49 protein-coding genes, 1 pseudogene and 1 riboswitch (2 of these 51 cut by a window edge) are annotated in these 56,632 nt (G+C 70.5%); of the genes and pseudogenes, 33 read left to right on the forward strand and 17 right to left on the reverse strand.

Features of this window, described 5'->3' with window-relative positions:
• From ACZ69Q_RS00470 to ACZ69Q_RS00480, 3 genes and pseudogenes are all read left to right on the forward strand, one after another.
• Nucleotides 1–463: the 3' portion of a FadR/GntR family transcriptional regulator gene (locus ACZ69Q_RS00470; RefSeq protein WP_471033867.1), read on the forward strand. Its footprint begins 425 nt before the window's first position; the window shows 463 of its 888 coding nt (coding positions 426–888); its start codon lies off the left edge, out of view; the stop codon is at nucleotides 461–463.
• A gap of 427 nt (nucleotides 464–890) precedes the next feature.
• A complete protein-coding gene (locus ACZ69Q_RS00475) occupies nucleotides 891–2,432 on the forward strand; it encodes an RNA polymerase sigma factor (RefSeq protein WP_471033869.1) in 1,542 nt (513 codons plus the stop codon).
• A gap of 393 nt (nucleotides 2,433–2,825) precedes the next feature.
• A pseudogene (locus tag ACZ69Q_RS00480) lies at nucleotides 2,826–3,010 on the forward strand (GTP-binding protein); the annotation flags it as partial.
• Between the two features lie 149 nt (nucleotides 3,011–3,159).
• Here ACZ69Q_RS00480 and ACZ69Q_RS00485 read toward each other — a convergent pair.
• On the reverse strand, nucleotides 3,160–3,351 hold the full coding sequence (locus ACZ69Q_RS00485; protein ID WP_471033871.1) for a hypothetical protein: 192 nt from the start codon (nucleotides 3,349–3,351) through the stop codon (nucleotides 3,160–3,162).
• 271 nt (nucleotides 3,352–3,622) lie between these two features.
• On the opposite strand from ACZ69Q_RS00485, the gene ACZ69Q_RS00490 reads away from it, so the two are divergent.
• Complete coding sequence (locus tag ACZ69Q_RS00490) at nucleotides 3,623–4,480, forward strand: S1 family peptidase (RefSeq protein ID WP_471033873.1); 858 nt, start codon at nucleotides 3,623–3,625, stop codon at nucleotides 4,478–4,480.
• A 214-nt stretch (nucleotides 4,481–4,694) separates the two neighbouring features.
• On the opposite strand, the gene ACZ69Q_RS00495 is transcribed toward ACZ69Q_RS00490, so the two are convergent.
• The gene (locus tag ACZ69Q_RS00495) at nucleotides 4,695–4,925 is read right to left on the reverse strand and encodes a DUF7455 domain-containing protein (RefSeq protein ID WP_030790025.1); all 231 of its coding nucleotides are present in this window, start codon (nucleotides 4,923–4,925) and stop codon (nucleotides 4,695–4,697) included.
• A gap of 444 nt (nucleotides 4,926–5,369) precedes the next feature.
• Between ACZ69Q_RS00495 and ACZ69Q_RS00500 the strand changes: the two genes are divergently transcribed.
• The 3 genes from ACZ69Q_RS00500 to ACZ69Q_RS00510 all read left to right on the forward strand — a co-directional run bounded on the left by ACZ69Q_RS00500 (nucleotide 5,370) and on the right by ACZ69Q_RS00510 (nucleotide 9,791).
• Nucleotides 5,370–7,493 (forward strand): DNA gyrase/topoisomerase IV subunit B, encoded by a 2,124-nt coding sequence (locus ACZ69Q_RS00500; RefSeq protein ID WP_471033874.1) that lies wholly within the window; start codon nucleotides 5,370–5,372, stop codon nucleotides 7,491–7,493.
• Between the two features lie 247 nt (nucleotides 7,494–7,740).
• Nucleotides 7,741–8,202, forward strand: a complete 462-nt coding sequence (locus tag ACZ69Q_RS00505; RefSeq protein WP_471033875.1) for a DUF485 domain-containing protein — start codon at nucleotides 7,741–7,743, stop codon at nucleotides 8,200–8,202.
• Nucleotides 8,199–9,791, forward strand: coding sequence for a solute symporter family protein (locus tag ACZ69Q_RS00510; protein WP_471033876.1), 1,593 nt, complete (start codon nucleotides 8,199–8,201; stop codon nucleotides 9,789–9,791). The genes ACZ69Q_RS00505 and ACZ69Q_RS00510 overlap by 4 nt, the downstream gene beginning before the upstream one ends.
• A gap of 240 nt (nucleotides 9,792–10,031) precedes the next feature.
• On the opposite strand, the gene ACZ69Q_RS00515 is transcribed toward ACZ69Q_RS00510, so the two are convergent.
• From ACZ69Q_RS00515 to ACZ69Q_RS00535, 5 genes are all read right to left on the reverse strand, one after another.
• A complete protein-coding gene (locus ACZ69Q_RS00515) occupies nucleotides 10,032–10,712 on the reverse strand; it encodes a response regulator (RefSeq protein WP_471033878.1) in 681 nt (226 codons plus the stop codon).
• Nucleotides 10,709–12,415 carry a sensor histidine kinase gene (locus ACZ69Q_RS00520; protein ID WP_471033879.1) on the reverse strand — a complete coding sequence of 569 codons (1,707 nt, stop codon included), beginning with the start codon at nucleotides 12,413–12,415 and terminating at the stop codon, nucleotides 10,709–10,711. The genes ACZ69Q_RS00515 and ACZ69Q_RS00520 overlap by 4 nt, the downstream gene beginning before the upstream one ends.
• 265 nt (nucleotides 12,416–12,680) lie before the next feature.
• Complete coding sequence (locus ACZ69Q_RS00525; RefSeq protein WP_471033880.1) at nucleotides 12,681–13,625, reverse strand: sucrase ferredoxin; 945 nt, start codon at nucleotides 13,623–13,625, stop codon at nucleotides 12,681–12,683.
• A gap of 242 nt (nucleotides 13,626–13,867) precedes the next feature.
• Nucleotides 13,868–14,104, reverse strand: coding sequence for a hypothetical protein (locus tag ACZ69Q_RS00530; RefSeq protein WP_471033881.1), 237 nt, complete (start codon nucleotides 14,102–14,104; stop codon nucleotides 13,868–13,870).
• Between the two features lie 126 nt (nucleotides 14,105–14,230).
• Nucleotides 14,231–14,782, reverse strand: coding sequence for a DUF6082 family protein (locus tag ACZ69Q_RS00535; RefSeq protein WP_471033882.1), 552 nt, complete (start codon nucleotides 14,780–14,782; stop codon nucleotides 14,231–14,233).
• A 323-nt stretch (nucleotides 14,783–15,105) separates the two neighbouring features.
• Here ACZ69Q_RS00535 and ACZ69Q_RS00540 point away from each other — a divergent pair, with 323 nt between their 5' ends.
• Complete coding sequence (locus ACZ69Q_RS00540; RefSeq protein WP_471033884.1) at nucleotides 15,106–16,179, forward strand: CobW family GTP-binding protein; 1,074 nt, start codon at nucleotides 15,106–15,108, stop codon at nucleotides 16,177–16,179.
• Here the strand turns inward: ACZ69Q_RS00540 and ACZ69Q_RS00545 are convergent.
• Nucleotides 16,176–18,632 (reverse strand): DNA gyrase/topoisomerase IV subunit A, encoded by a 2,457-nt coding sequence (locus ACZ69Q_RS00545; RefSeq protein ID WP_471033885.1) that lies wholly within the window; start codon nucleotides 18,630–18,632, stop codon nucleotides 16,176–16,178. The two genes, ACZ69Q_RS00540 and ACZ69Q_RS00545, sit on opposite strands and share 4 nt — an antisense overlap.
• Before the next feature lie 607 nt (nucleotides 18,633–19,239).
• Between ACZ69Q_RS00545 and ACZ69Q_RS00550 the strand changes: the two genes are divergently transcribed.
• The 4 genes from ACZ69Q_RS00550 to ACZ69Q_RS00565 all read left to right on the forward strand — a co-directional run bounded on the left by ACZ69Q_RS00550 (nucleotide 19,240) and on the right by ACZ69Q_RS00565 (nucleotide 24,061).
• Nucleotides 19,240–20,616 carry a M16 family metallopeptidase gene (locus ACZ69Q_RS00550; RefSeq protein ID WP_471033887.1) on the forward strand — a complete coding sequence of 459 codons (1,377 nt, stop codon included), beginning with the start codon at nucleotides 19,240–19,242 and terminating at the stop codon, nucleotides 20,614–20,616.
• A complete protein-coding gene (locus ACZ69Q_RS00555; RefSeq protein WP_471033889.1) occupies nucleotides 20,613–22,001 on the forward strand; it encodes a M16 family metallopeptidase in 1,389 nt (462 codons plus the stop codon). Before ACZ69Q_RS00550 ends, ACZ69Q_RS00555 begins: the two co-directional genes overlap by 4 nt.
• A gap of 212 nt (nucleotides 22,002–22,213) precedes the next feature.
• Nucleotides 22,214–22,378: riboswitch (cyclic di-AMP (ydaO/yuaA leader) on the forward strand.
• A 12-nt stretch (nucleotides 22,379–22,390) separates the two neighbouring features.
• Entirely contained in the window at nucleotides 22,391–23,176 is a 786-nt protein-coding gene (locus ACZ69Q_RS00560) for a M23 family metallopeptidase (protein ID WP_471033890.1), read from the forward strand.
• 189 nt (nucleotides 23,177–23,365) lie between these two features.
• The gene (locus tag ACZ69Q_RS00565; RefSeq protein WP_471033892.1) at nucleotides 23,366–24,061 is read left to right on the forward strand and encodes a GntR family transcriptional regulator; all 696 of its coding nucleotides are present in this window, start codon (nucleotides 23,366–23,368) and stop codon (nucleotides 24,059–24,061) included.
• Nucleotides 24,062–24,240: 179 nt separating this feature from the next.
• On the opposite strand, the gene ACZ69Q_RS00570 is transcribed toward ACZ69Q_RS00565, so the two are convergent.
• Nucleotides 24,241–24,522 carry an HPr family phosphocarrier protein gene (locus tag ACZ69Q_RS00570; RefSeq protein ID WP_019755624.1) on the reverse strand — a complete coding sequence of 94 codons (282 nt, stop codon included), beginning with the start codon at nucleotides 24,520–24,522 and terminating at the stop codon, nucleotides 24,241–24,243.
• A gap of 180 nt (nucleotides 24,523–24,702) precedes the next feature.
• Between ACZ69Q_RS00570 and ACZ69Q_RS00575 the strand changes: the two genes are divergently transcribed.
• Genes ACZ69Q_RS00575 through ACZ69Q_RS00590 form a run of 4 tightly spaced genes read left to right on the forward strand, consistent with a single transcriptional unit; the run spans nucleotide 24,703 to nucleotide 30,075 of the window.
• Nucleotides 24,703–27,549: a bifunctional acetate--CoA ligase family protein/GNAT family N-acetyltransferase gene (locus ACZ69Q_RS00575; protein ID WP_471033893.1), complete on the forward strand. Its 2,847-nt coding sequence runs from the start codon at nucleotides 24,703–24,705 to the stop codon at nucleotides 27,547–27,549.
• 52 nt (nucleotides 27,550–27,601) lie between these two features.
• On the forward strand, nucleotides 27,602–28,189 hold the full coding sequence (locus ACZ69Q_RS00580; protein ID WP_471033895.1) for a DUF5998 family protein: 588 nt from the start codon (nucleotides 27,602–27,604) through the stop codon (nucleotides 28,187–28,189).
• Nucleotides 28,189–29,382, forward strand: a complete 1,194-nt coding sequence (locus tag ACZ69Q_RS00585; RefSeq protein WP_471033896.1) for an alkaline phosphatase family protein — start codon at nucleotides 28,189–28,191, stop codon at nucleotides 29,380–29,382. Before ACZ69Q_RS00580 ends, ACZ69Q_RS00585 begins: the two co-directional genes overlap by 1 nt.
• Before the next feature lie 45 nt (nucleotides 29,383–29,427).
• On the forward strand, nucleotides 29,428–30,075 hold the full coding sequence (locus ACZ69Q_RS00590; RefSeq protein ID WP_471033897.1) for a thymidine kinase: 648 nt from the start codon (nucleotides 29,428–29,430) through the stop codon (nucleotides 30,073–30,075).
• 25 nt (nucleotides 30,076–30,100) lie between these two features.
• On the opposite strand, the gene ACZ69Q_RS00595 is transcribed toward ACZ69Q_RS00590, so the two are convergent.
• Nucleotides 30,101–30,904: a VOC family protein gene (locus ACZ69Q_RS00595; RefSeq protein WP_471033898.1), complete on the reverse strand. Its 804-nt coding sequence runs from the start codon at nucleotides 30,902–30,904 to the stop codon at nucleotides 30,101–30,103.
• A 296-nt stretch (nucleotides 30,905–31,200) separates the two neighbouring features.
• Here ACZ69Q_RS00595 and ACZ69Q_RS00600 point away from each other — a divergent pair, with 296 nt between their 5' ends.
• Entirely contained in the window at nucleotides 31,201–32,052 is an 852-nt protein-coding gene (locus ACZ69Q_RS00600; protein WP_471033899.1) for a sulfurtransferase, read from the forward strand.
• A gap of 222 nt (nucleotides 32,053–32,274) precedes the next feature.
• On the opposite strand, the gene sepH is transcribed toward ACZ69Q_RS00600, so the two are convergent.
• The 3 genes from sepH to ACZ69Q_RS00615 all read right to left on the reverse strand — a co-directional run bounded on the left by sepH (nucleotide 32,275) and on the right by ACZ69Q_RS00615 (nucleotide 36,291).
• On the reverse strand, nucleotides 32,275–33,312 hold the full coding sequence (sepH, locus tag ACZ69Q_RS00605) for a septation protein SepH (RefSeq protein ID WP_471033901.1): 1,038 nt from the start codon (nucleotides 33,310–33,312) through the stop codon (nucleotides 32,275–32,277).
• A 461-nt stretch (nucleotides 33,313–33,773) separates the two neighbouring features.
• Nucleotides 33,774–35,093: a D-arabinono-1,4-lactone oxidase gene (locus ACZ69Q_RS00610; RefSeq protein WP_471033902.1), complete on the reverse strand. Its 1,320-nt coding sequence runs from the start codon at nucleotides 35,091–35,093 to the stop codon at nucleotides 33,774–33,776.
• The gene (locus ACZ69Q_RS00615; RefSeq protein WP_471033903.1) at nucleotides 35,053–36,291 is read right to left on the reverse strand and encodes an MFS transporter; all 1,239 of its coding nucleotides are present in this window, start codon (nucleotides 36,289–36,291) and stop codon (nucleotides 35,053–35,055) included. Before ACZ69Q_RS00615 ends, ACZ69Q_RS00610 begins: the two co-directional genes overlap by 41 nt.
• Before the next feature lie 186 nt (nucleotides 36,292–36,477).
• On the opposite strand from ACZ69Q_RS00615, the gene ACZ69Q_RS00620 reads away from it, so the two are divergent.
• Nucleotides 36,478–37,605 carry a ferrochelatase gene (locus ACZ69Q_RS00620; RefSeq protein ID WP_471033904.1) on the forward strand — a complete coding sequence of 376 codons (1,128 nt, stop codon included), beginning with the start codon at nucleotides 36,478–36,480 and terminating at the stop codon, nucleotides 37,603–37,605.
• Nucleotides 37,606–37,613: 8 nt separating this feature from the next.
• Complete coding sequence (locus ACZ69Q_RS00625; RefSeq protein WP_471033907.1) at nucleotides 37,614–38,429, forward strand: inositol monophosphatase family protein; 816 nt, start codon at nucleotides 37,614–37,616, stop codon at nucleotides 38,427–38,429.
• A gap of 71 nt (nucleotides 38,430–38,500) precedes the next feature.
• On the opposite strand, the gene ACZ69Q_RS00630 is transcribed toward ACZ69Q_RS00625, so the two are convergent.
• Nucleotides 38,501–38,674 carry a hypothetical protein gene (locus tag ACZ69Q_RS00630; RefSeq protein ID WP_471033909.1) on the reverse strand — a complete coding sequence of 58 codons (174 nt, stop codon included), beginning with the start codon at nucleotides 38,672–38,674 and terminating at the stop codon, nucleotides 38,501–38,503.
• Between the two features lie 419 nt (nucleotides 38,675–39,093).
• Between ACZ69Q_RS00630 and ACZ69Q_RS00635 the strand changes: the two genes are divergently transcribed.
• The 4 genes from ACZ69Q_RS00635 (at nucleotide 39,094) to ACZ69Q_RS00650 (ending at nucleotide 42,643) form a co-directional block, all read left to right on the forward strand.
• Nucleotides 39,094–39,747, forward strand: a complete 654-nt coding sequence (locus tag ACZ69Q_RS00635; protein ID WP_007385219.1) for a response regulator transcription factor — start codon at nucleotides 39,094–39,096, stop codon at nucleotides 39,745–39,747.
• Between the two features lie 6 nt (nucleotides 39,748–39,753).
• Nucleotides 39,754–41,004 (forward strand): sensor histidine kinase, encoded by a 1,251-nt coding sequence (locus ACZ69Q_RS00640; protein WP_471033912.1) that lies wholly within the window; start codon nucleotides 39,754–39,756, stop codon nucleotides 41,002–41,004.
• A 405-nt stretch (nucleotides 41,005–41,409) separates the two neighbouring features.
• Nucleotides 41,410–41,706 (forward strand): DUF4193 domain-containing protein, encoded by a 297-nt coding sequence (locus tag ACZ69Q_RS00645; protein WP_005481602.1) that lies wholly within the window; start codon nucleotides 41,410–41,412, stop codon nucleotides 41,704–41,706.
• Nucleotides 41,707–41,719: 13 nt separating this feature from the next.
• Nucleotides 41,720–42,643, forward strand: coding sequence for a hypothetical protein (locus ACZ69Q_RS00650; protein ID WP_471033915.1), 924 nt, complete (start codon nucleotides 41,720–41,722; stop codon nucleotides 42,641–42,643).
• A gap of 82 nt (nucleotides 42,644–42,725) precedes the next feature.
• Here the strand turns inward: ACZ69Q_RS00650 and ACZ69Q_RS00655 are convergent, their stop codons facing one another.
• The gene (locus ACZ69Q_RS00655) at nucleotides 42,726–43,187 is read right to left on the reverse strand and encodes a DUF3093 domain-containing protein (RefSeq protein WP_471033920.1); all 462 of its coding nucleotides are present in this window, start codon (nucleotides 43,185–43,187) and stop codon (nucleotides 42,726–42,728) included.
• 57 nt (nucleotides 43,188–43,244) lie between these two features.
• On the opposite strand from ACZ69Q_RS00655, the gene ACZ69Q_RS00660 reads away from it, so the two are divergent.
• The 8 genes from ACZ69Q_RS00660 (at nucleotide 43,245) to ACZ69Q_RS00695 (ending at nucleotide 51,285) form a co-directional block, all read left to right on the forward strand.
• Nucleotides 43,245–43,829, forward strand: coding sequence for a PaaI family thioesterase (locus ACZ69Q_RS00660; protein ID WP_471033923.1), 585 nt, complete (start codon nucleotides 43,245–43,247; stop codon nucleotides 43,827–43,829).
• Nucleotides 43,826–44,386 (forward strand): dUTP diphosphatase, encoded by a 561-nt coding sequence (dut, locus tag ACZ69Q_RS00665; RefSeq protein ID WP_471033926.1) that lies wholly within the window; start codon nucleotides 43,826–43,828, stop codon nucleotides 44,384–44,386. Before ACZ69Q_RS00660 ends, dut begins: the two co-directional genes overlap by 4 nt.
• Nucleotide 44,387: 1 nt before the next feature.
• Complete coding sequence (locus tag ACZ69Q_RS00670) at nucleotides 44,388–45,146, forward strand: DUF3710 domain-containing protein (RefSeq protein ID WP_269640139.1); 759 nt, start codon at nucleotides 44,388–44,390, stop codon at nucleotides 45,144–45,146.
• Between the two features lie 157 nt (nucleotides 45,147–45,303).
• Nucleotides 45,304–46,518 carry an alginate lyase family protein gene (locus tag ACZ69Q_RS00675; protein ID WP_471033930.1) on the forward strand — a complete coding sequence of 405 codons (1,215 nt, stop codon included), beginning with the start codon at nucleotides 45,304–45,306 and terminating at the stop codon, nucleotides 46,516–46,518.
• Between the two features lie 136 nt (nucleotides 46,519–46,654).
• Nucleotides 46,655–49,378 carry a sensor histidine kinase gene (locus ACZ69Q_RS00680; RefSeq protein ID WP_471033934.1) on the forward strand — a complete coding sequence of 908 codons (2,724 nt, stop codon included), beginning with the start codon at nucleotides 46,655–46,657 and terminating at the stop codon, nucleotides 49,376–49,378.
• Nucleotides 49,375–50,058, forward strand: a complete 684-nt coding sequence (locus tag ACZ69Q_RS00685) for a response regulator (protein ID WP_471033937.1) — start codon at nucleotides 49,375–49,377, stop codon at nucleotides 50,056–50,058. The genes ACZ69Q_RS00680 and ACZ69Q_RS00685 overlap by 4 nt, the downstream gene beginning before the upstream one ends.
• Before the next feature lie 93 nt (nucleotides 50,059–50,151).
• Nucleotides 50,152–50,550, forward strand: coding sequence for an OB-fold nucleic acid binding domain-containing protein (locus ACZ69Q_RS00690; RefSeq protein WP_351186738.1), 399 nt, complete (start codon nucleotides 50,152–50,154; stop codon nucleotides 50,548–50,550).
• 3 nt (nucleotides 50,551–50,553) lie between these two features.
• Complete coding sequence (locus ACZ69Q_RS00695; protein ID WP_471033940.1) at nucleotides 50,554–51,285, forward strand: DUF3159 domain-containing protein; 732 nt, start codon at nucleotides 50,554–50,556, stop codon at nucleotides 51,283–51,285.
• Nucleotides 51,286–51,364: 79 nt separating this feature from the next.
• Here the strand turns inward: ACZ69Q_RS00695 and ACZ69Q_RS00700 are convergent, their stop codons facing one another.
• Nucleotides 51,365–52,042, reverse strand: a complete 678-nt coding sequence (locus ACZ69Q_RS00700; protein WP_471033945.1) for a potassium channel family protein — start codon at nucleotides 52,040–52,042, stop codon at nucleotides 51,365–51,367.
• Nucleotides 52,042–52,713, reverse strand: a complete 672-nt coding sequence (locus ACZ69Q_RS00705) for a potassium channel family protein (RefSeq protein WP_471033949.1) — start codon at nucleotides 52,711–52,713, stop codon at nucleotides 52,042–52,044. Before ACZ69Q_RS00705 ends, ACZ69Q_RS00700 begins: the two co-directional genes overlap by 1 nt.
• A 496-nt stretch (nucleotides 52,714–53,209) precedes the next feature.
• On the opposite strand from ACZ69Q_RS00705, the gene ACZ69Q_RS00710 reads away from it, so the two are divergent.
• Nucleotides 53,210–55,258, forward strand: coding sequence for an APC family permease (locus tag ACZ69Q_RS00710; RefSeq protein WP_471033955.1), 2,049 nt, complete (start codon nucleotides 53,210–53,212; stop codon nucleotides 55,256–55,258).
• A 317-nt stretch (nucleotides 55,259–55,575) separates the two neighbouring features.
• Nucleotides 55,576–56,632: the 5' portion of a class I SAM-dependent RNA methyltransferase gene (locus ACZ69Q_RS00715; RefSeq protein ID WP_471033959.1), read on the forward strand. It continues 272 nt past the right edge of the window; the window shows 1,057 of its 1,329 coding nt (coding positions 1–1,057); its start codon is at nucleotides 55,576–55,578; its stop codon lies beyond the right edge, outside the window.

Consider the following 56,632-nt stretch of genomic DNA (forward strand, 5'->3'; position numbering starts at 1 on the left):
CGAGTGGCGAGCCTTCGGGCCGCAGCGCGACGACCAGCGCCGGGAGCTGAGCGAGCTGCGCTGGACGATCGAGCCGCTCGCCGCCCGCCTCGCCGCCGGGCACGGGCGCGACGACGTCCAGCAGCGGCTCGGCGACATGGTCGAGATCATGAGCCACGCGATGGGGCAGGGTGACGTCCTCACCTTCTCCCGCGCCGACACCGAGTTCCACTCGCTGCTCATCCAGGTCGCCGGCAACCGCATGCTGGAGCACCTCTCCGGGATCGTCTCGGCCGCCCTCCAGGTCTCCGGCGGTCCCGTGACCGGCTGTGACCGGCCGAACGAGGCCTCGCTGGCCCAGCACAGCAGGATCGTCGACGCCCTCGCCACCGGCGATGGTGCGGCCGCCGAAGCGGCCATGCGCCAGTTGCTCACGGTCCACCCCGAGGTGGAGCGCGTTGTGCCCGCACCCCGCGAGCACTGACGCGCACCAGGGTGGCGCGGCCAGGGGCACCTCCCCCTCCTGTGGCGCTCCCGGCCTGCGCACACCCCCTCCCGTCGGACCTGCAGGATCCCTCGCGGATCCTGCAGGTCCGACGGTGCGACGGGGCGGCCGAATCGCCGTACAGTGCATGGTCCGAGCGGCTGACGACCAGTTCTGTCCGTATCTGCGTGCTTTTGATCGGTTACGGGATGTGACTCGGACCACGCAGATTGGGCGTAACACTCGGGGAAACAGCGCGATGACCTAAGAGGTGACAGCCGCGGAGGGAATACGGACGCCGTTAAAGGCGCTGTGAGTCTTCCCGGCCCTCGCCCGCACCGTCGGTCCAATCCCCAGGCCGGTGGTCGGCTCCTGTCCGCCGTGGACGGGGCCGGAAGCCGTTTTTCAACGTTCCGAGAGGTTGTTCGTGTCGGCCAGCACATCCCGTACGCTCCCGCCGGAGATCGCCGAGTCCGTCTCTGTCATGGCTCTTATCGAGCGGGGAAAGGCTGAGGGGCAGATCGCCGGCGACGATGTGCGTCGGGCCTTCGAAGCCGACCAGATTCCGGCCACTCAGTGGAAGAACGTACTGCGCAGCCTCAACCAGATCCTCGAGGAAGAGGGTGTGACGCTGATGGTCAGTGCCGCGGAGCCCAAGCGCACCCGAAAGAGCGTCGCAGCGAAGAGTCCGGCCAAGCGCACCGCCACCAAGACGGTCGCGGCGAAGACGGTGACCGCCAAGAAGGCCACCGCCACCGCCACGCCCGCGGTGCCCACCGCCGACCCCGCCATCGAGGACGAGGCACCCGCCAAGAAGGCCGCTGCCAAGAAGACGACCGCCAAGAAGACGGCGGCGAAGAAGACGACGGCTGCCAAGAAGACGGCTGCCAAGAAGACGACCGCCAAGAAGGACGACGGCGAGATTCTCGAGGACGAGGCTCTCGAGGAGGCGGCGCCCGGCAAGGCCGGCGACGAGCCCGAGGGCGCCGAGAGCGCCGGCTTCGTACTCTCCGACGAGGACGAGGACGACGCGCCCGCGCAGCAGGTCGCCGCCGCCGGTGCCACCGCCGACCCGGTCAAGGACTACCTCAAGCAGATCGGTAAGGTCCCGCTGCTCAACGCCGAGCAGGAGGTCGAGCTCGCCAAGCGCATCGAGGCCGGTCTGTTCGCCGAGGACAAGCTGTCCAACGCCGACAAGCTCGCCCCCAAGCTCAAGCGCGAGCTGGAGATCATCGCCGAGGACGGCCGCCGCGCCAAGAACCACCTGCTGGAGGCCAACCTCCGTCTGGTGGTCTCGCTGGCCAAGCGCTACACCGGCCGCGGCATGCTCTTCCTGGACCTCATCCAGGAGGGTAACCTCGGCCTGATCCGCGCGGTCGAGAAGTTCGACTACACCAAGGGCTACAAGTTCTCCACGTACGCCACCTGGTGGATCCGTCAGGCGATCACCCGCGCGATGGCCGACCAGGCCCGCACCATCCGTATCCCGGTGCACATGGTCGAGGTCATCAACAAGCTCGCGCGCGTGCAGCGCCAGATGCTCCAGGACCTGGGCCGCGAGCCCACCCCGGAGGAGCTGGCCAAGGAACTCGACATGACCCCCGAGAAGGTCATCGAGGTCCAGAAGTACGGCCGCGAGCCCATCTCGCTGCACACCCCTCTGGGTGAGGACGGCGACAGCGAGTTCGGTGACCTCATCGAGGACTCCGAGGCCGTCGTCCCGGCCGACGCGGTCAGCTTCACGCTCCTCCAGGAGCAGTTGCACTCGGTTCTCGACACCCTGTCCGAGCGCGAGGCGGGCGTCGTCTCCATGCGCTTCGGTCTCACCGACGGTCAGCCGAAGACCCTCGACGAGATCGGCAAGGTCTACGGCGTGACGCGTGAGCGCATCCGCCAGATCGAGTCGAAGACGATGTCGAAGCTGCGCCACCCGTCGCGCTCCCAGGTGCTGCGCGACTACCTGGACTGAGCCAGATCTACCGAGGCGCCCCTGACCTGCTGCTTTGCGGGTTGGGGGCGCTTTTGTATTGGCGGCATCGAACAGGCGTGGACATACCAGGCGTTGGCTTGGGAGAACAGGCGGCGGCTCACTACGCCTCTCTGTCGGGAGCGTAGGTGTCGATCACGGAGGCGAGCGAAAGTTCGTCGATGGTCCTGGCCAGCAGCTCTTACTGCATGCGCCGGCGGCGGCGACCAGGAGTGCCGAGAGGCGGCCATGATCGGCGGGGAGGCGGACAGGAGGCGCACAGAGGGAAGCGAGGGGCGCACGCTCCGGAGCCAACATCTGCCCGGCAAGTGCTGCTGACAATCGTTCACTTCGCGGTGATTCTTCTGGCTCGTATCCTGGGCCGCCATTCAATCCTTGTATGTGGGCCGAGTTCCGCAGCAGGCTCCGGTCGTCCTTCTCGCCGGATTCCCCGGTTCCAGCAATACGACTCTGGCAAGACGACTCTGCTCAACCACCTCCTCCAGGAGCGGCGGAGGACGCGTATCGGCGTCGTCGTCAACGACATCGCCGCCATCGAGATCGATGCGATGGCGGTGGCGACCAGGACACGAGAGATGGCGAAAGGATCAGAAGTAACCGCAGCCAACCTGAACCATCGACCAGGTGAGCGCCCCTCTGACGGCATTCTGGCCGGCCAGGCGCACTTCCTGATCAGTGGCGGTCGTACTGCGACACCCGGAGGCGGGCCTCAGTCCCTGAGGTAAGGGCGGTGCCAGTGCCGCTCACTGAGGACCTTGGTCCACTCGGCGGCGAGCTGGTCCCGCTTGTCGTCAGGAATCTCGTCCAGCGTTGGGCGGAGTCCCTCGATGATCTTTGCTACCTCCTGCGGGTCGCGCCGAACCGGCAGACCGAGGTGGTGGGCCATCGTGCGGAGGGTCATGGCGGGTCATCTCAATCCAAGATATTTCGCGGACTGCGCTCCCCACCCACCTGCATCCACGCAAGCCAAGCACAGCGCTCACCCATCCATACTGCGCGACTACCTCGACCACGTCGCACCCGCCCTACGTGCTTCCTACGACGCGCTTCCTGCGACGCGGAAGGCCCGGTCCCCGAGCGGGGACCGGGCCTTCGTACCGGCGCGCGGGTGCGGGGTGCCGCGGGCTGACTCACTCTGGGTTTCCCACGACCACCCAAGAGTGAGGAGCGCCATGCGTCGTCCCTTTGCCCGGGCGCTGGCCCGGCCGCTGGTTATGGCCGCCGTGGCGACCGCCATGCCGCTGGTGTCAGCCGCCCCCGCGGCCGCCGACAGTGTCGTCGTCGGTGGGTTCCCGGTCGATGTGTCCGACAGTCCCTGGACCGTGGCGCTGTCCAGCCGTGACCGGTTCGGGGGTACGCGGGCCGGTCAGTTCTGTGTCGGCGTGGCGATCGGCCGGTCCGCGGTGCTGACCGCGGCCCACTGTCTGAGCGAGGAGGTGCTGGGGTCGTCACCGGAGCAGGTGCCCGACTTCAAGGTCATCACCGGCCGCTCGGACCTGATCTCCGGCCGGGGGCAGGAGATCCCTGTCCGTGGCACCTGGGTGAACCCGGACTACGACGAGGACAGCAACAGCGGCGACTTCGCCGTGGTGACCCTCACACAGGCTCTTCCCGCCAGTGCGGTGATCGGGATGGCGGGTGCCGGCGACCCGGCCTATCTGCCGGGGACCCAGGCCGTGGTCTACGGGTGGGGGGATGTCACGGGCGCCGGCGACTATCCGCGGGGTCTGCGGGCGGCGCGGGTGCACGTACTGCCCGACGCGCTGTGCAGGCAGGCGTATCCGGGCGGGGGTGACGGCAGGTATCTGGCCGGCAGCATGCTGTGCGCGGGGGAGCGGACAGGGGGCCGGGACGCCTGTCAGGGGGACAGCGGAGGGCCGCTCGTCGCTCGGGGCAAGCTCATCGGGCTCGTGTCCTGGGGGAACGGGTGCGGTCGCGCCGGCAGTCCCGGCGTGTACACGCGGGTGTCCGAGGTCGTGCGCGCCATGGGGCGACGGGCCGGTGCGCGAGGGCGCGCGGCAGGCCGCTGAGGCCTTCGGGACTCGAGGGTCCCCGGCGGGTCGCTGAGGACCTTGGGGCGCGATGGCGCGCGGCAGGCCGCTGAGGAACTTCGAGGGCGCGAGGGCCCACGGGCAGGCCGCTGAGGGCCGTCAGGGTACGAGCGCGGGCGGCAGCCCCTGATTTCGGGGGCTGCCGCCCGTCGACCGGCCTATGCCGGGGCTGGCTCGTCGTTAATGCGAGGTGTCAGCGCTCTTCTTCGGACGCCGATGCAGGAACGGTCGTCAGCCGCTCCGTCTCGTCCTGTATCTCAGCGGCGATCTTCTTGAGTTCCGGCTCGAACTTGCGGCCGTGGTGGGCGCAGAAGAGCAGTTCTCCGCCGCTGAGCAGGACGACGCGCACGTACGCCTGGGCGCCGCAACGGTCGCAGCGGTCAGCGGCCGTCAGCGGGCTCGCGGGGGTCAGAACAGTAGTCACGTCGCCTCTTCTCTAGCTCGACGAGCTGTCGTACCAGGGTCAACATCCAACCAGCCCCAAAACGTTCCCGCTCGCGGCTTCTCCCAGAGAGAAATTTTTCGGGGGCGGCCGGCTGCTGCCGGCTTGGCGGCGAATGTGCCGTATTGCGTCGATGTCGTGCTTACGGTTTCGCGCTGTTGGTCAAGGTCGGTCCTCCCGGCTGGCTTGCCGGTTTGTTCATGAGGACGTGCCCGGAGCCTAAATGGTTCATGCCTGGAAGGGAACGTGATATGTACTTCACCCCATCGAGGGATCGAACAAGTATGCGATCCTGGACTACTCTGTGTTTCGCACGAGGGTGGCGTTACAACGGCTCTACCAGGCCTCGGTACCCTCTTGACGGCGACCGAAGCCGCGCCCTTACCCACCAGGGCGCAACCTGAAATTCAGCGAGGAGCGAACCGCGTGACCGCCGAGACGTCCGTGCCGTCCACAGCGCTGCTGGCAGGAGCAGACCGGGACGGTTCCAACTACACCGCGCGGCACCTGCTCGTCCTCGAGGGGCTCGAGGCCGTGCGCAAGCGCCCGGGTATGTACATCGGGTCGACCGACAGTCGCGGTCTGATGCACTGCCTGTGGGAGATCATCGACAACTCCGTCGACGAGGCCCTCGGCGGTTACTGCGACCACATCGAGGTGATCCTTCACGACGACGGGTCCGTGGAGGTCCGGGACAACGGCCGCGGCATCCCGGTCGACGTCGAGCCCAAGACCGGCATGTCGGGCGTCGAGGTCGTCATGACCAAGCTGCACGCCGGCGGCAAGTTCGGCGGCGGCTCGTACGCCGCCTCGGGCGGTCTGCACGGCGTGGGTGCCTCCGTGGTGAACGCCCTGTCCGCGCGGCTGGACGTCGAGGTGGACCGCAGCGGCCACACCCACGCCATCAGCTTCCGGCGCGGGGTCCCCGGCGCCTTCGCCGCCGACGGCCCGGCGGCCAAGTTCGAGGCCAAGAGCGGCCTGCGCAAGACGAAGAAGATCCCCAAGACCCGCAACGGCACGCGCGTGCGCTACTGGGCCGACCGCCAGATCTTCCTCAAGGACGCCAAGCTCTCCCTGGAGAACCTGCACCAGCGCGCCCGCCAGACCGCGTTCCTGGTGCCCGGCCTGACCATCGTCGTCCGTGACGAGCTCGGCCTCGGCGACGGCGGCAGCAAGGGCGAGGAGTCCTTCCGCTTCGACGGAGGCATCAGCGAGTTCTGCGAGTACCTGGCCGCCGACAAGCCGGTCTGCGACGTCCTCCGCTTCGCCGGGCAGGGCACCTTCAAGGAGACCGTCCCGGTCCTGGACGAGCACGGTCAGATGACCCCGACCCAGGTCACCCGCGAGCTCGAGGTCGACGTCGCGATGCGATGGGGCACCGGGTACGACACGACCCTGAAGTCGTTCGTGAACATCATCGCCACCCCCAAGGGCGGCACCCACGTCGCGGGCTTCGAGACGGCCGTGAGCAGCACCATGAACGAGGTGCTGCGCACCAAGAAGATGCTGCGCGTCGCCGAGGACGACATCGTCAAGGACGACGCCCTGGAGGGGCTGACCGCGGTCGTCACCGTCCGGCTCGCCGAGCCGCAGTTCGAGGGCCAGACCAAGGAGGTCCTCGGCACCTCGGCGGCCCGGCGCATCGTGAACACGGTGATCGCCAGGGAGCTCAAGGCGTTCCTGACGTCCACGAAGCGTGACGCGGCGGCACAGGCGCGCGTGGTGCTCGAAAAGGCCGTCGCGGCGGCCCGTACGCGCATCGCCGCCCGCCAGCACAAGGACGCGCAGCGCCGCAAGACGGCCCTGGAGTCCTCGTCGCTGCCGGCCAAGCTCGCCGACTGCCGCAGCGACGACGTCGACCGCAGCGAGCTGTTCATCGTCGAGGGAGACTCCGCGCTCGGCACCGCCAAGCTCGCCCGGAACTCCGAGTTCCAGGCGCTGCTGCCGATCCGCGGCAAGATCCTCAACGTCCAGAAGTCGTCCGTGACCGACATGCTCAAGAACGCCGAGTGCGGCGCGATCATCCAGGTCATAGGAGCGGGGTCGGGCCGGACCTTCGACATCGACGCCGCCCGTTACGGCAAGATCATCATGATGACCGACGCCGACGTCGACGGCTCCCACATCCGCACGCTGCTGCTGACGCTGTTCCAGCGCTACATGCGGCCGATGATCGAGGCGGGCCGGGTCTTCGCGGCCGTGCCGCCGCTGCACCGGATCGAGCTCGTCCAGCCCAAGAAGGGGCAGGACAAGTACGTGTACACGTACTCGGACCGTGAGCTGCGCGACAAGCTCATGGAGTTCCAGAGCAAGGGCGTGCGCTACAAGGACACCATCCAGCGGTACAAGGGTCTCGGCGAGATGGACGCCGATCAGTTGGCCGAGACGACCATGGACCCGCGCCATCGCACGCTGCGGCGGATCAGTCTCACGGACCTGGAGGCCGCCGAGCGCGTCTTCGATCTGCTGATGGGCAACGATGTGGCGCCGCGCAAGGAGTTCATCTCCAGCTCGGCGGCGACGCTGGACCGCTCGCGCATCGACGCGTAGCCGCTGCGCTGGGCCGGGGCCGAGTCTTCGGCCCCGGCTTCGCCTTCGGCTGTCTGTCGGTTCCCACCCGCACCGGCCGTGCGGCTTTCGTGGTCGGGTGCGGGTGGCCCCTGTGGGGGTCGATCGCCGTCGGCGGGTTCAAGGGCATTTACCGACTTGCCTGGTCCTTCCGGTTTGAATCACCTGATGGGGTGAAGCGGGCGGAGAAGCCAGGTCGGCGATCTTTCCGTTCTGTCCATGCTTGGGCATGCACTCAAGCGATGGTCGTCCCCGCGAAACCACAGGTGCGCGGTACGACGATCCCTGGTACGACGCCCTCGCCTCCGGATGGGGGGAGTCGGACGGTACGGACACCCCCGAGGCCGCCCCGCCTCCGGCCGGTGACGTGTACCTGGAGGTGCAGCGCAGCGCCGCCTTCCGCGAAGTGCGCGGCCGATACCGGCGGTTCGTGGTGCCGGCGGTCATCGTGTTCCTCTCCTGGTACGTGGCGTACGTCGTGGCCGCGACGACCGCTCCGGGGCTGATGGCCCGGCCCGTCGTGGGCGCCGTGAACGTCGCGATGCTCGCCGGACTCGGGCAGTTCCTCACCACCTTCCTGCTCACCTGGGCCTACGCCCGTCACGCTCGTCTGCGCCGGGACCGGGCCGCGCTCGAACTGCGCTGGGACACGCAGGAGTTGACGCGCGTCGCGAAGGGCGGTGCGGCGTGACGGTCGACCATCAGACGCTGTCGCTGCTGCTGTTCAGCGTGTTCGTCGCGATCACGCTCGGGATCACGACCTGGGTGAGCCGCAACCGGCGTGGTTCCGCGGAGGAGTTCTACGCGGGCGGCCGGCTCTTCACGCCCATGGAGAATGGTTTTGCCATCGCCGGCGACTACATGTCCGCCGCCTCCTTCCTGGGCATCTCCGGGCTCATCGCCCTCTTCGGCTACGACGGGCTGCTGTACTCGGTGGGCTTCCTCGTGGCCTGGCTCCTGGTGCTGTTCCTGGTCGCCGAACTGGTGCGCAACTGCGGACGGTTCACGCTCGCCGACGTGGTCGCCGCGCGGATGAGCGAGCGCCCCGTGCGGATCGCGGCGGGAACTTCCTCGGTCACCGTGTCCGTTCTGTATCTGGTGGCGCAGATGGTGGGCGCGGGCACCCTGGTCGCGCTGCTGCTCGGGGGCGAGGGCGAGGCGGCGCGGTCCTGGACCGTCATCGGCGTCGGCGCGCTCATGGTGATCTATGTGTCGTTGGGAGGGATGCGGGCCACCACCTGGATCCAGATCGTCAAATCGGTCCTGCTGCTCGGAGGCACCGTCGCGTTGACCGTGCTCGTGCTGCTGCGGTTTCACGGCGACTTCGACCGACTGCTGCTGACGGCGGCGGAGCGCAGCGGTCACGGGGACGCGTTCCTCGCGCCCGGCCTGAAGTACGGCGGTGACTGGACGGCCCGCTTCGACTTCATCAGCCTGGGCCTCGCACTGGTGCTGGGCACCGCGGGGCTGCCGCACATCCTGTCGCGCTTCTACACCGTGCCCACGGCCCGTGCGGCACGGCGCTCGGTGGTCTGGGCGATCGGACTCATCGGCGGCTTCTATCTGATGACGATCGTCCTCGGCTTCGGCGCGGCCGCGATCGTCGGGCCCAAGGCCGTACGCGCGTCGAACGCGGCCGGGAACACGGCCGTTCCGCTGCTCGCCCTCGATCTCGGCGGTGGCGCGGACTCCACCGGAGGAACGGTTCTGTTCGCTGTCGTCGCCGCCATCGCCTTCGCCACGATCCTCGCCGTGGTCGCCGGCATCACACTCTCCTCCTCGGCCTCCGTGGCCCACGACCTGTACGCCTCGCTGCGGCGCCGGCACGCCAAGCCGCGCAGCGAGGTGGCCGTGGCCCGCGTCGCCGCCGTCGGCATCGGCGTGGTCGCGATCGGCCTCGGACTGCTGGCCCGGGACCTGAACGTCGCGTTCCTCGTCGGCCTGGCCTTCGCCGTCGCCGCGTCCGCCAACCTTCCGGTGCTGCTGTACTCGCTGTTCTGGCGGGGCTTCACCACACGGGGGGCCGTCTGGGCCGTGTACGGAGGGCTGATCCCGGCCGTCCTGCTCATGGTGCTGTCGCCGGTGGTGTCAGGAAGCCCCGAATCGCTGTTCCCCGGGGTCGACTTCCAGTACTTCCCCCTGCAGAACCCGGGCCTCGTCTCGATCCCCCTGGGCTTCGTCGCGGGCTGGCTCGGCACGGTCACCTCCGCGGAGGTCCCCGACGAGGCCAAGCACGCGGAAACCGAGGTTCGGTCACTGACGGGGGCGGGGGCGGTCTAGGGCGGGACCAAGGCATCGTCGTCGTACGGCTCCGTACGGCTCTCTCGCAGGCGTACGACTCTCCCCGCCGCCGCACGGCCGTGCCGCCCCGGCCGGCCGCCGAGCCGCCCCCCGGCCCCGGGCCGTCGGCCGAGCCGCCCCCCTGCCGCCGAGCCGTCCGCCGAGCGGCTGACGATTCGGCGGCCGGTTTCCGTATGAAGAGGCGGCACGGTTCCTTCCCCCGCCCCCACGGGCCGTGCCTCAGGCGCGGGTCGCCCACACGTAACGGTGTTCCGGGCGACCCGCGTCCCCGTACTTCAGGGTCAGGCGGGCGCGTCCGGTGCGTTCCAGGAGCTTGAGATAGCGCTGGGCGGTCTGGCGGCTCACCCCGGTCCGCTCGGCGATCTCCTGGGCCGACAGCGGGCCTTCGGCGTTCATCAGGGACTGCCGTACGAGCTCCGCGGTGGTGGGGGAGTGCCCCTTGGGCAGGTCCGGCTCCGAAGGGGCGGACAGCGCGCCGAAGATGCGGTCCACCTCGGCCTGTTCCGCCTCGCCGCCGCCGTCCAGAGTGCGGCGGAGCTCCGCGTACGCCTCCAGCTTGGCGCGCAGTCCCGCGAAGGCGAACGGCTTGACCAGGTACTGAAGCGCCCCGTGCCGCATCGCCGCCTGCACGGTCGTGATGTCCCGCGCCGCCGTCACCATGATCACGTCGGTCTGGTGGCCGCGCCGGCGCATCTCCTGGACGACCGCGAGGCCCGTCTCGTCGGGCAGATAGTGGTCCATGAGGACCAGGTCGAGCCCGGGCAGCTCCTCCATCCGGCGCAGCGCCTCGGCGGCGTTGTGCGCCTCGCCTGCCACGTGGAAGCCCGGCACCTTCTCGACGTAGGCGGCGTTGACCCGCGCGACACGCGTGTCGTCGTCCACGACCAGGACCTCGATCATCGCGACTCCTCCTCGGCGACGGTGTGCGGATGCGGATCCGACCGCACGGTGAGGGCCGGCTCCAGGTCCGCCCCGGCCAATGCCTCGGCCAGTGCATCGGCCAGCGCCTCCGGCAGGACCACGGTGAACTCGGCGCCGCCGCCGGCCGCCTCGCCCACCGTGGCGCTGCCGCCCTGCCGTTCGGCGAGCCTGCGCACGAGAGGCAGCCCGATGCCGCGCTCCCGGTGGGGCGGGCGCTGCTTGGTGGACCAGCCCTCGGTGAAGATCAACTCGCGCTGCTCCTCGGGGATCCCGGGCCCCGTGTCGCGCACCCTGAGGGTCGCGGTACGTCCCTCGGCCCGCACTTCGACCTCCACGCGCGCGTGCGGCGTGCCCGCGGCGGCGTCCAGCGCGTTGTCCACCAGGTTGCCGACGATCGTGACGAGCCCCCTGGGGTCGATCAGCCGGTCCGGCAGCCCGGTGCGGTCAGCCAGGCTCAGCGCGACACCGCGCTCGGCGGCCACGGTCGCCTTGCCGACCAGCAGCGCGGCGAGCAGCGGGTCCTGGATCTTCTCCGCGACCTGCTCGGCGGTGGCGCGATGATCCCCGACGACCTCCCCGACGAACTCCGCGGCGTCGTCGTACATCTCCAGCTCCAGCAGCCCGAGGAGCGTGTGCATGCGGTTGGCGTGCTCGTGGTCCTGGGCGCGCAGGGCGTCGATCAGGCCGCGCGTGGAGTCGAGCTCCCGGCCGAGCTGCTCCAGCTCGGTACGGTCGCGCAGGGTGGCCACGGCGCCCCCGTCGTCGGTGGGCATCCGGTTCGCGACCAGCACGCGCTGACCGCGGACCGTGAGCAGATCGGTGCCGGTCACCCGGCCGGCGAGCACGTCGGCGGTGCGGCCCTCGCCGAGCGCCTCGTCGAGGGACCGGCCGACGGCCTCGTCACCGATGCCGAGCAGCCGCCGCGCCTCGTCGTTCAGGAGGCGGATACGGCCGACGCGGTCCAGGGCGACGACGCCCTCCCGGATGCCGTGCAGCATCGCCTCGCGCTCCGCGAGCAGCGCCGAGATGTCGGAGAAGGCCAGGTCACGGGTCTGCCGCTGGACCCGGCGGGAGATCAGCCAGGCGGCCAGCGCACCGACCGCCAGCGCGCCGCCGGCGTACGCGAACAGGCCGGGGATCGCGTGCAGCAGCCGCGCCCGCACGCTGTCGTACGCGATACCGACCGAGACCGCCCCGACGATCTTCCCGTCGCCGTCGCGCAGCGGGACCTTGCCGCGGGCGGTGCGGCCGAGGGTGCCGCTGTCGATCTGCATGACGTCGTGGCCGGAGAGGGCCTGGCCCGGGTCGGTCGAGACGAGCCTGCCGATCTCGCTCGGCGTGGGATGTGACCAGCGCACGCCCCGCCGGTCCATCACGACGATGTACTCGGCCTTGGTCGCCTCCCGGATCCGCTCCGCCTCCCGCTGCACCGGACCGCCGGCCGTCGCGGGCGTACCCGTCAGGTCCTCGGCGATCTGCGGCTGGGCGGCGGTGGTCTGCGCGATCGACAGCGCGCGGCGCATCGCCTGGTCGTCGAGCTGGTCGCTGAGCGGGGCGAGGAACAGTCCGGTCGCGAGCACCGCGACTCCCGCGGCGATCGCCACCTGCATCAGCAGCACCTGCGCGAACATCCGCCGGGGCAGATGGAGGCGCAGGCGACGGGCGGGGGGAGTGGGGCTCATACCCACGACGGTACGTGGGGGTGCGTGCAGGGCCGTAGAGGGGTGTGGCGTGGATCTCCTGATCGATACGGGTCGGGCAGGGCATCCGGTGATCGATACGGGTCGGGCAGGGCATCCGGTGATCGATACGGGTTGGCAGGGCATCCGGTGATCGATACGGGTCGGCAGGGCATCCGGTGATCGATACGGTCGGGCAGGGCATCCGGTGATCGATGCGGGTCAGGCAGTGCATCCGGTGATCGACGGGCTCGGGCGGCGCCGTCGGTCAGCTCGCCAGTGCCGTCGTCATCCTCAGCTCGCGCAGCGCCACCACGTCCATGCGTGCGGGCGAGCCGAGCACCGACGTCCCGCAACTCTCGGGGCGGGGCGGCCGGGAGGTGCCCTGGGCCACGCTCACCCGCCAGTGCCGTCCGTCCACGTGGGCGACGGTCACTTCCCACCGCGGGGCCGCGCCGTCGGTCCGTACGACGCTCAGTGCCTCGGCGGCGTCCTCGCCGGTGGCCCTGCGGACGGCCAGCTCGGCCGCCTGGCCCGGCCGCTCCCAGGCCGAGTTCCCGCGGCAGCCTTCGACGACGATCCGGCCCTCCTGGACGCTGTGCAGGACTTCCTTGACGGCATGGGTCTGTGCCCGGCCGTACGCGTAGCCGTAGGGCAGCACGAGCAGCGTGGGGGAGAACCGGTGTCCGCCCAGATGGGTGACCTCCCAGACCCCGTCCACCCCGGAGGCGGCTAGCTCAGCCGCGAGGGGGCGCCCCAGGAGGGCACAGCAGCGGTCGCGCTTGCCGTTGGTGCAGACGAGGGCCAGCGGGTCGCCTGTGTGGGGCCGCCCGTCGAGAACCGAGTCGAAGGTGTGGTGGTCGCCCATGCCGAGGGCGGTGAAGTCCAGGCCGAGCAACTGCTGGGGGTCGCTGATCGTGGCGGCGTGCAGCCATACGTTGCCGGGGACGGTGTGGGCCACGTAGACCTGGCGTTCGGCGGCCCCGCCGCAGTCGGCGTGCCGGCCGGGGCGGCGGATCAGCGCGATGCGTACGCCCGTGCCCTGCGCGGCGGCCTCCAGGGCGCGGCCCAGTGCGGGATCCAGGTGGCTCTGGGTGAGCGCCTTGGCACCCCACGGACCGGGCTGCTCCAGCAGCAGCCATGTCGTCGCGGTCGCCGCGGTCCCCGCGATGGGCTCGTCGAGGTCCTGCGAGACGGTTGAGCACGTACTCACAGAGGTGAGCCTAACCTGACTTGAGTCGGCGTGGCTGCTTGAGGGGGAGCGGCACTGCTCAAGAGGCGTGTGACATGCGTGTGGCCTGGTGCCGTTCTGGCGCCAGGCCTCATCGGTGGTGATCGAGCAGTGACGGGGTGCCGATCTGCTCGCCGGCTGGGTCTCCCGAGTCGCTGTGTGGTTGCGCGCGGCCGGGTGAGGTTTCACGGGACGAGTCGGGGTGGACGCGTACTCGTGCAGGACTAGGCGTCAGGGATATCCGCTTTTGCGCGGATCAAGGTCTCCCTGCTCACGATGACAATGCGTTCGTAATCCGCGCGGGAGGCGTCGTCGGGGAGTTCACGCTCAAGCGCCTCGGTGGCCTCCGTGCCGATCACGGCGAAATTGCCGTCGCTCAGTTCGAACACGTCCGGGCAGTTGGCTCCCGAGGCACTGCCACGGGCACTTGGAGGCACACCGATGCGGCGCACGATCTTCAAGGGGCTACCGATCCTTACGAAGTGGTTCGTGGTCGGCAGCACGGTATCTGGGATTCCGGAGTGAGTTGGTAAAGTCGCGCGACTCGTGTCGATGCGTTGACCATCACCACCCCCTGGAGTAATTGATCAAGAGGGTGGCGGACTCCCGATCACCCACCACTCGTCCGTGTCGGCCTCCTCGAGATCCTTGATGAGACCGTCGACCATGCGGCCGATTCGGGCCTCGTCGGACGTGTGTTTCAAGGTCGCCCGCTGGCTCTTCGAGGCCTCCCAGTACTCCCGCATCAGGGGGTTCTGGAAGAGCTCGCGAGCGTGCCCGTAGAACTCCTCCTGGTCGACTATCCCTGCCCGATGGAGGTGGTAAAGGTTGACGTACCAGGCATTGGCGTAGAAGTACTGCCGCCGCCGCTCCGCCGGAATGCTCGGGTCGTACGTATCGATCACGGCGGCGAGTGAAGGGTTGTCGATCGCCCTGGAGAGCAATTCCCAGTGCATGCGCTGCTGGTGCGCCAGGGCCCGGCGCCGCGATGCGAGTTCCTCGAGCTCAAGGCGCCTTAGCTGCACCCGCTCCACTTCGAGCCGCCGCTGGCGCGCGGCCAGTGTCATCCCGGCGGTAGCGAGCACCAAAGCGGCCGCGGCGGAGCGCAACCTCCCCGCGACGTTCTTCTGTGTGACCATGTCAACTACCCCCGATCAGGCGGCCGTCCGCCGGTCGTCGGGATGCGGGTCGACTGGAGGGGACCGGCGAGCGGTGGGCGGCGCTTGCCGTCTCCCAGGGTGCCGAGCGGCTCTGATCGGCGGGGAGGCGGAGAGGAGGCGCACGGAGGGAAGCGAGGGTCGCACACTCCGGCGCCATGCCCAACGTCTGCCCGGCAAGTGCAGCTAACAATCGTTCACTTCGCGGTGATTCTTCCGGCTCGTATCCTGGATCGGCATTCAAATCCTCGTATGTGCGCCGAGCCGCGAGCCGGTGCACCCGTCGGCGTGAGAAAGGTCGCACGTTGAGCCAGCAGAGGCCCGGGCCACAGCAGATTCCGGTCGTCGTGCTCGCCGGATTCCTCGGTTCCGGCAAGACGACTCTGCTCAACCACCTCCTCCACCGCAGCGGAGGCACCCGTATCGGGGCCATCGTCAACGACTTCGGTGCCATCGAGATCGACGCCATGGCGGTCGCCGGCGCGCTCGGCGACTCGACGGTCTCCCTCGGCAACGGCTGCCTGTGCTGCGCGGTCGACGCGAGCGAGCTGGATGTCTATCTGGAGCGGCTCGCCCGGCCGTCCACCGGCATCGACGTCATCGTCATCGAGGCCAGCGGGCTCGCCGAGCCCCAGGAGCTCGTGCGCATGCTGCTCGCCAGCGAACATCCCGGCATCGTGTACGGCGGGCTCGTCGAGGTCGTGGACGCCGCCGAGTTCGACGCCACCCGCGCCAGACACCCCGAGATCGACCGGCACCTCGCCCTCGCCGACCTCGTGGTCGTCAACAAGCTCGACCGCGCCGCCGACGACGGGCGCGTTCTCGGGCTGGTGCGTGAGCTCGCCGACCGCGCTGCCGTCGTCCCGGCCACCTACGGCCGGATCGACCCCGAGTTCCTCTTCGACTGCCGCCCCAGCGAGGAGCGCATCGGGCAGCTTTCCTTCGACGATCTGCATGAGGTCCACGAGGAGCACGAGGGCCACGAGGACCACTCGGGACACCTGCACGCCGGCTACGACAGCCTGTCCTTCACCTGTGAAGTCCCCCTCGACCCGCGCCGGTTGATCACCTTCCTCGACGGCCGGCCCGAGGGGCTGTACCGGATCAAGGGATACGTCGACTTCGGCCCGCACGACGCCGCGAACCGCTACGTCGTACACGCCGTCGGGCCGTTCCTGCGCTTCTACCCCGAGCCCTGGCCGCGCGACCACTCCCGTCTCACCCAGCTCGTCCTCATCGGCTCCGGCATCGACTCCGCCGCCCTGGCCAAGGAGCTTGAGGCGTGCAAGAGCGACGCCCCACACGCCGACGAGCACGGCATGTGGGGCGTTCTGCGCTACGTACAGGACCCGCGGGACGGGGACGTCGAGGGGGCCTAGACCGGTCCGGCCACCACCGACACCGTCTTCGCCAGCGAAACCCCCGAGCCGTCGCGGCGCGGATCCATCTCCGGAAGGTCCGCCGGCATGCCGTTCTTCTGCGCCGCGCGCGCCGGGGTGGCGCCCGCCCAGGCCAGGGACAGGCAGTCCTCGCCCTTCAGGAACCGCTGGCAGCGCACACCGCCGGTGGCGCGACCCTTGCGCGGATACTGGTCGAACGGTGTCAGCTTGGCCGTCGTCTGGACCGAGTCGTCCAGCGTGCCGCGCGAGCCCGCGATCGTGAACACCACCGCGTCGGCCGCCGGGTCCACAGCGGTGAACGAGATGACCTTCGCGCCCTCGGTGAGCTTGATGCCGGCCATGCCGCCGGCGGCGCGCCCCTGCGGGCGGACCTGCGCGGCCTGGTAGCGCAGCAACTGGGCGTCGTCCGTGATGAAGACCAGGTCCTCCTCACCGGTGCGCAGCTCCACCGCGCCGACGATCCGGTCGCCCTCCTTCAGCGTGATGACCTCCAACTCGCCCTTGTTGGACGGGTAGTCGGGCACCACACGCTTCACGACACCCTGCTCGGTACCGACCGCCAGGCCCGGGGACGACTCGTCGAGCGTGGTCAGGCAGACCAGTGTCTCGCCGTCCTCCAGCGACACGAACTCCGACAGCGGCGCGCCGCCCGCGAGGTTCGGTCTCGACGCCGTCTCCGGCAACTGCGGCAGATCGATGACGTTGATCCGCAGCAGACGGCCCGTGGAGGTCACCGCGCCCACCTCGCCGCGAGCCGTGGCCGGCACCGCCGAGACGATCACGTCGTGCTTGGAGCGCTTGGCGTCGCCGTCGTCCGCGAACGGGTCGCCGTTCGCCGTACGGGCCAGCAGACCCGTCGAGGACAGCAGCACCCGGCACGGGTCGTCGGCCACCTGGAGCGCCACGGCGGCGACCGGCGTGCCCGCCGACTCCAGCAGGACCGTACGCCGCTCGGTGCCGAACTTCTTGGCCACCGCGGCCAGTTCGGCGGAGACCAGCTTGCGCAGCTCCGCGTCCGAGTCCAGGATCCGGGTCAGCTCGGCGATCTCCTCGCCCAGCCGCTCCTTCTCCGCCTCCAGCTCGATGCGGTCGAACTTGGTGAGACGGCGCAGCGGCGTGTCGAGGATGTACTGGGTCTGGATCTCGGACAGGGAGAAGCGCTCCATCAGGCGTTCCTTCGCCTGTGCGCTGTTCTCGCTGGACCGGATCAGCCGGATGACCTCGTCGATGTCCACCAGCGCGGTGAGCAGGCCCTCGACCAGGTGCAGACGGTCGCGGCGCTTGCCGCGGCGGAACTCGCTGCGGCGCCGGACGACCTCGAAGCGGTGGTCGAGGTAGACCTCCAGGAGCTCCTTGAGGCCCAGGGTGAGGGGCTGGCCGTCGACCAGGGCGACGTTGTTGATGCCGAAGGACTCCTCCATCGGCGTCAGCTTGTAGAGCTGCTCCAGGACCGCCTCCGGCACGAAGCCGTTCTTGATCTCGATGACCAGGCGCAGGCCGTGCTCGCGGTCGGTGAGGTCCTTGACGTCGGCGATGCCCTGGATCTTCTTCGAACCGACCAGGTCCTTGATCTTGGCGATGACCTTCTCCGGGCCGACCGTGAAGGGCAGCTCGGTGACGACGAGGCCCTTGCGGCGGGCGGTCACCGTCTCGATCTCGACCGTGGCGCGGATCTTGAAGGTGCCGCGGCCCGTCTCGTAGGCGTCCCGGATGCCGGCGAGGCCGACGATCCGCCCGCCGGTGGGCAGGTCGGGGCCCGGGACGTGCTTCATCAGGGTTTCCAGATCCGCGTTCGGGTGGCGGATCAGGTGGCGGGCGGCCGAGATGACCTCGCCGAGGTTGTGCGGCGGCATGTTCGTGGCCATGCCGACGGCGATGCCGGACGCGCCGTTGACCAGGAGGTTCGGGAAGGCGGCGGGCAGCGCGACCGGCTCCCGCTCCTGGCCGTCGTAGTTCGGGGTGAAGTCGACCGTGTCCTCTTCGATCGACTCGGTCATCAGGCTCGTGGCCTGGGCCTGGCGGCACTCGGTGTACCGCATGGCGGCCGGCGGGTCGTCGTTGCCCAGCGAGCCGAAGTTGCCGTGGCCGTCCACCAGCGGGACGCGCATCGAGAAGGGCTGTGCCATGCGCACCAGGGCGTCGTAGATCGACGCGTCACCGTGCGGGTGCAACTTACCCATGACCTCGCCGATGACGCGGGCGCACTTCACATAGCCGCGGTCGGGGCGCAGGCCCATCTCGTTCATCTGGTAGACGATGCGGCGATGCACGGGCTTGAGCCCGTCGCGGGCGTCGGGCAGGGCGCGGGAGTAGATGACCGAGTACGCGTACTCGAGGAAGGAGCCCTGCATCTCGTCGACGACGTCGATGTCGAGGATCTTCTCCTCGTACGAGTCGTCGGGCGGCGGGGTCTTCGTGCTACGGCGGGCCATCGCTGCCGGCTCCTTGCTGAAGCGTGTACGGATCTGACGCGGACCATTGTGGACCGCGGCACTGACAACCACCGACCAGGACCCGATGTTGGGCTCCCGCCCGGCGCGTGAGAAGTGTCGCCGACACCGGGCCCCACCGGCGACCCACGGGGCTCTCGAGCACCAACGGGCCTGGACGAGGGACCGCTTGCCGGGGGAGGGGAGGGCGGGTGCCTGCCGGATGACAGGGACCGTCCTCGGCCGAGCCGAGCCGGGTCCAGCCACGCCCGCACAGGCACTTTGACCTCGGCGGCAAGCTCACGCCCCACAACCGTTCACTCGCCGGAGTGATCGACAACCGGCCGCGCAAGCCCGCGGAGCGCGAGGCGGCGCCGCCCGGGCCGATGGCCGCATTCCGCGAGCACGGCCCGCGCCCCTGACACACACGGCACATCCGACACACACGGCACACCCACGTGCCGAGCACCCGGCCGCGCGCCCCACGCTCCACCCAAGCGGTTCTGACCGGGAACTTCGCCGACCCGTCGGACGCTGCATACAGTGGCAGGAACTCAAGCCGAACTGCTCGGCACGCTGCAGTTCACGCGACCGGAAGGACACCTTGCCCATGGGTCACACGGCCACACCGGAGGCACAATCCGGCGGCCTCACCGCGACGGAGCACCGCCTGGCCAACGGCCTGCGCGTGGTGCTCTCCGAGGACCACCTCACGCCGGTCGCCGCGGTCTGCCTCTGGTACGACGTCGGCTCCCGCCACGAGGTCAAGGGCCGTACCGGACTCGCCCACCTCTTCGAGCACCTGATGTTCCAGGGCTCGAACAGCGTCAAGGGCACGGGGCACTTCGAGCTCGTCCAGGGCGCCGGTGGCTCGCTGAACGGCACCACCAGCTTCGAGCGCACCAACTACTTCGAGACCATGCCCGCCCACCAGCTCGAGCTCGCGCTGTGGCTGGAGGCCGACCGCATGGGCAGCCTCCTGACGGCGCTCGACGAGGTGAGCCTTGAAAACCAGCGCGATGTCGTCAAGAACGAGCGCCGCCAGCGCTACGACAACGTCCCGTACGGCACGGCCTTCGAGAAGCTGACCGCGCTGTCGTACCCCGACGGACACCCGTACCACCACACGCCGATCGGCTCGATGGCCGACCTGGACGCGGCCAGCCTGGAGGACGCCCGCGCGTTCTTCCGCACCTACTACGCGCCCAACAACGCCGTCCTGTCCGTCGTCGGCGACATCGACCCGGAGCAGACGCTGGCCTGGGTCGAGAAGTACTTCGGCACGATCGCGGGCCACGACGGCAAGCCCGCCCCGCGCGACGGCTCGCTGCCCGACGTCATCGGCGAGCAGCTCCGCGAGGTCGTCGAGGAGAACGTCCCAGCGCGCGCGATGATGGCCGCCTACCGCCTCCCGAACGACGGCACGCGTGAGTGCGACGCCGCCGACCTGGCGCTGACCGTCCTCGGCGGCGGCGAGTCCTCCCGCCTCTACAACCGCCTCGTACGCCGCGACCGTACCGCCGTGGCGGCCAGCTTCGGCCTGCTGCGGCTGGCCGGCGCGCCCTCCCTGGGCTGGCTGGACGTGAAGACCTCCGCCGACGTCGAGGTGCCGGGCATCGAGTCGGCCGTCGACGAGGAGCTCGCCCGCTTCGCGCAGGAGGGTCCCACCGCCGAGGAGATGGAGCGGGCGCAGGCCCAGCTCGAGCGCGAGTGGCTGGACCGGCTCGGCACCGTCGCGGGCCGCGCCGACGAACTGTGCCGGTACGCCGTCCTGTTCGGCGACCCGCAGCTCGCGTTCACCGCCGTGCAGCGCGTCCTCGACATCACCGCCGAGGAGGTCAAGGCCGTCGCCCAGGCCCGTCTGCGCCCCGACAACCGCGCGGTGCTCGTGTACGAGCCGGTCGGCGACGAGGCCGAGGAACAGGAAGCCGCCGCCACCGACGGGGCCGCCCCCGTCACCGACGAGAACGAGGAGTCGGCGCAGTGACCGAGCTCGCCAGCATGGAGTTCCACCCGCAGCCCCAGGCGGGCCAGGCCCGGCCCTGGGCGTTCCCGGCACCCGAGCGCGGCAAGCTGGACAACGGCCTCACCGTCCTGCGCTGCCACCGCCCCGGCCAGCAGGTCGTCGCCGTCGAGGTGCTTCTGGACACGCCCCTGGACGCCGAGCCGAAGGGCCTCGACGGCATCGCCACGATCATGGCGCGCGCCCTGTCCGAGGGCACGGACAAGCACACCGCGGAGGAGTTCGCCGCCGAGCTGGAGCGCTGCGGCGCCACGCTCGACGCCTACGCCGACCACCCCGGCGTCCGGGTCAGCCTGGAGGTTCCCGTCTCCCGGCTGCCCAAGGCGCTCGGCCTGCTCGCCGACGCCCTCAGGGCGCCCGCGTTCGAGGACTCCGAGGTCGAGCGCCTGGTGCGCAACCGGCTCGACGAGATCCCGCACGAGCTGGCGAACCCCTCGCGCCGGGCCGCCAAGGAGCTCTCCAAGGAGCTGTTCCCGGCGACCGCGCGCATGTCCCGCCCGCGCCAGGGCACCGAGGACACCGTCGCCGGCATCGACTCGGCGTCCGTACGCGCCTTCTACGAGCGGCACGTACGCCCCGCCACCTCCACCGTCGTGGTCGTCGGCGACCTCACCGGCGTCGACCTCGACGCCCTGCTCGGCGACACCCTGGGCGCTTGGACCGGCTCCCCCGGTGAGCCGCGCCCCGTTGCGCCGGTCACCGCGGACGACACCGGACGGGTCGTCATCGTCGACCGTCCCGGCGCCGTCCAGACGCAGCTCCTGATCGGCCGTATCGGCCCCGACCGGCACGACCGCGTGTGGCCCGCGCAGGTGCTCGGCACCTACTGCCTCGGCGGCACCCTCACCTCCCGCCTGGACAAGGTCCTGCGCGAGGAGAAGGGCTACACCTACGGCGTGCGGGCGTTCGGCCAGGTCCTGCGCTCCGCCCCGGACGGCACCGGCGCGGCGATGCTCGCCATCAGCGGCTCCGTCGACACCCCGAACACCGGTCCGGCCCTCGACGACCTCTGGAAGGTCCTGCGCGGCGTCGCCGACGGCGGGCTCACCGACGCCGAGCGGGACTTCGCGGTGCAGAACCTCGTCGGGGTGGCGCCGCTGAAGTACGAGACCGCCGCGTCCGTGGCGAACACGCTGGCCGACCAGGTCGAGCAGCACCTGCCCGACGACTACCAGGCGACGCTCTACCAGCAGCTTGCCGCGACCGGCACGGTCGAGGCCACCGCGGCGGCCGTGAGCGCCTTCCCGGTGGACCGTCTGGTGACGATCCTCGTCGGCGACGCGGCCGAGATCCGGGAGCCGGTCGAGGCCCTCGGCATCGGTGAAGTCACCGTCGTGGCAGCCGAGTAGAGGACGAGCTCGCGCCGTCCGGCGCCACGCGCGCGTAGGGCCCTGGTGACCTATGAGTCACCAGGGCCCCCTTATGCCCGAATTGAGGCAGAGGTTGCCTGTCTGGCCTGTGGGATGCGCTACAAAAGCCGCGATCCGTTTGGGGATTGAAAGATGCCCCGTTTAGCGTCTTGCGGGCTGTCCGTCAGGCAGTGCGCCGCGTCCGCGGCACCGGACAGCCATCGCCGAGTCCCCGTACGGCGCGAGCCAGGGGAGCCGGGGACCCATCGAAGTCCCTGGGGTGAATCGGGCGCCCGCGCGAGCCGCGAGGGGGCCCGTAGGAGACCTTCCTGCTCCGAACCCGTCAGCTAACCCGGTAGGCGAGAGGGAAGGAAAGGACCAGCCACTTCATGGCGTTCACCTGCGCCACGGGGAAGAACCGCCCCACCGGGAAGCACCGTCGGCCCGGCCGGTTCGAGCGCACCACCGCCCGCGCGGCCGGAGTCGCCGCGCTCACCGCCACCGGCGTCGTCGGCGCCCTGGCCGCCCCCGCGCTCGCCGCCGAACCCGCCGCGGAGCAGACCGGCCTCATCCCCGTCATCACCGTCGAGAACTCGATCGCGGACCAGATCGACGCCCAGGCCATCGCCCAGGAGAGGGCGTCCAAGGAGGCCGCCGCCGCGAAGAAGGCCGCCGAGGAGGCCGCGCGCATGAAGGCGGCCGCGAAGGCCGTCCAGGAGCGCGAGGCCAAGGAGCGCGCCGCCCGCGAGGCCGAGCGCAAGCGCCTGCTGTCGTACGTCGCCCCGATCGCCGGCTCGTACGTCTCCACCGGCTACAAGACCGGCGGCGCCGTCTGGTCCTCCGGCAGCCACACCGGCGTCGACTTCCACGCGGCCAGCGGCACCTCCGTCCACGCGGTCGGCTCCGGCACCGTCGTGGAGGCCGGCTGGGGCGGGTCGTACGGCAACAACATCGTGATCAGGATGAACGACGGCACGTACACCCAGTACGGCCACCTGTCGTCCATCGGCGTCTCGGTGGGCCAGGCCGTCACCCCCGGCCAGCAGATAGGCCTGTCCGGCGCCACCGGCAACGTCACCGGGCCGCACCTGCACTTCGAGGCCCGCACGACGGCGGAGTACGGCTCCGACATCGACCCCGTCGCCTATCTGCGCGGGCACGGCGTGAACGTCTGACGCCGCCACCACGCGTCCTCGAAGCCCCGGCTCCCCGAGCCGGGGCTTTCGATGTTTCCCGGCGGATGCGCTGACCAAAAAATATCCATGGATTCCGGCTCGCCGTCGGAAATTCCGGCCGGTTGCAATAGAGTCCTCGGGAACACGTCATTCGTCGACGTTTCACGGGGATTAAGGCGGAGGTCGGTCATGCGTATTCCGGCGCATTCGGTGTGCACGGCGATCCGGGACGACATCGTCGCCGGTGTCTACGAGCGCGGCAGCCGGCTCACCGAGGAACTGCTCGCCCGCCGCTACGGTGTCTCCCGCGTCCCGGTGCGAGAGGCTCTGCGCACCCTGGAGGCGGAGGGCTTCGTCGTGACCCGGCGCCACGCGGGCGCGTGCGTCGCCGAACCGACCGAGCAGGAGGCCACCGACCTGCTGGAGATGCGCAGCCTGCTGGAGCCCCTCGGTGCCTCCCGGGCCGCCCAGCGGCGCACCGAGGCCCATCTGAAGGTCCTGCGCGGCCTGGTCAGGCTGGGGCAGGAGCGGGCCAAGCGGGGGAACAGCGACGACCTGCGCTCCCTGGGCGGCTGGTTCCACGAGACGCTCGCCCAGTCCACCGGCAGCCCCGCCCTGACCTCGATACTGGCCCAGCTCCGTCACAAGATCGCCTGGATGTATGCCGTGGACGCGCCCGCCGACCCCGTGGAGTCCTGGACCGAGCACGGCGCGATCGTGGACGCGGTGGCGCGCGGCGACGGCGAACGCGCCCGCGCGATCACGGCGCTGCACACCGAGCGCTCCCTCTCCGCGCACCGCCTGCGGTTCGGCACCGGCGGCGAGCGCCCGGATCGTGTGAGGAATTCGCAACATCCCGTAAACATGCCGAGCCTGCGGCATTAACACCGGCGCCGTATACAAAGAGGAGATATTCGGCGGCAGGGAATTTCTGCTGCCCTTTTTCGGATGTGCCACCGCCATCCCGTGAATTCCCAGAACGGCTGCCGGAAAACAGTGAAGCCGCGTCCGCCGGAAAGGCGGGCGCGGCTTCACCGTTCGCTACGGATACCCAATCAGGTCGATCAGACCGTCTCGGGCAGCTCCTCGAGTCCCTCGGAGACCAGCTTCGCCAGACGGTCGAGGGCGGCGTCCGCGCCCTCGGCGTCGGAGGCGAGGACGATCTCCTCGCCGCCCTGGGCGCCCAGACCCAGGACGGCCAGCATGGAGGCCGCGTTGACGGGGTTGCCGTCAGCCTTGGCGATCGTCACCGGGACGCCTGTGGCCGTGGCGGCTCGGACGAAGATGGAGGCGGGGCGGGCGTGGAGGCCCTCGGCCCAGCCGACGTTGACGCGGCGCTCAGCCATGTGATGCTGCCCTTCGGTGTTCAGGGTTGTCTAGACCAGTTTCCCACACACGTGAAGCATGCCGGAACGGGACGGCTGTCCCCCTCCGAAGTGACCGTGGGGTCGCGGCCTCGACCCCATGTGACGTCCCGAACAGACTGCCTCGCGCCGTTGTCGTACGCGAGCCGTAATCTGGGCCCCATGCAGAGCGCCTCGGACAGGCACGAGTACCCCGCCCACTGGGAAGCCGACGTGGTGCTGCGCGACGGCGGCACCGCGCGCATCCGCCCCATCACCGTCGATGACGCCGAGCGCCTGGTCAGCTTCTACGAGCAGGTGTCGGACGAGTCGAAGTACTACCGCTTCTTCGCGCCCTACCCGCGACTGTCCGCGAAGGACGTCCACCGCTTCACGCACCACGACTTTGTGGACCGGGTGGGACTCGCGGCCACGATCGGCGGCGAGTTCATCGCCACCGTACGCTACGACCGGATCGGCGCCGACGGAATGCCCGCGTCCGCACCGGCCGACGAGGCCGAGGTCGCCTTCCTCGTCCAGGACGCCCACCAGGGGCGCGGCGTCGCCTCCGCCCTCCTCGAACATATCGCCGCGGTCGCCCGCGAGCGCGACATCCGCCGGTTCGCCGCCGAGGTGCTGCCCGCCAACAGCAAGATGATCAAGGTGTTCACCGACGCCGGGTACACCCAGAAGCGCAGCTTCGAGGACGGCGTCGTGCGCCTGGAGTTCGACTTGGAGCCGACCGACCGCTCGCTCGCCGTGCAGTACGCGCGCGAGCAGCGCGCCGAGGCCCGGTCCGTGCGGCGGCTGCTGGTGCCCGGCTCGGTCGCCGTCATCGGCACCGGCCGCACCCCCGGCGGCGTCGGCCGCGGCGTCCTCGGCAACATCAGGGACGCCGGGTTCACGGGGCGGCTGTACGCCGTGAACAAGGCGTTCCCGCAGGACCTCAAGGAGCTCGACGGAGTGCCCGCGCACCGCTCGGTGCGGGACATCGAGGAGCAGGTCGACCTCGCGGTGGTCGCCGTGCCGGCCGAGTACGTCCCCGACGTGGTCACCGAGTGCGGCGAGCACGGCGTGCAGGGGCTGGTCGTGCTCTCCGCCGGATACGCCGAGAGCGGGCCCGACGGCCGCGAACGCCAGCGCGAACTCGTCCGGCACGCGCGCACGTACGGCATGCGGATCATCGGCCCGAACGCCTTCGGGATCATCAACACCGCCGACGACGTACGCCTCAACGCATCACTGGCCCCCGAGATGCCCAGGCCGGGCCGGATCGGGCTCTTCGCGCAGTCCGGCGCGATCGGGATCGCCCTGCTGTCCCGGCTGCACCGGCGCGGCGGCGGGGTCACCGGCGTCACCGGCATCTCGACCTTCGTGTCGTCCGGCAACCGCGCCGACGTCTCCGGCAACGACGTCCTGCAGTACTGGTACGACGACCCGGACACCGACGTCGTCCTCATGTACCTGGAGTCCATCGGCAACCCGCGCAAGTTCACCCGCCTCGCCCGGCGCACGGCGGCCGCGAAGCCGCTGGTCGTGGTGCAGGGCGCGCGGCACGGGGGAGCGGCGCCGCAGGGCCACACCGTGCGGGTCACCCGGCTCCCGCACACCACGGTCTCCGCGCTGCTGCGGCAGGCCGGCGTGATCCGGGTCGACACCATCACCGAGCTGGTGGACGCGGGACTGCTGCTCGCGCGCCAGCCTCTGCCGACCGGGCCGCGGGTGGCGATCCTGGGGAACTCCGAGTCCCTGGGACTGCTGACGTACGACGCCTGCCTGTCCGAGGGCCTGCGGCCGCTGCCGCCGCTGGACCTGACGACCGCGGCCTCGGCGGCCGACTTCCACGAGGCGCTCTCTCGCGCGCTCGCCGACGACACCTGCGACGCGGTCGTCGTCACCGCGATACCGGCGATCGGGGACGCGACGACCGGGGACGCCGAGCTCGCGCAGGCCTTGAGCTCGGCGGCCGAGCGGGTACCGGGCAAGCCGGTGCTGGTGGTGCACGTGGAGCTCGGAGGGCTCGCCGAGGCTCTGTCGGCCGCGGCGAGCACCGCGCCGCGGGCCGCTGCGGCGGCGCCCCGCACCGCGGGCCGCTCCCACCCCTTCCGCCCGCTGGACTTCCCGGCCGAACCGCTGCCCGAACCGTCGGACACCGCCGAGAACACCCCCCGCCTCATCCCCGCCTACCCGGCCGCCGAACGCGCGGTCCGCGCCCTCGGTGAAGCCGTCAAGTACGCCCAGTGGCGGCGCGAGGCGGCCGAGCCCGGCAAGGTGCCCGAGTACGAGGAGATCGACGAGAAGGGCGCCGCCCGGCTGATCGGCGGCCTGCTCGCGCGCGGACAGGGGCTCACGCTCGGCACGGACGAGACCTGCGACCTGCTCGGCAAGTACGGCATCCAGGTGCACCGCGCCCTGCACGCCCCCACCCCCGACGCGGCCGTCGACGCCGCCCGCACCCTCGGCTACCCCGTCGCCCTCAAGGCCACCGCCCCGCACCTGCGGCACCGCGCCGACCTCGGCGGCGTACGGCTCGACCTGGCGGACGAGGAGCAACTGCGGCGGGCGTACACCGAGTTGACCGAGCTGTTCGGCAGGCCGGAGGAGCTCAGACCGGTCGTGCAGACCATGGCACCGCGCGGCGTCGACACCGTCGTACGGGCCGTGATCGACCCGGCGGCCGGCGCCGTGCTCTCCTTCGGGCTGGCCGGAGCCGCCTCGCAGCTCCTCGGCGACATGGCGCACCGCCTGATCCCGGTCACCGACCGCGACGCCACCTCGATCGTCCGCTCGATCCGGACGGCACCGCTCCTCTTCGGCTGGCGCGGCTCCGCCCCCGTGGACACCCCCGCCCTGGAGGAGCTGCTGCTGCGGGTGTCGCGGCTGGTCGACGACCACCCGGAGGTCGTCGCGGTCACCCTGGAGCCGGTCGTCGTCGCCGCACACGGCCTGAGCGTGCTCGGCGCCTCCGTGCGCCTCGCGCCGCCGCCCGCCCGCGACGACCTCGGACCGAGGACCCTGCCGACGTACTGAGACCCTCCTGAGCGGTGCCTCGCAGTCAGTGCACCCCCGTAGGATGGGCGTCATGGCCAAGACCAGTACGACGACCCAGGGGCTGCGAGCGGCGATCGAGCGCAGCGGCTACTACCCGGCCCTCGTGGCCGAGGCGGTGGAGGCCGCCGTGGGCGGCGAGCCCATCCGGTCGTACCTGGTCCACCAGGAGACCACGTTCGACCAGAACGAGGTGCGGCGGCATGTGACCGTCCTCGTCCTCACCGGCAACCGCTTCATCGTCAGCCACACCGACGAGCAGGCCGCGGACAGCACCTCCCCGACGCCCTACGCCACGACCTCGACGGAGTCGGTCAAGCTCGGCCGGATCTCCTCGGTCGTGGTCAGCCGCGTCGTCGCCAACCCGGAGCAGTACACGGTGGGCACGCTGCCCCGCGAGGTGGTTCTCACCATCGGCTGGGGCGCCGTCTCCCGCATCGACCTGGAGCCCGCCGCCTGCGGCGACCCCAACTGCGAGGCCGACCACGGCTACACGGGCAGTTCGACGGCGGACGACCTCAGCCTGCGCGTCAGCGAGGCCGGCGACGGACCGGAGACGGTGCGCCAGGCGCTCGCCTTCGCCCAGGCGCTGTCCGAGGCGACCGCGGACCCCACGCACTGATGGCACAGTCCACCGCCTGGGATCCCCATCCGGAACCCCTCGCCGTCACCTCAGCCCCGTCCCCCGAGTACGGCGGCGGCTCGCTCGCCGACCTGCTGCCCACACTGGCCGCGGGCATGGCCGTACCGGGCATGACCGCCACGATCGGCGAGCTGACCCCCGCCGACCGCAACTGCGTGTTCCTGATCGACGGCCTCGGCTGGGAGCAGCTCAAGGCGCACCCCGAGGAAGCCCCCTTCATGAGCGCGCTCCTCGGCAGCTCGCGGGGCGGCACCGGACGCCCGATCACCACCGGCTACCCGGCGACCACCGCGACCTCCCTCGCCTCCGTCGGCACCGGCCTGCCGCCGGGTGCGCACGGCCTGCCCGGCTACACCGTGCGCAACCCCGCAACCGGCGAGCTGATGAACCAGTTGCGCTGGAACCCGTGGACGCCGCCGCACGTCTGGCAGCCGTATCCGACCGTCTTCGAACTGGCGCACCGGGCGGGCGTGCACGCGGCCCAGGTGTCCTCGCCCACCTTCCAGAACACCCCGCTGACCAAGGTCGCACTCAGTGGCGGAACGTTCCTCGGGCGGCTGACCGGCGAGGAGCGCATGGACCTCGCGGCCGAGCAACTGGCCGCGGGCGACCGCTCCCTGGTCTACACGTACTACGCCGAACTCGACGGCGCCGGCCACCGCTACGGCGTCGACTCGGACACCTGGCGTGGCCAGCTCATGTACGTCGACCGGCTCGTCCAGCGCCTCGCCGAGCAGTTGCCTGCGCGCACCGCGCTCTACATCACCGCCGACCACGGCATGATCGACGTGCCCTTCGACGAAGAGCACCGCATCGACTTCGACGAGGACTGGGAGCTGCGTGCCGGCGTCGCCCTGCTGGGCGGCGAGGGCCGGGCGCGGCACGTGTACGCGGTGCCGGGCGCCGCGAACGACGTCCTGACCTGCTGGCGCGAAGTGCTCGGCGAACAGTTCTGGGTGGCCTCCCGCAACGAGGCGATCGAGGCGGGCTGGTTCGGGCCGCAGATCGACGAGCGGGTCCACGACCGCATCGGCGACGTGATCGCGGCCGCCCGTGACGACGTCCTGATCATCGCCTCCGAGCGGGAGCCGAAGGAGTCGGCGATGGTCGGCAACCACGGTTCGCTGACCCCCGCCGAGCAGCTCGTGCCGCTGCTCGAAGTACGCTCCTGAAACCTCCCTCAGCCCTCCTTGTTGCCGAAAGGTGCTCAACTCCACATGCCCGAGCTGGTGTTCTTCTCCGGAACGATGGACTGCGGGAAGTCGACACTGGCTCTGCAGATCGAGCACAACCGTTCGGCGCGTGGGCTCGCGGGCATGATCTTCACCCGCGACGACCGCGCGGGCGAGGGCAAGCTGTCCTCACGGCTCGGCCTGGTCACCGACGCGGTGGAGATCGAGGACGGCATGGACCTGTACGGCTACCTCGTCGACCACCTCTCCCGGGGCGGCCGGGCGGACTACGTCATCGCCGACGAGGCCCAGTTCCTCGCCCCGGTCCAGATCGACCAACTCGCGCGCGTGGTCGACGACCTGGGCCTCGACGTGTACGCCTTCGGCATCACGACCGACTTCCGCAGCAAGCTCTTCCCCGGCTCCCAGCGCCTGGTGGAACTGGCCGACCGGGTCGAGGTGCTCCAGGTCGAGGCCCTGTGCTGGTGCGGCGCCCGCGCCACCCACAACGCCCGCACGATAGGCGGCGAGATGGTCGTCGAGGGCGCCCAGGTGGTCGTCGGCGACGTCAACCAGTCCGACGCCGTCGGCTACGAGGTCCTGTGCCGCCGCCACCACCGCCGCCGGATGACGGCGGCCAGCGCACGGGCGGCGGCGCTGTCCCCGGACGTGCTGCCGGTGCAGCCGGCCTGAGCCGCGGTGCGGCCCGCGACCGCCGTCAGCGCGGGTTCTGGATGACGGAGAACCGGGCTCCCTCGGGATCCGCCACCGTCGCCACCCGGCCGTGGGCGCTGTCGTGGGCCGGTCGCAGGACATGGCCGCCGAGGTCGACGATCCGCTCCACCGCGTCGTCGGTGTCGGCGACTTCGAAGTACGTCATCCAGTGCGGGCCCCGGTCGCGGGGCAGGGCGTTGCCGACGCCGTGGATGCCGGCGACCGGGCGGCCGTCGATGTGCAGGCTCACGTAGTCGAGGTCGGCGGAGACCACTGCCTCCTCCTCGTAGCCGAACATCGTCCCGTAGAACTTCGCGACGGTGACGGACTCGAAGGTCAGCAGCTCGTTCCAGGCCGGGGTGCCGGGCACCCCGGTGATGGCCGTGCCGAGATGGGCGGCCGTCTGCCAGATGCCGAAGACGGCGCCGGAGGGGTCGGAGCAGATCGCCATCCGGCCGGCCTCGGCGGCGTCCAGCGGCCCGACGCCGACGGTGCCGCCGCACAGCCGTACCGTCTCGGCGGTCAGGTCCACGTCGTTCGAGGCGAGGTAGGGCGTCCAGGCCACGGGGAGGTGACGGTCGGGCGGCAACTGGCCGATGCCGGCCACCTCACGGCCGTCGAGCAGGGCACGCACATAGGGACCGAGCTGCTGGGGGCCGGGGCGGAACTCCCAGCCGAACAGCGATCCGTAGAACTCCTGGGTCGCGGCCAGCCCGTGCACCATCAGGCTCACCCAGCAGGGCGTGCCGGGCGCGTGCCGAGCGTGTGTCACGCTGTTCGGGCCGGCCGACCCCCGTGCCTCGGTCATCGTCACTCTCTCCTCGGCCCCTTGCGGTGGCCGCGTCTCATCCGCTGTCCCGCCCCCCGTGCCGATGCTCGCACCACCCGAGGTCGCGCGCCCTGCGGGCACGCCGCCGCACGACGGCCGCCGACCGGAGGATGCCCGGTGTGCGATGGACCGCCCGTTTCTGTGCGATTGCCGACGGATGTCGATCGGCTGTACAGCATGTGCCCGATCCCATACGCCTCGTGATCGGGCCTGTCCGGCGGGCAGAGTATCCGGAGCCGGGCGATGCGGCCACCCCGTGCGCAAGGATGGTGGTCATGAACGCCATCATCTCCGCATCCGACCTCGCGAACGCGCTGACGGGGCAGCAGCCGCCGGTGCTGCTCGACGTCCGCTGGCAGTTGAGCCTGGCCAAGACCCCCGGCGAGCCCCCGTTCGACGGCCGCAAGGCATACGAGACCGGGCACGTCCCCGGCGCCGTCTACGTCGACCTGGACCGGGAACTGGCCTCCGCGCCCGGTTCGCGGGGCCGTCATCCGCTGCCCGACTTGGCTGAATTCGGTACGGCGATGCGGCGGGCGGGGGTGTCCTCTGCGACGCCGGTGGTCGTGTACGACGGCGGCCTGGGCTGGGCGGCGGCCCGTGCCTGGTGGCTGCTGCGCTGGACGGGTCACCCCGACGTGCGGGTCCTCGACGGCGGGCTGCCGGCGTGGCAGGGCCCGCTGGAGACCTCGGTGCCGACGCCGGCGGAGGGCGACTTCGAGCCGGTGCCGGGTGCGACGGGTCTGCTCGACGCCGACGGCGCGGCGGCGCTCGCCCGGTCGGGGGTACTCCTGGACGCACGAGCGGGGGAGCGCTATCGCGGCGAGGTCGAGCCGATCGACCGGGTCGGCGGCCACATCCCCGGCGCGGTGTCCGCCCCCACCAATGAGAACGTCGGCCCGGACGGCCGCTTCCTCCCCGCCGAGGAACTCGCCGCCCGCTTCAAGGCTCTCGGCGCATCCGAGGACACCCGGGTCGGCGTCTACTGCGGATCGGGAGTCTCCGCCGCGCACGAGGCCCTGGCCCTGGCGGTCGCGGGCATCGAGACCGACCTGTACGTCGGCTCCTGGTCGGAGTGGTCCTCGGACCCGTCCCGTCCGGTGGCCGTGGGGCCGGATCCGCAGTAGGGCAAGGCAGTTCGGCCATCGGGGGTGAGGACGCTCGCCGACCTCGGCGGGCTTGCTTCACCCTGGAGTCGCAGCCGGCGCTGAGCCGTCCGGGTCCCCCCCCCGGGCGCCATCGGGCCCGGTGACTGCGCCCCCCCGCACAGCCGGAGGGCCGCGTTGCTCGCAACGCGGCCCTCTCCTTCGTATGGCCGCACGGGCAGCCGTACGACCGGCTGTTACCGGCTACTCCTGCTTCTTGCGGCGCGTGCCGAACACGATCTCGTCCCAGCTCGGCACCGCGGCCCGGCGGCCCGGGCGGACGCCGTCCGCCTCGGCCTGGCGGTCCGTGGCGCCGATGAGACGATCACGGTGACTGCCGACGGAACGGGGCATGAGGACGTCCGCGTAGGCGGAACCGGCCGACGCGGCCGGAGCGGGCGGCTCCTCCGCGGCCGGCTCGGCCGCGGGCTCCTCCACCTCGGGCTCCGCAGGCCGCTCGGGAACCACCATGTCGCCGCGGAAGCTCGGCACCGCCTCCAGCAGGCTGGTCAGCGAGTCCCTCTCCTCCGCGGTCTCCTCGACCGGTTCGGAGGCCTGGGCGGGCAGGCTCGGCCGCGCGGTGTCGAGGGCACGGTCCATCGAACGCTCGCGCGGAAGCCGGGCGATACGCGGCACGAACGGGAAGCTCGGCTCCGGTGCGGCGAGGTCGTCGGACTCGCCGATCAGCGAGCGCGCCTCCTCGTCGACGGCCTGGACGAGCCGCCGGGGCGGGTCGTAGGTCCAGCTCGCCGAGTGCGGTTCGCCTGCCACCAGGTAGACCAGCAGAACTTCCCAGGTGCCGTCGTCGCGGCGCCACGAGTCCCACTGCGCGGTGTCCTTGTCGGCGCCGCGCAGCAGCAGCCGCTCCTGGACGGCCTCGCCGAGCTGCGGACCGGCGGCGTTCTCGCCGGGCCGGCGGACGGGAGTCTTGCGGGCTCGTTCGGCCATGAAGGCGCGCTCGGCGAGCACGGGGCCCTCGAAGCGCCGCACGCGGTCGACGGGGATGCCGGCGAGCTGGGCCACCTCTTCCGCGGTGGCACCGGCGCGTATACGCGCCTGGATGTCACGGGGGCGCAGATGGCTCTCGACCTCGATCTCGATCTGGCCGAGGCGGGGCCGGTCGCCGCGCACGGCAGCGCGCAGGCGTTCGTCGATCGGAAGGGTGTACTCCGTTGCGTCGGCAGCCTTGAGCACCAGCCGTGTGCCGTCATTTGAGACGGCCACGACACGCAGTTCGGGCATGGGGACCTCCCGGGTGGTGCCTGCCGACGTCACGTGCGTCGCTGCTTCCGCTAGTCGAGTGTGGCCTGCCCGGGTGCAGCCTGCCACAACCTTGCCGAGTTGCCCGGCGTGTCGGGCCAGGGCCCTGGATCGCCGTTATGGCACGGTTACCTATTCGCAACGCTAAGTGACCAACTCCGTCACCCTGTGCAACTAGCCCCCTCCCGGCGGTCCTTGTAGGCCACGGATGCCCAGGCGGGAGACCGGACCCAGGGCTCGCCACAGTACTCCATTTGGGCCACGTGCGTGGATTGGCACGCCGCCCAACTTCTGGCAATGGGCGTGACTCGGCCGTGGGTTGGGCGGTTTTCGACCTTGAACGTGGCGTACTTCACGCAAATGTCAGAAACGGAACTAATGCTTTCGACCGTACGTGCCCCGGTCGCGCAGTTGGCCGAGCGGCCGAACTCGCGGACCGGGCGCTACGCCCCCAACACCCTGCGCAAGTAGTCGTTCTGGAACAGCCGGTCGGGGTCGAGGCGGTCCCGCAGCGCGGTGAACTCCTCGAAGCGCGGGTAGACCCCGGCGAGATACTCGGCGTCGCGCGTGTGCACCTTGCCCCAGTGCGGGCGCCCCTCGTGCGCCGTGAAGATGCGTTCGGCCGCGGTGAAGTACCGCTGGAACGGCGTGCCCTTGACCATGTGGACGGCGATGTACGCGCTGTCGCGCCCCGAGGCGGTGGACAGGGTGATGTCGTCGGCCGGGGCGGTGCGCACCTCGACGGGGAAGCTGATCCGCAGGCCGGAGCGCTCGACCATGGCCTTGAGTTCGAGCAGTGTCTCCACGACGGCCTCGCGCGGGACGGCGTACTCCATCTCCACGAAGCGCACCCGGCGCGGTGATGTGAAGACCTTGTAGGGGATGTCCGTGTAGGTCCGGGCGGAGAGTGCCTTGCTGGAGACCCGGGCGATCGTCGGGATGGTGGCGGGCGCCGCACGGCCGACCCACTGGGCCACCTGGAAGACGCCGTTGGAGAGCAGCTCGTCCTCGAACCAGCCCGCGAGCCGCCCCACCGGCTTCTCCGGGCCCGCGCTGCGGTTGTTGCGCTTGGTGTTGGTGCTGCCGGTGTGCGGGAACCAGTAGAACTCGAAGTGCTCGTTCTCGGTCCACAGTTCGTCGAACTCCGCCAGGACGCGCGCGAACGGCATCGGCTCCTCGCGCGCGGTCAGCAGGAAGACCGGCTCCACGGCGAAGGTGATCGCGGTGACGATGCCCAGGGCGCCGAGGCCGATGCGGGCGGCGGCGAAGACCTCCGGGTTCTCCTTCTCGGAGCAGGTGAGCACCGAGCCGTCGGCGGTGACCAGTTCCAGGGCCTTGATCTGGGCGGCGATCGAACCCGAGTCGCGGCCCGTGCCGTGCGTGCCGGTGCCGGTGGCGCCGGAGACCGTCTGCTCCATGATGTCGCCCATGTTCGCGAGCGACAGGCCCTCGCGCGCCAGGGCCATGTTGAGGCGCTTGAGCGGGGTGCCGGCCTCGACCGTGACCGTCCCGGCCTCGCGGTCGATGTGACGTATGCCGGTCAGCAACTGAGGGCGGACCAGCACACCGTCGGTTGCGGCTATGGACGTGAAGGAGTGCCCGCTGCCGACCGCCTTCACCTTCAGGCCGTCCTCGGCGGCCCGGCGTATCGCCGCGGTCAGCTCCTGGACGGACGCCGGAGTGACCTCCCGCGCGGGGCGGGTGACGACATTGCCGCCCCAGTTACGCCACGTGCCGTTCTTCCCGCTCGCTGTGCTGCTCAACGGTGTCCTCCCGACGCGGAGCCGGCCTGCTGAGCCGGCGGTACCCCAGGAAACCGACCGCGACCGCGACGGCCCCGGACACCGCCGGAACCCCGTACCCGGCGTCCGCGCCGGCCGCGTCGATCACCCAGCCGGCCATGGAGGAGCCGAGCGCGACCCCGACCGCGAGCCCGGTGCTCACCCAGGTCATGCCCTCGGTCAGTTGCGCGCGTGGTACGTGCTCTTCGATCAGGGACATGGTGGTGATCATCGTGGGAGCGACGGCCATGCCCGAGACGAACAGCGCCACAGCCAGAAACGGCAAGTTTCCGACCAGTAGGAGGGGGATCATACTCACGGCCATCGCGCATATGCCCAGCAACCAACGACGTTCTGGCGCCCCCTTGAAGCGCAGCAACCCGAAGACGAGGCCCGCCCCGCAGGAGCCCGCCGCGTACAGCGCGAGGACCACGCTCGCGGCGCTCTTGTGCCCCTGCTCGTCCGCGAAGGCCACGGTGACCACGTCGACGGCGCCGAAGATCGCTCCGGTCGCCACGAAGGTGGCCACCAGCACCTGGAGCCCGGGGGCGCGCAGGGCGGAGCTGCCCCCCTGCTTCTCGCGCGGATGCGGCGCGGGCTCGGTGGAGCGCTGCGCGGTCAGCCAGAAGACACCGGCCGCCAGGAAGCAGCCGGCGAGCAGCGGCCCGGCCTCCGGGAACCACGCCGTGGACAGCCCGATGGAGATGATCGGCCCGAAGATGAAGCACACCTCGTCGATCACGGACTCGAAGGAGTACGCGGTGTGCAGTTGGGGCGTCCCCCGGTACAGCGCGGCCCAGCGGGCGCGGATCATCGCCCCCACGCTCGGCACGCAGCCGATGCCGACGCAGGCCACGAACAGCACCCAGTCCGGCCATCCGTAGTGCGCCGCGAACAGCAGCAGGGCGCCCGCCGCGAGCGAGATCAGCGTCGCCGGGCGCAGCACCCGGGCCTGCCCGTACTGGTCCACCATGCGCGAGACCTGAGGGCCCGCCACCGCCGCGGCGAGGGCGATCGTGGCCGACAGGGCGCCGGCCAGGCCGTACCGCCCGGTGAGCTGCGACACCATGGTCACCACGCCGATACCCATCATCGACAGCGGCATCCGGCCGAGGAGACCCGCGGCGGAGAAGGCCCTGGTGCCGGGGGCATCGAACAAGGCGCGGTAGGGGCTGGGCACGGGGGTCTCCGGTCAGGCGGAAGCGAGCGTGGACGAGTTGGGCTCTGGAGCGCGCGGTAAGGCGTGTCGCCAGCCGAGACAGCTTACGAGTTAGGTGACCCTAACGCACCCGTCCGGACGAACGGGGAACCCGGGTCGACACCCCGCCGTTTCCCGGCTGTCAGTACCGGATGACAGGATCGACCCATGCCAGAAGCGCGCGATGCCAGCCCCTACGACGCCTTGCTCCTGCTCTCCTTCGGCGGCCCCGAGGGCCCGGACGACGTGATCCCGTTCCTGGAGAACGTCACCCGTGGGCGGGGCATCCCCACCGAACGCCTGAAGGAAGTCGGCGAGCACTACTTCCAGTTCGGCGGCGTCAGCCCCATCAACGACCAGAACCGCGCCCTGCTGGACGCCCTGCGCAAGGACTTCGCCGAGCACGGTCTGGATCTGCCGATCTACTGGGGCAACCGCAACTGGGCGCCGTACCTGACGGACACGCTGCGTGAGATGGTCACCGACGGCCACCGCCGCATCCTGGTCCTCGCCACCAGCGCCTACGCCTCCTACTCGGGCTGCCGTCAGTACCGCGAGAACCTCGCCGACTCGCTGGCCGCGCTGGAGGCCGAGGGCCTCGAACTTCCCGAGATCGACAAGCTGCGGCACTACTTCAACCACCCCGGCTTCCTGGAGCCGATGATCGACGGCGTGCTGCACTCCCTGGCCGACCTCCCCGAGGACGTCCGGAGCGGAGCGCACATCGCGTTCTCCACCCACTCCATCCCGACCGCCGCGGCCGACAGCTCCGGCCGCGTCGAGGACCACGGAGACGGCGGCGCGTACGTGGCCGAGCATCTGGACGTGGCCCGGCTGATCGCCGACGCCGTGCGCGAACGCACGGGCGTCGACCACCCCTGGCAGCTCGTCTACCAGTCCCGCTCCGGCGCTCCGCACATCCCCTGGCTGGAGCCCGACATCTGCGACCACCTGGAAGAGCGGCACGCGGCCGGCGTCCCGGCGGTCGTGATCGCCCCCATCGGCTTCGTCTCCGACCACATGGAGGTCCTCTACGACCTCGACACGGAGGCCAAGGCCAAGGCCGAGGAGCTGGGCCTGCCGATGCGCCGCTCGGCCACCGTCGGCGACGACCCGCGGTTCGCCGCCGCGGTCCGCGACCTCGTCCTGGAGCGCGCCGCCGTGGAGCGCGCGGAGGAGGTCACGCCGTGCGCCCTCGGTGCGCTCGGCGCGAGCCACAACCTCTGCCCGGTCGGCTGCTGCCCGTCCCGCGCCCCCAGGCCCGCCGCAGCCGGCGCCGACAGCCCCTACGCATGAGGAGCCCCGTGACCGACGCCCTGCCCACGGAACTGCTCACCCTGGCCCAGGAGGCGGCCCGCCGCGCCGGTGCACTCCTGCGCGACGGCCGCCCGGCCGACCTCGCGGTCGCCGCGACCAAGTCCAGCCCGATCGACGTGGTCACCGAGATGGACATCGCGGCGGAGAAGCTGATCACGAACCTGATCTCCGAGCACCGCCCCGACGACGGCTTCCTCGGCGAGGAGGGCGCCTCCTCCGAGGGCACGAGCGGCATCCGCTGGGTGATCGACCCCCTCGACGGCACGGTCAACTACCTCTACGGACTGCCGACCTGGTCCGTCTCCATCGCCGCCGAGCAGGACGGCGAGACCGTGGTGGGCGTGGTGGCGGCCCCCATGCGCGGCGAGACCTACCACGCGGTGCGGGGCGACGGCGCCTGGGCGACCGGCCCCTGGGACGGCGAGCGCAGGCTGACCTGCCGCCCGACGGCCCCCCTCGACCAAGCCCTGGTCTCGACCGGCTTCAACTACGTCACCGAGGTCCGCACCCACCAGGCCGACGTCGCCCGGCAACTGATCCCCCTGCTGCGCGACATCCGCCGCGGCGGCTCGGCCGCGATCGACCTGTGCGACCTGGCGGCGGGCCGCCTGGACGGCTACTACGAGCGGGGCCTCAACGCCTGGGACTTCGCCGCCGGCGACCTCATCGCCCGTGAAGCGGGCGCCCTGACCGGCGGCCGCCCCGGAGAACGCCCCTCCCGCGACCTGACGGTCGCAGCGACACCGGGAGTCTTCGAGCCCCTCCAGCGCCTGCTGGAGGACTTGGGCGCCTGGCACGACTGACCCGCCACGCACGAAAAGAGCGACCCCCGGCGCTGGATTCGCCGGGGGTCGCCGTTGTACCGAAAAGCCGATCAGACGCTAGACGCGCTGACTTCCACACCATGCTCGGCGGCGAGGCGGCGCAGGTCGTCGAGCTCGCCCTGCTCCACCTCGACGAGGAAGTCGTCGCCCTCGTCACGAGCCCGCGTCAGGTCGGACTCGGTCGTCTTTATGCGCTGCAGAAGTCCTGCGGTGAATGCGTCCATGCTGCGCCCCCTCGTCCTGGGTCGTGGGTCGATGGCACGGGGGTGTGCCGTTCGGAAGGGGCGATCACGTCTCCTGTAGGTGCCCAGCGCTGCCCGTGCCGGGCGGCGACCGTGCCGGACACCCACACCCGCTCTGCGGAAAGCGGATTCTCTCGTACCGCATGGTGGTGCGGCACAAGCAGAGCGTGATCGCGGGGTGTACATGCCGTCCTCCCCGCGGTCCCTCCCACGGAAACCTCAACCGGAAGAGAAAATCTCGCATTCCCGGGCCTCACACCTGTCCCGCATGCTCCGCTCACCCGTCTTACCGCCGACTTATGGCCGAAAAGGGCAGGATGGAGGCCAAGACACCCGAACGAACACCCCTGCCCGCGTGCGAGACAACCGCCAAGCGGGTGGACACAGGAAGGACAAGCGACGTGCGCGTACTCGTCGTCGAGGACGAGCAACTGCTCGCCGATGCGGTGGCCACCGGACTGCGCCGGGAGGCCATGGCCGTCGACGTCGTGTACGACGGTGCGGCAGCCCTGGAGCGCATCGGCGTCAACGACTACGACGTGGTCGTCCTCGACCGCGACCTCCCGCTGGTGCACGGCGACGACGTCTGCCGCAAGATCGTCGAACTCGGCATGCCCACCCGCGTGCTGATGCTCACGGCCTCCGGCGATGTCAGCGACCGCGTCGAGGGACTGGAGATCGGCGCCGACGACTACCTTCCCAAGCCCTTCGCCTTCAGCGAGCTGACGGCACGCGTGCGTGCGCTCGGCCGCCGTACCAGCGTGCCGCTGCCGCCCGTCCTGGAGCGCGCCGGCATCAAGCTGGACCCCAACCGCCGCGAGGTGTTCCGCGACGGCAAGGAGGTGCAGCTCGCGCCGAAGGAGTTCGCCGTGCTGGAGGTGCTGATGCGCAGCGAGGGCGCGGTCGTCTCCGCCGAGCAGCTCCTGGAGAAGGCCTGGGACGAGAACACCGACCCGTTCACGAACGTGGTGCGGGTGACCGTCATGACGCTGCGCCGCAAGCTGGGCGAACCGCCGGTCATCGTGACCGTCCCGGGTTCCGGCTACCGGATCTGATCCGCCGTGGCCGCCACCCCTGCGCCTCCCCAGGCGCCCCCGAAACCCACCTGGGACCCCCGCAGGTCGGAGCCGCCCTTCCCGTGGCTGCGCCCGACGATCCGGATAAGGCTCACGCTGCTGTACGGCGGCATGTTCCTGATCGCCGGCATCCTGCTGCTGTCGATCATCTACCTGCTGGCCGCGCAGGCGATCAACACGGGCAACGAGCCGCTGTTCAAGATCGTGGGCGGCGCCGAGCTCAAGGTCACCAGCGACAACTGCCCGGCCATCAACAACGCCACCAACCTCACCTATCCGCAGTTCAACGAGGCGGTCAGCGCCTGCATCGACGATCAGCGCCGGGTCGCCCTCGACGATCTGCTCAGCCGGTCCCTGCTCGCCCTGCTGGGCCTCGCGATCATCGCCTTCGCCTTCGGATACGCGATGGCCGGCCGCGTGCTGTCGCCGCTGGGCCGGATCACCCGCACCGCCCGCGCGGTGGCGGGTTCGGACCTGTCCCGCCGTATCGAGCTGGACGGCCCGGACGACGAGCTGAAGGAGCTGGCCGACACCTTCGACGAGATGCTGGAGCGGCTGCAACGGGCCTTCACCGCCCAGCAGCGCTTCGTCGGCAACGCCTCGCACGAACTGCGCACCCCGCTGGCGATCAACCGCACACTGCTCGAGGTGCACCTCTCCGACCCGAACGCGCCGGTGGAGCTCCAGCAGCTCGGCAAGACGCTGCTGGCCACCAACGAGCGCAGTGAGCAGCTCGTGGAGGGCCTGCTGCTGCTCGCCCGCAGCGACAACCAGATCGTCGAGCGCAAGCCGGTCGACCTCGCCGAGGTCGCCGAGCAGGCCGTCGACCAGGTGCACGCCGAGGCGGAGGCCAAGGGCGTGGTGATCCGCGGCGAGCAGAAGCCCGCGGTGGTCCAGGGCAACGGCGTCCTGCTGGAGCGCATCGCCCTGAACCTGGTGCAGAACGCCGTCCGGTACAACATCCCGGAGGATGGCTGGGTCGAGGTCACGACCGAGGTCCAGCACGGGCAGGCGGTCCTGGTCGTGTCGAACACCGGGCCGGTGGTGCCGGCGTACGAGGTGGACAACCTCTTCGAGCCGTTCAGACGGCTGCGGACGGAGCGGACGGGCAGCGACAAGGGCGTGGGCCTGGGCCTGTCGATCGTGCGGTCCGTGGTGCGGGCCCACGGCGGCCATATCTCGGCGCAGCCGCGTGAGGGAGGCGGGCTCGTGATGCGAGTGACCCTTCCGGTCTGAGACCATGTGCGCCGACACACGCCGCTGGCATGGGGATGTTCGCTTTGCGCGGAATTTTCTGGGCGCTCGGTGAGCGGAACCGTGTGTGATCGATCACAAGGGCGAATTTCCGGCCATCTACTCTCCGTGATCATGCAACCTGTCGGAAAGCCGGGAAAATCCGGGTTTTCGGGGGTCTTGATCACGGGAAGTACACGGTGAGACGCCTTTGAACTGCGGCATTGGGACCGTGTACGGTCCGCTTCGCCATCCAAGCCGATCACTCTTGAGGAGTTCGGTTGGGTGTCGATTGAGTAACAGACCTTGATGTGAGGCAAAATCTCCGCCTCGGGTCGGGCACAAGTCCGGCCTCTCACGCGTTACGTGCGCTGGAGACACCGCAGACACCCAGAGGGGGAGAGCGACATGGCAACGGATTACGACACCCCGCGCAAGACCGACGACGACGTCGACTCGGACAGCCTTGAAGAGCTGAAGGCCAGGCGGAACGACAAGTCGACTTCCGCGGTGGATGTCGACGAGTTCGAGGCTGCCGAAGGCCTGGAGCTGCCCGGCGCGGACCTCTCGAATGAGGAGCTGGCCGTCCGGGTGCTGCCCAAGCAGCAGGACGAGTTCACCTGCATGAGCTGCTTCCTGGTGCACCACCGCAGCCAACTGGCCCGCGAGAAGAACGGTCAGCCGATCTGCCGCGACTGCGACTGAGGTCGGGTCGGGCATGACTGGCTCGACCCCTCCTCGGAAGCGCCGCTTCCGCAAGCAGGAAGCGGACCAACGGCCGTCCGACGGCCATTACGGCGCGCGTGACGACGAGCGGGGCTCATCCGACAAGGGAGCCTCGCTCGAACCGATGTCCGGGGCCGACCTCCCGGCGTCGGCCGATTTTCACGCGCCCGTCGCCCGGCGGAGGGTCGCGGTCATCCGGGAAAAGGCCAGGGAAGGCGTCCGCAGGGGCGGCAGCCGCGCCAGAGCGGCGCTCGGGTACCTGACCGACCGGATCATCGAGATCGCCCCGCGGATCCCCGTACGTGACCTCGAGACGCTGCGGCGGCACTTCCCGGGTCTCGGGCCCGAGCAGATCGCCGACAAGCTGGTGGCGGGCGCGGCCAACGCGAGCTCGACGGTCGGAGCAGGCGTGGGCGCGGCGGCGATGCTGCCGGTGCCGCCCGCGATGCCGACCGAGCTGGCCGCCGAGATCACCGGCGTGGCCGCGATCGAACTGAAGATGATCGCCGAACTGCACGAGGTGTACGGATTGCGCCCGCCCGGCAATCTGCGGGAGCGCAGCACCGCGTACCTGTCCTCGTGGACCGAGGAACGCGGCATCGACCCGGTCAAACCCTCGACCGTCAACGCCGCACTCGGCGGGCAGATGAAGCGTGAACTGCGTCAGCAGATCATGAAGCGCATGGTGCGCAATCTGCCGAACCTCATGCCCTTCCTGGTGGGCGCCGCCGTGGGCGCGGCCATGAACCGGCGGGACACCAAGAAACTCGCGGCGCGCATCCGCGCGGACCTGCGCAAGATCCAGGTGCCGTGGGAGGAGTTGGAGCAGCTACCGCCGCTGGAGAAGCCGGCCGAGCCGCTGCCGATGGGCGACACCGAGCAAAGCCACTGGCGCAAGGAGCTCGGGGACGGCTGAGGCCCGGGAGAGCCCCGAGACGAAGATTTTGCTACGGAGAGAACAAAGCTTGACCAGGCCGATGACGGCCCGATCTGGTGTGCTAGGCCGCGGCCTTCGCCGACCTGATCGCCTCCGCCAGCCGCTCCGGCTCACGCGTCGACAGGTACAGGTACGGGGTCGGGTCCTCGGGGTCGACGACCTCCACGCGCAACGCCGTCGGGATGTAGGCGCGCAGCAGCAGGAAGGCCCGGGTGTCGGCCTTGTAGGTGCGCCAGGCCCGCGCCTCCTCCACGTCCATGACATGCGCCTCGCCCAGCACCCGAACCGGGAGCTTCGCCTCACCCGCGATCAGCGAGTCGCCCACCACGCGGATGCGGATGGAGCCGTACGAACTCGCCACGACCGCCGCCGCGGCGGTGCCGCCCGCCAGGCCCGCGAGCATGGGAAGCGTGCCGAACGGCAGAAGGATGAGGGCCAGCGAGAGTCCGACCAGGAACGAGACCAGCCACCACGACCGGGGGGCGGTGAGACGTTCTTCGTACGGGGTGGCGGAGAGCTGCATGAGCCAAGCTTGGCACGGTGTCCGACTGCCGCCGACGCGCGGGTAAGGTCTGCGGCTGTGAGAGGTACTTCAGCAGCTCTTAAGCCTCCGGCCGACGCCGTGAAACCCGTGCGGCATCCGGACGCTCCCGCGCCCGGTGAGCTTCTCGGCGCGCACTACGGCGAGTGTTTCGGCTGTGGCGGCGAGCAGCCCCACGGGCTGCATCTGGAGGCGCGGGCCGGGGACGGCGTGAGCATCACCGCCGAGTTCACCGTGCAGGCCGCCCACCAGGGTGCGCCCGGGCTCGCGCACGGCGGTGTCCTCGCCACCGCCCTCGACGAGACCCTCGGCTCTCTCAACTGGCTGCTGCGGACGATCGCCGTGACCGGGCGGCTGGAGAGCGACTTCGTGCGGCCGGTTCCGGTCGGCACCGTGCTGCACCTCCAGGCCGAGGTGACGGCGGTCGCGGGCCGCAAGATCTACTCCACCGCCACCGGACGGATCGGCGGCCCCGACGGGCCCGTCGCCGTCCGCGCCGACGCCCTCTTCGTCGAGGTGAAGGTCGACCACTTCATCGACAACGGCCGCCCGGAGGAGATCCGGGCCGCCATGAACGACCCGGACCAGGTGCGGCGGGCCCGCGCCTTCGAGGTGAACCCGTGAGCCGTGACCCCCTGAGTGTGCTGATCCGGCGCGTCGATCCGGACGTACCGCTTCCGACGTATGCGCACCCCGGCGACGCGGGAGCCGATCTGCGCACCACCGAGAGCCGGGAACTGAAGCCCGGGGAGCGGGCCGTCCTGCCCACCGGGGTGTCGATCGCCCTCCCCGAGGGGTACGCGGCCTTCGTGCACCCGCGCTCAGGTCTCGCCGCCCGCCTCGGTGTCGCCCTCGTGAATGCCCCGGGGACGGTTGATGCCGGGTACCGTGGGGAGATCAAGGTGATCGTGGTGAATCTCGACCCGCATGAGACCGTGCGGTTCGAGCGCTTCGACCGGATTGCCCAACTGGTCGTCCAGCAGGTCGAGAGGGTTCGCTTCCAGGAGGTGGCGGAGCTTCCCGATTCGGCACGGGCCGAGGGGGGCTTCGGGTCCACCGGCGGCCATGCCGCGGTGGGCACTGCAAGCGGCACAAGCGATATAAGCGATGAGGCCGCCGATGGCGGCGCAACGGGTGGGAATCGATACGCTTCGGTCGTATCCGACCGGGAAGGACAGTGACGTGTTCGGACGTCGCAACAAGAAGGGTGCCGCCGAGGACGCGGCCGGCGAGCCCGAGCAGGTCGTCGACATCGACTCTGAGGCGGACGACGACGGCACGCGTGAGCGTGTGCGGCTCGAACCGGAACCGCGGCCCGACGGGCCCTGGGACAGCTCCGAGGTCCGTGACCCCGCCGAGGGCCGGGTGGACCTGGGCGGCATGTTCGTGCCGGGCGTGGACGGCATGGAACTGCGCGTGGAGGTCGCGGGCGACGCGATCGTCGCGGCGACGGTCGTGCTGCGCGACAGCGCCATCCAGCTCCAGGCCTTCGCCGCCCCCAAGCGCGAGGGAATCTGGGGCGAGGTGCGCGAGGAGATCGGCTCCGGCATCACCCAGCAGGGTGGCATCATCGACGAGGTCGAGGGCTCGCTCGGCTGGGAGCTGCGGGCCCAGGTGCCGGTGCAACTGCCGGACGGCACGGGCGGTTTCCAGGTCGTGCGATTCGTCGGTGTGGACGGACCGCGCTGGTTCCTGCGCGGTGTGATCTCGGGCCAGGGCGCCGTGCAGCCGCAGGCGGCCGGCCTGCTCGAGCAGATCTTCCGGGACACGGTCGTGGTCCGCGGCGAGGGTCCGATGGCCCCGCGCGACCCGATCGTCCTGCAACTGCCCAACGACGCCCAGATGGTTCCCGAGGGCGTGCAGCAGGAGGAGGCGGGATCCCGCTTCTCCGGTGGCATGGGCCAGCTCCAGCGCGGGCCGGAGATCACCGAGGTGCGCTGAGCATCGTAAAGACACCAGGGCCGTACCCCGTCCGGGGTACGGCCCTTTCTCGTGCGTGAACCCTTGACGGCCTATTGGTCCGTACCTATCGTCTGCGGCCATCGCGAGTGTTCAAAGTGACGCTCATTGTTCACGTACGAGAACGGATGGCCCCCACATGTCACCTGCTCCCGCACGTCACCGCCGCAGATTCCGTCGCGCCGCCCTGTTCGCGGTACTGACCACCGCGCTGGTGTCCACCCTGCTGCTGCGGCCGCACGCCGACCGTGCCGACGCGGCGCCCGCCACCTTCGTCCATCCCGGAGTCACCGTCTCCAAGTCCCAGTTGGACTTCGTGCGCACCAAGGTCAACGCCGGCGCCCAGCCCTGGAAGGGCGCCTTCGACCAGATGACGGCGAGCAGGTACGCCGATCTGAACCGCGCTCCCAAGCCGCGCGCGGTCGTCGAGTGCGGCTCGTACTCGAACCCGAACTACGGCTGCACCGACGAGCGCGAGGACGCGATAGCGGCCTACACCGACGCCCTCGCCTGGTACATCACCCGTGACGAGCGGTACGCGCGCAAGGCCATCGAGCTGATGGACGCCTGGTCCGCGGTGATCAAGGACCACACCAACAGCAACGCGCCGCTGCAGACGGGCTGGGCCGGCTCCTCCTGGCCCAAGGCCGCCGAGATCATCAAGCACACGTACACCGGGAGCTGGGCGAACTCCGGACGGTTCGCCACCATGCTTCGCAACGTCTACCTGCCCGAGATCATCAACGGCTCCAACTCCAACGGCAACTGGGAGCTGTCGATGATGGAGGCCGCCGTCGGCATCTCCGTCTTCCTGGAGGACAAGGCGTCGTACGACAAGGCCATGGCGAAGTTCCGCACCCGCACCGCCGCCTACGTCTACCTGTCCTCCGACGGCGATCTGCCCAAGACCGTGCCGAGCCAGAACCTCGACACCCGCGAGAAGATCGTCAACTACTGGCAGAAGCAGTCCACCTTCGTCACCGGCCTCACCCAGGAGACGTGCCGCGACTTCACCCACACCGGGTACGGCATCTCCGCGATCTCGCACGTCGCCGAGACCAGCCGGATCCAGGGCCAGGACCTGTACGGCACCGACGTCGGCGAGCGGCTGCGGCAGGCGCTCGGGTTCCAGGCGAAGTACCAACTGGGTACGGCCGCCCCGAGCTGGCTGTGCGGCGGCTCCCTGAAGCTGGGCCTCGGCCCGGTCACCGAGGTGGGCTACAACGCCCTGCACAACCGCCTCGGCATCGCGATGAGCAACACCCAGACGCTCACCGAGCGCGGCCGCCCGGCCGGCAGCAACAACCTGTTCGTGGCGTGGGAGACCCTCACCCACGGCGACAACCCCAGCTAAGGCGTGTGAGACGCGGCGGGAGCGTCAGAATTGCGTCAAAGACGCCCCCGCCGCACCACCCTGCCCCAATTGTCGCGATTGTTGGCCGTAAGGTCGACGCTGCGTGAACAGCAGTGGCCGGAAGACAATGGGGACCATGGGACGCGGCAGGCTTCGGATCTACCTCGGTGCGGCACCGGGCGTCGGCAAGACGTACGCCATGCTGTCCGAGGCCCACCGGCGCGTGGAACGGGGCACCGACTGCGTCGTCGCCTTCGTGGAGCACCACGACCGGCAGCGCACGGAGGTGATGCTGCACGGCCTGGAGCAGGTGCGGCGCCGGCCTCTCGAGTACCGGGGGAGCGCCTTCACCGAGATGGACGTGGACGCCGTCCTGGCCCGGCGCCCGCAGGTCGCCCTGGTCGACGAGCTCGCCCACACCAACATCCCCGGCTCCCGCAACGCCAAGCGCTGGCAGGACGTCGAGGAACTCCTCGCGGCCGGCATCGACGTCATATCGACCGTCAACATCCAGCACCTCGAGTCCCTCGGGGACGTGGTGGAGTCCATCACCGGCGTCCGCCAGCAGGAGACCGTGCCGGACGAGGTGGTGCGCCGGGCCGACCAGATCGAGCTGGTCGACATGTCGCCCCAGGCGCTGCGCCGCCGCATGGCGCACGGCAACATCTACAAGCCCGACAAGGTCGACGCGGCCCTGTCCAACTACTTCCGCCCCGGAAACCTCACCGCCCTGCGGGAGCTGGCGCTGCTGTGGGTGGCCGACCGGGTCGACGAGTATCTGAAGCAGTACCGCAGCGATCACCGGGTGTCGCGGATCTGGGGTTCGCGGGAGCGGATCGTCGTCGGGCTGACCGGCGGGCCGGAGGGACGGACGCTGATCCGCCGGGCCGCGCGGCTGGCGGAGAAGGGCGCCGGCGGTGAGGTGCTCGCCGTCTACATCGCCCGCAGCGACGGGCTGACGTCCGCCTCGCCGAAGGAACTGGCCCTCCAGCGCACCCTCGTCGAGGACCTCGGCGGCACCTTCCACCACGTCGTCGGCGACGACATCCCGGCGGCGCTGCTGGCCTTCGCGCGCGGGGCGAACGCCACCCAGATAGTGCTCGGCTCCTCGCGCCGCAAGAGCTGGCAGTACGTCTTCGGGCCCGGCGTCGGCGCGACCGTCGCCCGGGAGTCGGGCCCCGACCTCGACGTGCACATCGTCACGCACGAGGAGGCCGCCAAGGGGCGCGGACTGCCCGTGGCCCGCGGTGCGCGCCTCGGCCGGACCCGGATCCTCGCGGGCTGGCTCGTCGGCGTCGGCGGTCCGGCACTGCTCGCGCTGCTGCTGACCCACATCGACGCCGACCTCGGGCTCGCGAACGACATGCTGTTGTTCCTGGCACTGACGGTGGCGGCGGCCCTGCTCGGCGGGCTCTACCCCGCACTGGCCTCGGCCGCGGTCTGCTCGCTGCTGCTGAACTGGTTCTTCACACAACCGCTGCACCGGCTGACGATCGCCGACCCGAAGAACCTGCTCGCGCTGGTGATCTTCGTGTTCGTGGCGGTGGCGGTCGCCTCCGTCGTCGACCTCGCCGCCCGCCGCACCCACCAGGCGGCCCGGCTGCGCGCCGAGTCGGAGGTCCTGTCGTACCTCGCCGGGAACGTGTTGCGCGGCGAGACCGGCCTGGAGGAGCTGCTGGAGCGCGTCCGCGAGACCTTCGGCATGGACTCGGCGGCCCTGCTGGAGCGGGCGAGCGACGTCGACCCGTGGACCTGCGCGGGCAGCGTGGGCGCGGGAACGGCCCCGGCGCGACCCGAGGACGCCGACGTCGACGTCCCGGTCGGCGACCACATGGCGCTCGCCCTGACCGGCCGGGTACTGCCCGCCGAGGACCGCCGTGTCCTCGCCGCCTTCGCCGCCCAGGCCGCGGTCGTCCTGGACCGCCAGCGCCTGCAGCGCGAGGCCGACCAGGCAAAGGAACTCGCCGAGGGCAACCGCATCCGCACGGCGCTGCTGGCGGCGGTCAGCCACGACTTGCGCACGCCCCTCGCCGGCATCAAGGCGGCCGTCTCCTCACTGCGCTCCGACGACGTGGCCTGGTCCGAGGAGGACGAGGCCGAGCTGCTGGAAGGCATCGAGGACGGCGCCGACCGGCTGGACCACCTCGTCGGGAACCTGCTCGACATGTCCCGCCTCCAGACCGGCACGGTCACGCCGCTGATCCGCGAGATCGACCTCGACGAGGTGGTGCCGATGGCGCTCGGCGGGGTACCGGAGGGCAGCGTCGACCTGGACATCCCGGAGACGCTGCCGATGGTCGCCGTGGACCCCGGGCTGCTGGAGCGGTCGGTGGCCAACCTGGTCGAGAACGCCGTCAAGTACAGCCCGGACGACCGCAGGGTCCTGGTGTCCGCCAGCGCCATCGCCGACCGGGTCGAGGCCCGGGTGGTCGACCGCGGGCCCGGCGTCCCGGACGAGGCCAAGGAACGCATCTTCGCGCCCTTCCAGCGCTATGGCGACGCCCCGCGCGGCGCCGGGGTCGGGCTCGGCCTAGCCGTCGCACGCGGCTTCGCCGAGGCCATGGGCGGCACGCTGAACGCCGAGGACACGCCCGGAGGCGGCCTCACCATGGTGCTCACCCTCAGGGCGGCGGGAGCGCGCACCGGGGAACCAACCGGCCTGGCGCGTACCGAGGAACAACCCGCCCCGGCGCGCACTGGGGAACCGCCCGGCCCTGCGCGGCCCGGGGAACCTCCCGGCCCCGGGGACCCCTCTCTCACCACGGGGCACCCCCGCTCTGATGGGACCTCTCCCGTCACGGGAGGCCCCGGCTCCGATGAGCCCGTTCACTCCGTACGGCCCGAAAGGCAGACCACATGACCCGGGTGCTGGTGATCGACGACGAGCCGCAGATCGTGCGCGCCCTCGTGATCAACCTCAAGGCCCGCAAGTACGAGGTCGACGCGGCCCACGACGGTGCCGCCGCCCTCGAACTCGCGGCCACCCGCCACCCCGACGTGGTCGTCCTCGACCTCGGTCTGCCCGACATGGACGGCGTCGAGGTGATCCGCGGACTGCGCGGCTGGACCCGGGTGCCGATCCTGGTGCTGTCCGCCCGGCACTCCTCCGACGAGAAGGTCGAGGCACTCGACGCGGGCGCCGACGACTACGTCACCAAGCCCTTCGGCATGGACGAGCTGCTGGCCCGGCTGCGGGCCGCCGTCCGCCGGGCCGAGCCCACCGGGGGCGGCGAGGACGACGTGCTGGTGGAGACCGAGGAGTTCACCGTCGACCTGGCCGCGAAGAAGGTCAACCGCGGCGGGAGGGACGTACGGCTCACCCCCACGGAGTGGCATCTGCTGGAGGTGCTGGTCCGCAACACGGGGCGGCTGGTCAGCCAGAAACAGCTTCTCCAGGAGGTGTGGGGGCCGTCGTACGGAACGGAGACGAACTACCTGCGGGTGTACATGGCACAGCTTCGCCGGAAGCTGGAGGCGGACCCCGCGCACCCGAAGCACTTCATCACGGAACCCGGGATGGGGTATCGGTTCGAGAAGTGACCGCGGGCCACGTCCGCAGGTCGGAGGGGCGCGGGTTCGGACGGTGGCACCAGGGGTACGTAGGTGTCGGTGCACCCCGGTACGCTTCAAGGCATGAGTGCTGTTCCTCGTTCCGAAAAGTCGGTGGGCCGGTTCAGGCGCATGCTCGACCGGCTCTCCTCGTCGCAGGAGGACCTGGAGTCCGAGGAGCTGCGGGAGGACGCCGAGACCACCGGCTGCATCAAGATCGGTGACTGCCATGACCGGCAGATCGTGACGGTTACTGGTACCTTGCGCACGGTCACCCTGCGGCCGCGTGCGGGAGTCCCGGCCCTGGAGGCCGAGCTGTTCGACGGCTCCGCCGCCCTGGACGTGGTGTGGCTCGGCAGACGCTCCATAGTGGGCATAGAGCCCGGGCGCCGGCTGATCGCATCGGGCCGGATCTCCATGAGCCGGGGCCGCCGTGTGCTGTTCAACCCGAAGTACGAACTGAGACCCCTTGGACGGGAGTAACCGGTGACGTCGCTCGACAAGCCGACCGAAGACACCACCGCAGACGCCGAGCATGACTCCCGGGCGGTGACCGAGGCCGCGCTGTTCGAGGCCTTTGGCGGCATGCGCGGCATGATCGAGACGGTCGTGCCCGGCCTGCTCTTCGTCACCATCTACACGATCAACAAGGACCTCCACATGTCGGCCATCGCGGCCCTCGCGGTGTCCTTGGCGCTCGTGGTGGTCCGCCTGGCGATGCGGGACACCGTCAAGCACGCGTTCAGTGGTGTCTTCGGCGTCGCCTTCGGTGTCGTGTTCGCGATGATGACGGGCAACGCGAAGGACTTCTATCTGCCCGGCATGCTCTACACGCTGGGGCTGGGGCTCGCGTACATCATCACCACCCTGTGCGGTGTGCCGCTGATCGGCCTGATCCTCGGGCCGGTGTTCAAGGAGAACCTCTCCTGGCGCAAGCGCAATCCCGGACGCAAGAAGGCCTATGCCAAGGCCAGTTACGCCTGGGGACTGATCCTGCTCGCCAAGTGCGCGATCCTCTTCCCGCTGTACTGGTGGGCCGACACCACGCAGTTCGGGTGGGTGCTGGTCACGCTGAAGATCCCGCCCTTCCTGCTGGCCGTGTGGCTGACGTGGGTGTTCCTGGCGAAGGCTCCGGCCCCGATCGACGTGTTCGCGGAGATGGAGGCGGCCGAGAAGGCCGAGCAGGAGCGCAAGGCTGCCGCAGGCCAGGCAGAGTAGCCACTCGCCGTACAGACCGTAAGGAAGGGCGCCCCGAGACTTCGGGGCGCCCTTCCTGCGTTGTCTCGCGAAGTGGCTGCTAGAGCGCCGTGTCCTCGCGGCGGACCGACAGCAGGTCCTCGAGCTGCTCCTCGCGGGCCTGGGCGGCCACGAAGAGGAGCTCGTCGCCCGCCTCCAGGGAGTCCTCGCGGGACGGGGTCAGGACGCGGGTGCCGCGGATGATCGTCACCAGGGACGTGTCCTGGGGCCACTCGACGTCGCCGACCTGGGTGCCGGCCAGCGCCGACTCCTCGGGGAGGGTCAGCTCGACGAGGTTGGCGTCGCCGTGGCTGAAGCGGAGCAGGCGGACCAGGTCGCCGACGCTCACCGCCTCCTCGACCAGGGCGGACATCAGACGCGGGGTGGACACGGCCACGTCCACGCCCCACGACTCGTTGAAGAGCCACTCGTTCTTGGGGTTGTTCACCCGGGCGACGACACGCGGAACGCCGTACTCCGTCTTCGCCAGCAGGGAGACGACCAGGTTGACCTTGTCGTCACCCGTGGCCGCGATGACCACGTTGCAGCGCTGGAGCGCCGCCTCGTCCAGCGACGTGATCTCGCACGCGTCGGCCAGCAGCCACTCCGCCTGCGGGACCCGCTCGACCGAGATGGCGGTCGGCGCCTTGTCGATGAGCAGGATCTCGTGGCCGTTCTCCAGCAGTTCGCCCGCGATGGAGCGACCCACCGCGCCGGCACCGGCAATGGCGACCCTCATCAGTGACCGCCCTCCTCTTCGGGACCCTTGGCGAATGCCGCCTCGACCTTGTCGACCTCGTCCGTGCGCATCATGACGTGCACCAGGTCGCCCTCCTGCAACACCGTCTGCGAGGTGGGCAGGATCGCCTCGCCGAGGCGGGTCACGAACGCCACGCGGACGCCCGTCTCCTCCTGGAGCCGGCTGATCTTGTGGCCCACCCACTCCGCGGAGGCGTGCACCTCGGCGAGCTGGACGCCGCCGGTGGGATCACGCCACAGCGGCTCGGCGCCCGAGGGCAGCAGCCGGCGCAGCATCTGGTCGGCCGTCCAGCGGACGGTGGCCACGGTGGGGATGCCCAGGCGCTGGTAGACCTCGGCGCGGCGAGGGTCGTAGATACGGGCCGCGACGTTCTCCACGCCGAACATCTCGCGGGCCACCCGGGCGGCGATGATGTTGGAGTTGTCGCCGCTGGAGACGGCGGCGAAAGCGCCCGCCTCCTCGATGCCGGCCTCGCGCAGGGTGTCCTGGTCGAAGCCGACGCCGGTGACGCGGCGGCCGCCGAACCCGGGGCCCAGTCGGCGGAACGCGGTGGGGTCCTGGTCGATCACCGCGACCGTGTGCCCTTGTTGCTCCAGGGTCTGGGCCAGAGCGGAGCCCACCCTTCCGCAACCCATGATGACGATGTGCACGGCGCTTACCCCGCACTCCTCGTGAGGCGTCTGACTTGCGTGAACGTGGTGCTCATAACCTTCTCTCGGTTCGCCGGGCAACGGTCGCGGGCCGGGCGCGGACCGCTGGGCAACATCATGCCGGGCAATGGCCTGAATGATCCCCCGCGGTACAGATCGTGGACGCGCGTGTGCCTCACTCCAACCGTAACCGTCGGCTCTGACACGCCGACCGGGGCGTCCGCCGGTGCCCTCAGCGGCGGTTGAAGCTGCGGAGGCTGGCCAGTGCCAGGACGCCGAGTCCGGCGAGCGAGACGAGAACTCCGACGAGCTGAGCGGTCGTCTGCGACATGGTGTCTCCCGGATGTGATGAGCGTACCGACGCAGGTCATGGAGGCATGCGGACGCCGTCCGGCTCCGCGCCCGGCGCGTCGCGGGCACGGAATTCACCCCCGCGCCGTGCGCGATTTCACCCGGATGTGCTCCGGCCCAGGGCATGGGCCTACGATTCTCTGTTGTGTCCAAACTGACCGACGTGCCCAAACGGATTCTGATCGGGCGCGCACTGCGCAGTGATCGGCTGGCGGAAACGCTCCTGCCGAAGCGCATCGCGCTGCCCGTTTTCGCCTCCGACCCGCTGTCCTCCGTGGCGTACGCGCCCGGAGAAGTGCTGCTGGTCCTCTCCATCGCGGGCGTGTCGGCGTACCACTTCAGCCCCTGGATCGCGGTCGCGGTCGTCGTGCTGATGTTCACCGTGGTCGCCTCCTACCGGCAGAACGTGCACGCCTACCCGAGCGGCGGCGGCGACTACGAGGTGGCGACCACCAACCTCGGCCCCAAGGCGGGCCTGACGGTGGCGAGCGCCCTGCTGGTCGACTACGTCCTGACCGTCGCCGTCTCCATCTCCTCCGGCATCGAGAACCTCGGCTCCGCGGTCCCGTTCGTCGTCGAGCACAAGGTCGAGTGCGCGGCCGCGGTGATCCTGCTGCTGACGCTGATGAACCTGCGCGGGGTCAAGGAGTCCGGCAGCCTCTTCGCGATCCCGACCTACGTCTTCGTCGCCGGCGTCTTCATCATGATCGCTTGGGGCGCGTTCCGGGGACTGGTCCTCGACGACACCATGCGGGCACCCACGGCGTCGTACGAGATCAAGCCGGAGCACCAGGGACTCGCGGGCTTCGCACTCGTCTTCCTGCTCCTGCGGGCCTTCTCCTCGGGCTGTGCCGCGCTGACCGGTGTCGAGGCGATCTCCAACGGCGTGCCGGCCTTCCGCAAGCCCAAGTCGAAGAACGCCGCGACCACGCTCGCCGCGATGGGCCTGCTGGCCGTCACCATGTTCTGCGGCATCATCGGGCTCGCCATGACGACCAAGGTCCGCATGGCCGAGAACCCGGCGGTCGACCTGCTGAAGGACGGCGTCGCGGTCGGCTCCGGCTATGTCCAGAACCCGGTAATCACGCAGGTGGCGGAGGCCGTCTTCGGCAAGGGCAGCTTCTTCTTCATCGTGCTCGCCGCGGCCACCGCGCTGGTGCTGTTCCTCGCGGCCAACACCGCCTACAACGGCTTCCCGGTGCTCGGCTCGATCCTCGCCCAGGACCGCTATCTGCCGCGCCAGCTCCACACCCGCGGCGACCGGCTCGCCTTCTCCAACGGCATCGTGCTGCTGGCGGGCGCGGCCGCGCTGCTGGTGTGGATCTACGGCGCCGACTCCACGCGCCTGATCCAGCTCTACATCGTCGGCGTGTTCGTGTCCTTCACGCTCAGCCAGATCGGCATGGTCCGGCACTGGAACCGCCTGCTGGCCACCGAGAAGGACCAGGCCAAGCGCCGCCACATGGTCCGCTCCCGCGCGATCAACACCTTCGGCGCCTTCTTCACCGGGCTCGTCCTGGTCGTCGTCCTGGTCACCAAGTTCACGCACGGCGCCTGGGTCGCCCTGCTCGGCATGGTGATCTTCTACGTGACGATGACGGCGATCCGCCGCCACTACGACCACGTCTCCGAGGAACTCTCCGCCCCCGAGGGCCCCAGCGACGACAGCGTCCGGCCGTCCCGGGTGCACTCCGTCGTCCTGGTCTCCAAGATCCACCGCCCCGCGCTGCGCGCCCTGGCATACGCCAAGCTGCTGCGCTCGGACACCCTTGAGGCGCTCAGCGTCAACGTCGACCCGGCGGAGACCAAGGCGCTGCGCGAGGAGTGGGAGCGGCGCGGCATCGACGTACCGCTGAAGGTCCTCGACTCGCCCTACCGCGAGATCACGCGGCCGATCATCGAGTACGTGAAGGGGGTGCGCAAGGAGTCGCCGCGCGACGCGGTTTCCGTGATCATCCCCGAGTACGTCGTCGGCCACTGGTACGAGCACCTGCTGCACAACCAGAGCGCACTGCGGCTGAAGGGCCGGCTGCTGTTCACGCCGGGCATCATGGTCACCTCGGTGCCCTACCAGCTCCAGTCCTCCGAGGTGGCGAAGGTCCGCGCCCGCAAGCGGGGCGAGTGGAACGCGCCGGGTGCGGTGCGGCGGGGGCCGGCTCATGAGCGGCCGAAGGAGACGGACACTCCGCGCTGACGCGGGCGGCGTGGGCCCGGCTCCGGCTGTGGCTTGCGGGGTGCGGGGTGTCGTATGAGGTGCCGGCCGTGGGTTGCGCGGTGCGGGGTGCCGTGCGAAGTCCCGGCCGTGGGTTGCGCGGTGCGCGGGGTCGTACGAGGTGCCGGCTGCGGCTTGCGAGGTGCGCGGTGCCGCACGTACGTCCCGGCCAGGGGCGGGTGCGGCGGTCGGGGCGTACGTGCGGCGGTCGGGAGCACGTAGACTGGTGGGCTGTTGTCGGGCCCTCGGAAGACGTCTGGAGAGGGCCGCGCCCCCTCTCGATCTGGAGTCACCCCACCATGCAGGCAGAAGAGAAGAAGTCGCTGGTGGGGGAGGAGTACGAGGTCGAGATCGGCCCCGTCGCCCACGGCGGGCACTGCATCGCCCGCACCGACGCCGGTCAGGTGCTGTTCGTCCGGCACACGCTGCCCGGCGAGCGGGTCGTGGCCCGGGTGACCGAGGGTGAGGAGGGTGACCGCTTCCTGCGCGCGGACGCCGTCGAGATCCTCACGGCCGCCAAGGACCGCATCGAGGCGCCCTGTCCCTACGCCGGCCCCGGCCGCTGCGGGGGCTGCGACTGGCAGCACGCCAAGCCGGGTGCGCAGCGCCGGCTGAAGGGCGATGTCGTCGCCGAGCAGCTCGAGCGGCTCGCGGGACTGACGCCCGAGGACGTCGGCTGGGACGGCACGGTGATGCCGGCCGAGGGCGACAAGCTGCCCGCGGGGCAGGTGCCGCAGTGGCGCACGCGCGTGCAGTACGCGGTCGACGCCGACGGCCACGCCGGACTGCGCCGGCACCGCTCGCACGAGGTGGAGCCGGTCGACCACTGCATGATCGCCGCCGAGGGCGTCAGCGAGCTGGGCATCGAGAAGCGGGACTGGACGGGCATGGCCTCGGTGGAGGCCATCGCGGCGACGGGTTCGCAGGACCGCCAGGTGATCCTGACGCCTCGACCGGGGGCGAGGCTCCCGATCGTGGAGCTGGACCGGCCGGTGTCGGTGATGCGGGTCGGCGAGAAGGACGGCGGCACCCACCGCGTCCACGGCCGCCCCTTCGTCCGCGAGCGTGCCGACGGCCGTACCTACCGAGTCGGCAGCGGAGGCTTCTGGCAGGTCCACCCGAAGGCCGCGGACACCCTGGTGACGGCGGTCATGCAGGGCCTGCTGCCGCGCAAGGGCGAGATGGCGTTGGACCTCTACTGCGGCGTGGGCCTCTTCGCGGGCGCCCTGGCCGACCGTCTCGGCGACAAGGGCGCGGTCCTCGGCATCGAGTCCGGCAAGCGTGCGGTGGAGGACGCCCGGCACAACCTGGCCGACTTCGAACGGGTCCGCATCGAACAGGGAAAGGTCGAGTCGG

Source organism: Streptomyces sp. NPDC036764 (assembly GCF_055609385.1).

What these genes read in the sequence shown, in the direction of transcription:
- ACZ69Q_RS00485 (WP_471033871.1), bottom strand. Translation starts at nt 3,351, where the DNA reads ATGACCCTCCGCACGATGGCCCACCACCTCGGTCTGCCGGTTCGGCGC.
- ACZ69Q_RS00490 (WP_471033873.1), top strand. Translation starts at nt 3,623, where the DNA reads ATGCGTCGTCCCTTTGCCCGGGCGCTGGCCCGGCCGCTGGTTATGGCC.
- ACZ69Q_RS00505 (WP_471033875.1), top strand. Translation starts at nt 7,741, where the DNA reads ATGCACTCAAGCGATGGTCGTCCCCGCGAAACCACAGGTGCGCGGTAC.
- ACZ69Q_RS00515 (WP_471033878.1), bottom strand. Translation starts at nt 10,712, where the DNA reads ATGATCGAGGTCCTGGTCGTGGACGACGACACGCGTGTCGCGCGGGTC.
- ACZ69Q_RS00520 (WP_471033879.1), bottom strand. Translation starts at nt 12,415, where the DNA reads ATGAGCCCCACTCCCCCCGCCCGTCGCCTGCGCCTCCATCTGCCCCGG.
- ACZ69Q_RS00535 (WP_471033882.1), bottom strand. Translation starts at nt 14,782, where the DNA reads ATGGTCACACAGAAGAACGTCGCGGGGAGGTTGCGCTCCGCCGCGGCC.
- ACZ69Q_RS00545 (WP_471033885.1), bottom strand. Translation starts at nt 18,632, where the DNA reads ATGGCCCGCCGTAGCACGAAGACCCCGCCGCCCGACGACTCGTACGAG.
- ACZ69Q_RS00550 (WP_471033887.1), top strand. Translation starts at nt 19,240, where the DNA reads ATGGGTCACACGGCCACACCGGAGGCACAATCCGGCGGCCTCACCGCG.
- ACZ69Q_RS00560 (WP_471033890.1), top strand. Translation starts at nt 22,391, where the DNA reads ATGGCGTTCACCTGCGCCACGGGGAAGAACCGCCCCACCGGGAAGCAC.
- ACZ69Q_RS00565 (WP_471033892.1), top strand. Translation starts at nt 23,366, where the DNA reads ATGCGTATTCCGGCGCATTCGGTGTGCACGGCGATCCGGGACGACATC.
- ACZ69Q_RS00570 (WP_019755624.1), bottom strand. Translation starts at nt 24,522, where the DNA reads ATGGCTGAGCGCCGCGTCAACGTCGGCTGGGCCGAGGGCCTCCACGCC.
- ACZ69Q_RS00575 (WP_471033893.1), top strand. Translation starts at nt 24,703, where the DNA reads ATGCAGAGCGCCTCGGACAGGCACGAGTACCCCGCCCACTGGGAAGCC.
- ACZ69Q_RS00580 (WP_471033895.1), top strand. Translation starts at nt 27,602, where the DNA reads ATGGCCAAGACCAGTACGACGACCCAGGGGCTGCGAGCGGCGATCGAG.
- ACZ69Q_RS00585 (WP_471033896.1), top strand. Translation starts at nt 28,189, where the DNA reads ATGGCACAGTCCACCGCCTGGGATCCCCATCCGGAACCCCTCGCCGTC.
- ACZ69Q_RS00590 (WP_471033897.1), top strand. Translation starts at nt 29,428, where the DNA reads ATGCCCGAGCTGGTGTTCTTCTCCGGAACGATGGACTGCGGGAAGTCG.
- ACZ69Q_RS00595 (WP_471033898.1), bottom strand. Translation starts at nt 30,904, where the DNA reads ATGACCGAGGCACGGGGGTCGGCCGGCCCGAACAGCGTGACACACGCT.
- ACZ69Q_RS00600 (WP_471033899.1), top strand. Translation starts at nt 31,201, where the DNA reads ATGAACGCCATCATCTCCGCATCCGACCTCGCGAACGCGCTGACGGGG.
- sepH (WP_471033901.1), bottom strand. Translation starts at nt 33,312, where the DNA reads ATGCCCGAACTGCGTGTCGTGGCCGTCTCAAATGACGGCACACGGCTG.
- ACZ69Q_RS00620 (WP_471033904.1), top strand. Translation starts at nt 36,478, where the DNA reads ATGCCAGAAGCGCGCGATGCCAGCCCCTACGACGCCTTGCTCCTGCTC.
- ACZ69Q_RS00630 (WP_471033909.1), bottom strand. Translation starts at nt 38,674, where the DNA reads ATGGACGCATTCACCGCAGGACTTCTGCAGCGCATAAAGACGACCGAG.
- ACZ69Q_RS00645 (WP_005481602.1), top strand. Translation starts at nt 41,410, where the DNA reads ATGGCAACGGATTACGACACCCCGCGCAAGACCGACGACGACGTCGAC.
- ACZ69Q_RS00650 (WP_471033915.1), top strand. Translation starts at nt 41,720, where the DNA reads ATGACTGGCTCGACCCCTCCTCGGAAGCGCCGCTTCCGCAAGCAGGAA.
- ACZ69Q_RS00655 (WP_471033920.1), bottom strand. Translation starts at nt 43,187, where the DNA reads ATGCAGCTCTCCGCCACCCCGTACGAAGAACGTCTCACCGCCCCCCGG.
- ACZ69Q_RS00675 (WP_471033930.1), top strand. Translation starts at nt 45,304, where the DNA reads ATGTCACCTGCTCCCGCACGTCACCGCCGCAGATTCCGTCGCGCCGCC.
- ACZ69Q_RS00680 (WP_471033934.1), top strand. Translation starts at nt 46,655, where the DNA reads ATGGGACGCGGCAGGCTTCGGATCTACCTCGGTGCGGCACCGGGCGTC.
- ACZ69Q_RS00685 (WP_471033937.1), top strand. Translation starts at nt 49,375, where the DNA reads ATGACCCGGGTGCTGGTGATCGACGACGAGCCGCAGATCGTGCGCGCC.
- ACZ69Q_RS00690 (WP_351186738.1), top strand. Translation starts at nt 50,152, where the DNA reads ATGAGTGCTGTTCCTCGTTCCGAAAAGTCGGTGGGCCGGTTCAGGCGC.
- ACZ69Q_RS00700 (WP_471033945.1), bottom strand. Translation starts at nt 52,042, where the DNA reads ATGAGGGTCGCCATTGCCGGTGCCGGCGCGGTGGGTCGCTCCATCGCG.